The sequence below is a fragment of the Streptomyces sp. NPDC034103 genome, from assembly GCF_055575395.1.
The window spans coordinates 56,071-113,741 of the sequence record NZ_JBVISS010000008.1 but is presented as its reverse complement, the minus strand read 5'-3'; the positions used below and the strand labels follow the sequence as shown (position 1 = coordinate 113,741).

Annotated in this window: 42 protein-coding genes (2 of these 42 only partly in view); 25 read left to right on the top strand and 17 right to left on the bottom strand. The window is 70.2% G+C overall.

Annotated features, from left to right (window positions below; translation table 11 throughout):
- A protein-coding gene (gene drmD / locus ACZ56U_RS19000) for a DISARM system SNF2-like helicase DrmD (protein ID WP_469085153.1) crosses the window boundary here: on the top strand, window positions 1-2,066 show its 3' portion. It extends 1,180 nt beyond the left edge of the window; the window shows 2,066 of its 3,246 coding nt (coding positions 1,181-3,246); its start codon lies off the left edge, out of view; it ends in the stop codon at window positions 2,064-2,066.
- Entirely contained in the window at window positions 2,063-6,382 is a 4,320-nt protein-coding gene (locus tag ACZ56U_RS18995; protein ID WP_469085152.1) for an Eco57I restriction-modification methylase domain-containing protein, read from the top strand. Before drmD ends, ACZ56U_RS18995 begins: the two co-directional genes overlap by 4 nt.
- Window positions 6,383-6,467: 85 nt before the next feature.
- Here ACZ56U_RS18995 and ACZ56U_RS18990 read toward each other — a convergent pair whose 3' ends face one another.
- Together ACZ56U_RS18990 and ACZ56U_RS18985 are read right to left on the bottom strand one after the other, a co-directional pair.
- Window positions 6,468-6,683 carry a DUF397 domain-containing protein gene (locus ACZ56U_RS18990; protein ID WP_469085151.1) on the bottom strand — a complete coding sequence of 72 codons (216 nt, stop codon included), beginning with the start codon at window positions 6,681-6,683 and terminating at the stop codon, window positions 6,468-6,470.
- On the bottom strand, window positions 6,680-7,546 hold the full coding sequence (locus ACZ56U_RS18985) for a helix-turn-helix domain-containing protein (RefSeq protein WP_469085150.1): 867 nt from the start codon (window positions 7,544-7,546) through the stop codon (window positions 6,680-6,682). The genes ACZ56U_RS18990 and ACZ56U_RS18985 overlap by 4 nt, the downstream gene beginning before the upstream one ends.
- A gap of 227 nt (window positions 7,547-7,773) precedes the next feature.
- Here ACZ56U_RS18985 and ACZ56U_RS18980 point away from each other — a divergent pair, with 227 nt between their 5' ends.
- Window positions 7,774-8,274: an ATP-binding protein gene (locus ACZ56U_RS18980; protein ID WP_469085149.1), complete on the top strand. Its 501-nt coding sequence runs from the start codon at window positions 7,774-7,776 to the stop codon at window positions 8,272-8,274.
- Between the two features lie 24 nt (window positions 8,275-8,298).
- On the opposite strand, the gene ACZ56U_RS18975 is transcribed toward ACZ56U_RS18980, so the two are convergent.
- The 3 genes from ACZ56U_RS18975 to ACZ56U_RS18965 all read right to left on the bottom strand — a co-directional run bounded on the left by ACZ56U_RS18975 (window position 8,299) and on the right by ACZ56U_RS18965 (window position 10,424).
- Window positions 8,299-8,949, bottom strand: coding sequence for a hypothetical protein (locus ACZ56U_RS18975; RefSeq protein ID WP_469085148.1), 651 nt, complete (start codon window positions 8,947-8,949; stop codon window positions 8,299-8,301).
- A 242-nt stretch (window positions 8,950-9,191) separates the two neighbouring features.
- Window positions 9,192-9,956 (bottom strand): HNH endonuclease, encoded by a 765-nt coding sequence (locus ACZ56U_RS18970; RefSeq protein WP_469085147.1) that lies wholly within the window; start codon window positions 9,954-9,956, stop codon window positions 9,192-9,194.
- A gap of 159 nt (window positions 9,957-10,115) precedes the next feature.
- On the bottom strand, window positions 10,116-10,424 hold the full coding sequence (locus tag ACZ56U_RS18965; protein ID WP_469085146.1) for a hypothetical protein: 309 nt from the start codon (window positions 10,422-10,424) through the stop codon (window positions 10,116-10,118).
- A gap of 557 nt (window positions 10,425-10,981) precedes the next feature.
- Between ACZ56U_RS18965 and ACZ56U_RS18960 the strand changes: the two genes are divergently transcribed.
- From ACZ56U_RS18960 to ACZ56U_RS18950, 3 genes are all read left to right on the top strand, one after another.
- Complete coding sequence (locus ACZ56U_RS18960) at window positions 10,982-12,238, top strand: hypothetical protein (protein WP_469085145.1); 1,257 nt, start codon at window positions 10,982-10,984, stop codon at window positions 12,236-12,238.
- A 204-nt stretch (window positions 12,239-12,442) separates the two neighbouring features.
- Entirely contained in the window at window positions 12,443-12,619 is a 177-nt protein-coding gene (locus ACZ56U_RS18955) for a hypothetical protein (protein ID WP_469085144.1), read from the top strand.
- A gap of 57 nt (window positions 12,620-12,676) precedes the next feature.
- Window positions 12,677-13,024 carry a deoxyxylulose-5-phosphate synthase gene (locus ACZ56U_RS18950; protein ID WP_469085143.1) on the top strand — a complete coding sequence of 116 codons (348 nt, stop codon included), beginning with the start codon at window positions 12,677-12,679 and terminating at the stop codon, window positions 13,022-13,024.
- Between the two features lie 43 nt (window positions 13,025-13,067).
- Here ACZ56U_RS18950 and ACZ56U_RS18945 read toward each other — a convergent pair whose 3' ends face one another.
- The 5 genes from ACZ56U_RS18945 to ACZ56U_RS18925 form a co-directional block, all read right to left on the bottom strand.
- Window positions 13,068-14,153 carry a DNA polymerase III subunit beta family protein gene (locus ACZ56U_RS18945; RefSeq protein ID WP_469085142.1) on the bottom strand — a complete coding sequence of 362 codons (1,086 nt, stop codon included), beginning with the start codon at window positions 14,151-14,153 and terminating at the stop codon, window positions 13,068-13,070.
- Window positions 14,154-14,333: 180 nt separating this feature from the next.
- Window positions 14,334-15,173, bottom strand: a complete 840-nt coding sequence (locus ACZ56U_RS18940; protein WP_469085141.1) for a hypothetical protein — start codon at window positions 15,171-15,173, stop codon at window positions 14,334-14,336.
- Window positions 15,174-15,185: 12 nt separating this feature from the next.
- The gene (locus ACZ56U_RS18935) at window positions 15,186-15,794 is read right to left on the bottom strand and encodes a hypothetical protein (protein ID WP_469085140.1); all 609 of its coding nucleotides are present in this window, start codon (window positions 15,792-15,794) and stop codon (window positions 15,186-15,188) included.
- A 35-nt stretch (window positions 15,795-15,829) separates the two neighbouring features.
- A complete protein-coding gene (locus tag ACZ56U_RS18930; protein ID WP_469085139.1) occupies window positions 15,830-18,373 on the bottom strand; it encodes a GmrSD restriction endonuclease domain-containing protein in 2,544 nt (847 codons plus the stop codon).
- Between the two features lie 103 nt (window positions 18,374-18,476).
- Window positions 18,477-19,316 carry a hypothetical protein gene (locus tag ACZ56U_RS18925; RefSeq protein WP_469085138.1) on the bottom strand — a complete coding sequence of 280 codons (840 nt, stop codon included), beginning with the start codon at window positions 19,314-19,316 and terminating at the stop codon, window positions 18,477-18,479.
- 328 nt (window positions 19,317-19,644) lie between these two features.
- On the opposite strand from ACZ56U_RS18925, the gene ACZ56U_RS18920 reads away from it, so the two are divergent.
- Window positions 19,645-25,716 (top strand): AAA domain-containing protein, encoded by a 6,072-nt coding sequence (locus tag ACZ56U_RS18920; protein WP_469085137.1) that lies wholly within the window; start codon window positions 19,645-19,647, stop codon window positions 25,714-25,716.
- Window positions 25,717-25,801: 85 nt separating this feature from the next.
- On the opposite strand, the gene ACZ56U_RS18915 is transcribed toward ACZ56U_RS18920, so the two are convergent.
- The gene (locus ACZ56U_RS18915; RefSeq protein WP_469085136.1) at window positions 25,802-27,973 is read right to left on the bottom strand and encodes a UvrD-helicase domain-containing protein; all 2,172 of its coding nucleotides are present in this window, start codon (window positions 27,971-27,973) and stop codon (window positions 25,802-25,804) included.
- A gap of 188 nt (window positions 27,974-28,161) precedes the next feature.
- On the opposite strand from ACZ56U_RS18915, the gene drmA reads away from it, so the two are divergent.
- The 5 genes from drmA (at window position 28,162) to ACZ56U_RS18890 (ending at window position 36,021) form a co-directional block, all read left to right on the top strand.
- Complete coding sequence (gene drmA, locus ACZ56U_RS18910) at window positions 28,162-31,992, top strand: DISARM system helicase DrmA (RefSeq protein ID WP_469085135.1); 3,831 nt, start codon at window positions 28,162-28,164, stop codon at window positions 31,990-31,992.
- The gene (gene drmB / locus ACZ56U_RS18905; RefSeq protein WP_469085134.1) at window positions 31,989-33,884 is read left to right on the top strand and encodes a DrmB family protein; all 1,896 of its coding nucleotides are present in this window, start codon (window positions 31,989-31,991) and stop codon (window positions 33,882-33,884) included. Before drmA ends, drmB begins: the two co-directional genes overlap by 4 nt.
- Complete coding sequence (drmC, locus tag ACZ56U_RS18900) at window positions 33,881-34,657, top strand: DISARM system phospholipase D-like protein DrmC (RefSeq protein ID WP_469085133.1); 777 nt, start codon at window positions 33,881-33,883, stop codon at window positions 34,655-34,657. Before drmB ends, drmC begins: the two co-directional genes overlap by 4 nt.
- A gap of 568 nt (window positions 34,658-35,225) precedes the next feature.
- Window positions 35,226-35,645 (top strand): aspartate 1-decarboxylase, encoded by a 420-nt coding sequence (gene panD / locus ACZ56U_RS18895; protein WP_469085132.1) that lies wholly within the window; start codon window positions 35,226-35,228, stop codon window positions 35,643-35,645.
- A 31-nt stretch (window positions 35,646-35,676) separates the two neighbouring features.
- Window positions 35,677-36,021 carry a GNAT family N-acetyltransferase gene (locus ACZ56U_RS18890; RefSeq protein WP_469085131.1) on the top strand — a complete coding sequence of 115 codons (345 nt, stop codon included), beginning with the start codon at window positions 35,677-35,679 and terminating at the stop codon, window positions 36,019-36,021.
- 378 nt (window positions 36,022-36,399) lie between these two features.
- On the opposite strand, the gene gndA is transcribed toward ACZ56U_RS18890, so the two are convergent.
- On the bottom strand, window positions 36,400-37,839 hold the full coding sequence (gndA, locus tag ACZ56U_RS18885) for an NADP-dependent phosphogluconate dehydrogenase (protein WP_469085130.1): 1,440 nt from the start codon (window positions 37,837-37,839) through the stop codon (window positions 36,400-36,402).
- Window positions 37,840-38,117: 278 nt separating this feature from the next.
- Between gndA and ACZ56U_RS18880 the strand changes: the two genes are divergently transcribed.
- On the top strand, window positions 38,118-39,236 hold the full coding sequence (locus ACZ56U_RS18880; protein WP_469085129.1) for a transglycosylase family protein: 1,119 nt from the start codon (window positions 38,118-38,120) through the stop codon (window positions 39,234-39,236).
- 27 nt (window positions 39,237-39,263) lie between these two features.
- Here the strand turns inward: ACZ56U_RS18880 and ACZ56U_RS18875 are convergent, their stop codons facing one another.
- Window positions 39,264-40,415 carry a DMT family transporter gene (locus ACZ56U_RS18875; RefSeq protein WP_469085128.1) on the bottom strand — a complete coding sequence of 384 codons (1,152 nt, stop codon included), beginning with the start codon at window positions 40,413-40,415 and terminating at the stop codon, window positions 39,264-39,266.
- Window positions 40,416-40,625: 210 nt separating this feature from the next.
- On the opposite strand from ACZ56U_RS18875, the gene ACZ56U_RS18870 reads away from it, so the two are divergent.
- The 5 genes from ACZ56U_RS18870 to ACZ56U_RS18850 all read left to right on the top strand — a co-directional run bounded on the left by ACZ56U_RS18870 (window position 40,626) and on the right by ACZ56U_RS18850 (window position 46,961).
- Window positions 40,626-41,381, top strand: coding sequence for a (2Fe-2S)-binding protein (locus tag ACZ56U_RS18870; RefSeq protein WP_469085127.1), 756 nt, complete (start codon window positions 40,626-40,628; stop codon window positions 41,379-41,381).
- 41 nt (window positions 41,382-41,422) lie between these two features.
- Window positions 41,423-42,589 (top strand): glycogen synthase, encoded by a 1,167-nt coding sequence (gene glgA, locus ACZ56U_RS18865; protein ID WP_469085439.1) that lies wholly within the window; start codon window positions 41,423-41,425, stop codon window positions 42,587-42,589.
- 74 nt (window positions 42,590-42,663) lie between these two features.
- A complete protein-coding gene (glgC, locus tag ACZ56U_RS18860) occupies window positions 42,664-43,884 on the top strand; it encodes a glucose-1-phosphate adenylyltransferase (protein WP_469085126.1) in 1,221 nt (406 codons plus the stop codon).
- A 148-nt stretch (window positions 43,885-44,032) separates the two neighbouring features.
- A complete protein-coding gene (locus ACZ56U_RS18855; RefSeq protein WP_469085125.1) occupies window positions 44,033-45,352 on the top strand; it encodes a wax ester/triacylglycerol synthase family O-acyltransferase in 1,320 nt (439 codons plus the stop codon).
- Between the two features lie 103 nt (window positions 45,353-45,455).
- A complete protein-coding gene (locus ACZ56U_RS18850) occupies window positions 45,456-46,961 on the top strand; it encodes an SDR family NAD(P)-dependent oxidoreductase (RefSeq protein WP_469085124.1) in 1,506 nt (501 codons plus the stop codon).
- Window positions 46,962-47,136: 175 nt separating this feature from the next.
- Here ACZ56U_RS18850 and ACZ56U_RS18845 read toward each other — a convergent pair whose 3' ends face one another.
- Window positions 47,137-47,943, bottom strand: coding sequence for an SDR family oxidoreductase (locus ACZ56U_RS18845; RefSeq protein ID WP_469085123.1), 807 nt, complete (start codon window positions 47,941-47,943; stop codon window positions 47,137-47,139).
- 569 nt (window positions 47,944-48,512) lie between these two features.
- Between ACZ56U_RS18845 and ACZ56U_RS18840 the strand changes: the two genes are divergently transcribed.
- The 3 genes from ACZ56U_RS18840 (at window position 48,513) to ACZ56U_RS18830 (ending at window position 49,466) form a co-directional block, all read left to right on the top strand.
- Window positions 48,513-48,686, top strand: a complete 174-nt coding sequence (locus ACZ56U_RS18840) for a hypothetical protein (protein WP_107080540.1) — start codon at window positions 48,513-48,515, stop codon at window positions 48,684-48,686.
- A 46-nt stretch (window positions 48,687-48,732) separates the two neighbouring features.
- Entirely contained in the window at window positions 48,733-49,215 is a 483-nt protein-coding gene (locus ACZ56U_RS18835; protein WP_469085122.1) for a GNAT family N-acetyltransferase, read from the top strand.
- 98 nt (window positions 49,216-49,313) lie between these two features.
- On the top strand, window positions 49,314-49,466 hold the full coding sequence (locus ACZ56U_RS18830) for a hypothetical protein (RefSeq protein ID WP_469085121.1): 153 nt from the start codon (window positions 49,314-49,316) through the stop codon (window positions 49,464-49,466).
- A gap of 7 nt (window positions 49,467-49,473) precedes the next feature.
- On the opposite strand, the gene ACZ56U_RS18825 is transcribed toward ACZ56U_RS18830, so the two are convergent.
- On the bottom strand, window positions 49,474-50,817 hold the full coding sequence (locus ACZ56U_RS18825; protein ID WP_469085120.1) for an amidase: 1,344 nt from the start codon (window positions 50,815-50,817) through the stop codon (window positions 49,474-49,476).
- Window positions 50,818-51,056: 239 nt separating this feature from the next.
- On the opposite strand from ACZ56U_RS18825, the gene ACZ56U_RS18820 reads away from it, so the two are divergent.
- Window positions 51,057-51,188, top strand: a complete 132-nt coding sequence (locus ACZ56U_RS18820; RefSeq protein ID WP_469085438.1) for an amidohydrolase family protein — start codon at window positions 51,057-51,059, stop codon at window positions 51,186-51,188.
- Here ACZ56U_RS18820 and ACZ56U_RS18815 read toward each other — a convergent pair.
- Window positions 51,176-52,600: a lipase maturation factor family protein gene (locus ACZ56U_RS18815; RefSeq protein ID WP_469085119.1), complete on the bottom strand. Its 1,425-nt coding sequence runs from the start codon at window positions 52,598-52,600 to the stop codon at window positions 51,176-51,178. The two genes, ACZ56U_RS18820 and ACZ56U_RS18815, sit on opposite strands and share 13 nt — an antisense overlap.
- 81 nt (window positions 52,601-52,681) lie before the next feature.
- On the opposite strand from ACZ56U_RS18815, the gene ACZ56U_RS18810 reads away from it, so the two are divergent.
- The 3 genes from ACZ56U_RS18810 to ACZ56U_RS18800 are packed head-to-tail and all read left to right on the top strand — an operon-like array spanning window position 52,682 to window position 56,968.
- On the top strand, window positions 52,682-53,938 hold the full coding sequence (locus ACZ56U_RS18810; RefSeq protein ID WP_469085118.1) for a DUF6777 domain-containing protein: 1,257 nt from the start codon (window positions 52,682-52,684) through the stop codon (window positions 53,936-53,938).
- A gap of 59 nt (window positions 53,939-53,997) precedes the next feature.
- A complete protein-coding gene (locus ACZ56U_RS18805; protein ID WP_469085117.1) occupies window positions 53,998-56,073 on the top strand; it encodes a SpoIIE family protein phosphatase in 2,076 nt (691 codons plus the stop codon).
- A gap of 31 nt (window positions 56,074-56,104) precedes the next feature.
- Window positions 56,105-56,968 carry an Fpg/Nei family DNA glycosylase gene (locus tag ACZ56U_RS18800; protein WP_469085116.1) on the top strand — a complete coding sequence of 288 codons (864 nt, stop codon included), beginning with the start codon at window positions 56,105-56,107 and terminating at the stop codon, window positions 56,966-56,968.
- Here the strand turns inward: ACZ56U_RS18800 and ACZ56U_RS18795 are convergent.
- Window positions 56,961-57,671: the 3' portion of a hypothetical protein gene (locus ACZ56U_RS18795; protein ID WP_469085115.1), read on the bottom strand. The gene runs 159 nt beyond the window's last position; the window shows 711 of its 870 coding nt (coding positions 160-870); the start codon falls outside the window, past its right edge; it ends in the stop codon at window positions 56,961-56,963. The two genes, ACZ56U_RS18800 and ACZ56U_RS18795, sit on opposite strands and share 8 nt — an antisense overlap.

Sequence of the window (57,671 nt, the reverse complement as noted above, 5' to 3'; positions counted from 1 at the left end):
CCGAGTTGCGGCGCAAGAAGCTGACCCCGACCGCCCGGGGTGGCCGCCGCGCCGCCGACCTGGTGACCCTGCTGCTGAAGAAGCGGCTGTTCTCCTCCCCGGCGGCCTTCCTCCACACCGTCCAGGTCTACCTCTCCCACCTGGAGGACACCGGCCCCGCGCGCGGCCGTACGGCCGCCGCCGAAGTCCCCGAGTGGCTTGAGGAGTTCGCCGACCTCGTCGCCGACCTCGACGACACGGGCCTGGTCGACGCCGAGGACGACGCCCTGACCCGCTCCACCTCGCTCACCCCGGCGGAGGACGGCCAGGAACTGGACCTGCTCCAGGAGATGGAGCGCTGGGCCCTGACCCACGAGGCCGCGCCCGACTCCAAGGCGGAAGCTCTGATCGCCGAGTTGAAGGCCATCTGCCGCCCGGACGGCAAGCATTGGACAAACAACCGGGTCGTGGTCTTCACCGAGTACCGCGACACCCAAAAGTGGCTCCACGACCTCCTCCAGCAGGAGGAACTCACCGACGGGGGCCGCGTCGAGCGCCTGCACGGCGGCCTGTCCGCCGAGGAGCGCGAGCGCATCCGCCTCGGCTTCCAGACCGAGCCGTCCCGCGCGGAGGGCAGGGTCCGCATCCTCCTGGCCACCGACGCCGCCGGCGAGGGCATCGACCTCCAGAACCACTGCCACCGTCTGATCAACTACGACATCCCCTTCAACCCCAACAAGCTCGAACAGCGCATCGGCCGTATCGACCGCTGGGGCCAGAAGCACGACCCGGAGATCACCCACTTCATCGGCTCCGGCTGGCAGCAGGCGCAGGCCGGCTCCTACGAGGCCGACCTGGAGTTCCTCTCCCGGGTCGCCAAGAAGGTCGCGCGCATGGAGCACGACCTCGGCTCCGTCAACGCCGTCCTCGCCGACGCCGTCCAGCGCCGGATGACCGGTGACACCACACCGGTCGACGTCGAGAACGCCAAGCCCAAGCCGATCAAGGGCCGCCGCACGGGCGGCGAGGTCGCCCCGGAGCAGAATGTCACCGCGCAGACGAAGCGGCTCGCCGACCAGTACGACGAGACGGTGAGCGCACTCGGCCTCACCCCGGGCAACGTCAAGCGCGTCGTGGACACCGCGCTGGCGCTGGACAACCAGCCGCCGCTGCTGCCGTCCACCCTCCGGGCGGAGGACTTCGAGCCGGGCGACCTCTTCGAGGTGCAGCCCCTGTCCGGCAGCTGGGAGCGAGCCACCCGCGGCCTCGCGCACAAGCTCCGCGAGGGCGAGCAGCGCCCGCTCACCTTCTCCCCGGCGGTGGCCGCCCAGGGCAGGGACGACGTGGTCCTCGCCCACCTCAAGCACCCGCTCGTCGCCCTCTCCACGCGCCTGCTGACCGCCGCCGTCTGGAACGCGGACCTGATCGACCTGCACCGCGTCACCGCCGTCGTCTCCGGCGACCCGGCGGTGACCACGACCCTGGTCTCCGCCTACGCGCGGTACGTCCTCGTCGGCACCGACGGCACCCGCCTGCACGAGGAAGTGCTGTACTCGGGCGGCTGGTTCGGCGACACCGGCCGCTTCCGCCGCTGGGAGTCGGTGAACGAACAGGGCAGGGTCCTCTCCCAGGCGCTCACCGAGGGCGTCGAGGCGGCCCCGCACCTCCGCAAGGAACTCACCGAGGCCTGGCCGAGGCTCCGCGACCCCCTCTACCGGTCCCTGGAGGCCCGCGCCGGCGAACTCGGCCGCCAGCTGGAGAGCAGGCTCGCCGACCGCCGGGCGGAGGAGGAAAGCCGTATCACCGCGACCCTCGACCGCTTCGAGGCCACCCTGCGCGCCAAGCTCAAGGAGGAGGGCGAAGGGGAGGGCGAACAGCTCGTGCTGCTGTCCACCCACGAGCTGACCGGCCACGAGCGCCGCCAGTTCGAGGACGACCGCCGCCGCTGGCAGGAGCGCCTCGAAGGGCTCCCCGCCGAACGGACACGCGAACTCGCCGCCATCGCCGCCCGATACCGCGAGCCCCGCTCCCACCTCTTCCCCGCCGCCGTCGTCTTCGTGATCCCCGCAAAGGAAGCCCGCCGATGAGCCCCCGCCGCCCCATGAGCGCCGGAGTAGCCGCAGCCAAGGCCCAGGCCGCCGACGGCCGCCGGCAGCACCAGGAGTGGCTCGACCTCACCGAGGTCTCCGGCCCCTTCCTGACCATGCCCGTCCTGCTGCGCGCCTGGCCCCAGCTCGACGCCCTGGAGAAGGACGAACGCGCCCGCCTCCGCGCCCGCCACGCCGACTGGCAGACGGACACGACAGCGGGCCGCGACGAGTGGGTGGCCTACGTGCTCGGCCGCCTGCTGGGCTGGGACGACGCGTTGGCGTTCCGCCAGGGCGACTCCGAGCACCACGGCCTCGACCGCCTCACCCTGCGCGTGGCGGAGCACAACACCGAGGTGCGCCCCGACTTCGCGCTGGTCGAACCGGGCACGGGCCTCGCGGTCGAACCGGACGTGGAGTCGGCCGCCAAGCGCGTACGCCTGCTCGGCATGACGGTCCCGGCCGGTACGGCGCCCACGGCCCGCGTCGGCGGTGGCGGCGACTGGTCCGCGGCCCCCGCCGACCGCCTGGCCCGCCTCCTGCGCCACCACGGCGTCCCGCTCGGTCTGGTCACCGACGGCCGCTGGTGGTGCCTGGTCTGGGCCCCGCTCGGCGGCGTCACGACGACGGCCGTCTTCGACTCCATCGGCTGGAACGAGCGGGCCGAGCGCAACGTCGTCCGCGCGTTCGTGTCCCTGCTGCGCCGCCGCCGTTTCTTCGAGTACGACGACGCCGAGACGCTGGTCGGCCTGCTGAAAGCGAGCGTCGCGGCGGGCGAGGACGTCACCGAGGCGCTGGGCGTGCAGGTCCGCCAGGCCGTCGAACTCCTCGTGGACGCCATAGGGCGCGCGGACGTGCGGGCGGTCGAGCACGGGGCACCGGGCCTGCACGCGTCGGGCGTCAGCGCGGGCGAGGTCTACCGCGGCGCGGTGGCGGTCATGATGCGCGTCGTCTTCCTCCTGTTCGCGGAGGAGCGGGGCCTGCTCCCGGCGGACAACGAGGTGTACGCCCGCTCGTACTCGGCACGCTTCCTGCGCGACGAGCTGAAGGCGCGGGCGGACGAGGAGGGCGAGACGTCGCTGGAGCACACGACGTCCGCGTGGCACCGCCTGATCGCCCTCTTCCACGCCGTGCACGGGGGAGTGGACCACCCTGGTTCGGGCTTCCACCTCCCGGCGTACGACGGCTCGATCTTCGACCCCGACAAGTACCCGTGGCTGGAGCGCACCACCCCGCTGCTCCCCATCGACGACCGTACGGTCCTGCACATGCTCCAGGCGGTCCAGGAGGTCCGCGTCGGCAAGGGCAAGGACCGTGAGGTCCGCACGCTCAGCTTCCGCGCGCTGGACGTCGAGCAGATCGGCTACGTGTACGAGGGCCTGCTGTCGTTCGACGGACGCAGGGCAACTGAGCACATGGTGGGGCTGATCGGCCCCGAGGGTCTGGAACACGAGGTTACCCTGCGAGAGTTGGAGTCGCTGGCGGCGAAAGCCGGCGGCTCCGTGAAGACCCTCGCCACGTCCATCCACGAGAAGTGGAAGGACCCCAAGCCTCCGGCGACGGCGGGCCAGTTGGAGAAGAAGCTGGCGCCGCTCGGCACGGAGGCGGCGGCGGAGGCCCGGCGCCGGCTGAACGCGGTGACGAAGGACCCGGCCCTGACGGAGCGGCTCCTGCCGTTCGTCGGCATCCTCCGCGACGACCTGCGCGGCCTGCCGACGGTCATCCCCAACGGCGCGCTGTACGTCACCGAATCGTCGCTGAGGAAGAACACGGGCACGCACTACACGCCCCGCTTCCTGGCGGAGGAGGTCGTGCTGCACGCGCTGGAGCCGCTGGTGTACGAGCCGGGTCCGCTCCAGACGGCGGACACAGGGGAGTGGCGACTGAAGTCGGCGGACCAGATCCTCGACCTGAAGGTCGCGGACATCGCGATGGGCTCGGCGGCCTTCCTGGTCGCGGCCTGCCGCTACCTGGCGGACCGCCTGATCGAGGCGTGGGAGTCCGAGGGCCGGGCGGACGCGATGGCGTACCGGGCCGGGCGTGCCGTGGAGGCGGTGACGGCGGCGGACGCGGAGCAGGACCCGGTGGTCGTCGAGGCACGACGCCAGATCATCGAGCACTGCCTGTACGGCGTGGACATCAACCCGATGGCTGTGGAGATGGCCAAGCTGTCGCTGTGGCTGGTGTCGATGGACCCGGGGCGGCCGTTCACGTTCCTGGACGACCGGTTGGTGGCGGGGGACTCACTGCTCGGCGTGCACAGCATGGAGCAGATCCAGTCGGTGCACATGAAGCCGGGGCAGCAGACCGACATCCTGGCCGAGCAGGCACGGCAGTTGGTGGACCAGCTCACGCGGGAGCGGTTGGCGATCACGGCCATCAAGGGCGTGGACCTGCCGGCGCTTCAGGAGAAGCGGGAGCGTCTGGAGGAGGTCAACCGGCATTCGCGGCGGCTGCGGTTGGTGGGGGACCTGATCGCGGGGGCGGCACTGGCCACTTGTGCTTCGGGGCGAGTGCCTTGGTACGAGGAGGAGGGCGGGGAACGGGTCCGGGACCTGTTTCCGCGAGCTGCGTGGATCGTGCAGCGGATCATGGAGGACGGGGTCGAGGACGACTCCGAGGTGGTGCGGGCGGCTCGGGCTACGGCGGAGGAGTGGCTGGGGGCAGAGCTTCCGGAGGGGGCGTTGGAGCGGCGGCCGGTGCATTGGCCGTTGGTGTTTCCGGAGGTGTTTTCGCGCGGGGGCGGGTTCGACGCGATTGTGGGTAACCCGCCGTTCTTGGGGGGGAAGAAGCTGACTGGCGCAATGGGTGAATCCTACAGGGAGGTGATGGTCGAGTTTCTTTCTCGCGGCGTCCGTGGCGTAGCTGATCTTGTAGCTTACTTTGAACTGCGAGCACATGATCTTTTGCGTGTAACCGGCCAGTCAGGTCTTATTGCCACCAACACACTTGCGCAGGGTGATACTCGTGAAGTGGGTCTCGATCAACTCGAGAGAGCTGGCGTAGAGATTCGCAAAGCGATCAAGAGTGCACCCTGGCCTTCAAATTCCGCTGCTTTGGAGTACTGTGCAGTGTGGACAAGTAGGGCGCCCTTGGCTGCGGCATCGATCAAAGTTCTGGGTGACTTGCTGGTCCCAAACGGAATTTCTACATCTCTGAATCCTGGTACGCGCGAAGCACCTTGGGTGCAGGCGTTGGTGGCGAATCAGGGAGTTGCGCACATCGGAGCTCTCGTCTTGGGGCTAGGGTTTACGCTTCCTGGCGAAGAAGCTCGTAGTTTGATCGCCCATGATGAATGCTACAGGGACGTTTTGTTCCCTTACCTAAATGGCCAGGACGTCAATCAAGCGCCTGACCATGGAACCAGTCGCTGGATTATTAATTTTCACGACTGGCCCATTGAGGAAGCTGAAAGGTACCCGGCGGTCTATGAGAAAGTGCTTCGTGATGTGAAGCCTGAGCGTGACAAGAATAATCGCAAGGTTTACCGGGAAAGGTGGTGGCAGTTCGCCGAGAAGCAATCATCGATGGTGGCTGCGGTAGCCCCGCTGGAGCAGTGTATCGTTATTGCTCTCGTCAGTAAGGCAGTTATGCCGGTAATGATTCGAACGGGGGCGGTACTTTCTCACAAGCTGGGGGTTTTCCCGTCGCAAGACACTGCACTGCTGGCTCTGTTGAGTAGCGCTGCACATTTTTGGTGGACGGTGGACCGTACCTCGACGCTTGAGACCCGGATTAACTATAGCCCATCTGATGTCGTGGAAACTCTTGTTCTTCCCTCGCTTACGCACCGGCTACGTCTTGTCGGTGACCGTCTTAATTCCTATCGCCGTGAACTTATGCTCGCTCGTCGTATGGGGCTGACCGACACCTATAATCTCGTACATGACCAGGAATGTCGCGATGAGCAGATTAGTGAGCTCCGCAAAATACACGAGGAGATCGACAAAGCTACTATTGAGGCTTACGGCTGGTATGACCTCCTGGACAGCTCGGGGCAGACCCCGCCCGTCCATCCGACGCACGAGACATTCCCCCTTGACCACGGATTCCACGAAACTGACCAGGGCACTCGCTACACCATCGGCCTCCTCGCCCGGACCGAGATCATCGACCGCCTGCGCCAGCTGAACCACCAGGCCTACGCCGACGAGGTTCACCTCGGCCTCCACAAGGGCGTGACTGAAAAGAAGGCGCGGGAGAAGCACCCTGACCTGCCCCCGCCGTCTCCCGAGGCCATCCGGAAGCGCAAGGAGCAGCTTGCCGCGCGAGGTGGGTCGGATTTCGGAGAGGGCGCTGAGGGCGCCCTGTTCTGAGCCGTCGGCATAGCAACGGGCTCGCTCCCGTCACCCCAAGTGACGGGAGCGAGCCCGTTGCTCCGCTCAGAAGCCGTACTCGGCCCTACTCCACCGCGAGCGCCGCGAGCGCCACGAACGCCGCCCACTCGCCCCGGCTGACCCGCAGCACAGGCCCGCCACCCACGACCTTCGAGTCCCGTACATACACGGCGTCCAGGCCGGCAGCCACCTCCACGCAGTTGCCTCCTCCCGAGCCGCTGTAGTTGCTCTTGAACCAGTGCAGACCGTTCACGTTCTCGGGCACCTGCTCCACGCTCATGTCTCTCCCACCAGCCGTTCGATGAGCCGCGCAGACTCGACGCCGTTCAAAGCCTGCGACCGCAGCTTGCCATACCGCAACCCGAAGGCACTGACCTCTGCTGGATCATGGACGACGCACCCGACATCCTGAGACTCGATGTAACCAAGGTGCTTGTGCTCCTTGGTCTCCAGCACCACAAACGGGCCGTTCAGACCGGAGTGGAACCCGCATGCGGCAGGCATGACCTGGACCTCCACGTTCCGCAACGCCCCGACTTTCAAGAGGCGTTGCCATTGTTCGCGCATGACGTCCCTGTCGCCAACCGGATTCCGCAGTGCCTCCTCACCGATGATGAACGACAGCTCTGCGAGCGGCACTCGCGTCAGTAGCTTCTGCCGACTCAGTCGCGCTTCCGTGTGCTGGTCGATGATCTCCTCACCCAGGGGTGGGCAGTGCCCGGCGAACAGAGCCCGTGCGTACCCCTCTGTCTGCAGCAGCCCCGACACCAGCAGTGGCTCATACTCGAACCGGCTCACCGCCTCCGCCTCGAAGAGCGCGAAGTTCCTGAAGAACCTTGGCAGCTTCGCCCGATCCACCTCCCCCTGAAGCGCCTCCAGAACCCCGCCCGCCTCCAGCACCCGTTCCGCCGCCACCGTGAACGCCGCCTTCGCCGGCCGCCGCCCCTGCTCCACCGAGGCGACCTGCTCCAGCGAGTAGCCGATCGCGTCCCCGAGTTGCTGCTGGTTCAGCCCGGCCCGCTTGCGCAGATACTGCAACAGCACCCCGTACGCCGACCACTCACCCGGCGCATCGGGCCCCTCGTCCTTGGTCTTCGCGCCCCGCCCCGTCCGCGTCTCCCGTGCGTCCCGTACCGCCCTCACAGTCCCACGCCCTTCCCATCCCGTTCCGCGCCCCGCCCACGGCCGCGCTCGCCACCGGTCCATGTCCAACGCGACTCGCGGGGACCGGGACACGCGCCGGACCCGTACACCGCCCGTACAAGCCCCGTACAACCCACCCCGCAGCACGCCGCCCAATCCGTACGACAAGGACGACGTACGGCAGTCGTACCTGGTCAGCAGGCCGTCCGCCCCACCACGCTGACACCGTGACCCACCATCAGCTCACCGACGAGGCGGCGCCGCCTCACGCTCCCACCCGCCAACTGACCCTGCGCTTCAGCAGCACGAGACGCGGCGCCCGCCTCGCCCGCCAACTCGCCGTCCAGCAGTTCACCGAGTGGACGGGCCTCCCGTACGACTGCGACCCCGCCCGTACCGTCGCCCTCGTCACCGCCGAGCTGGCCTCGAACGCGGTCCGCCACGGCAGCCTCCCCGGCCGGGACTTCCGCCTGACGCTTCTCCTCCTGCCCGACAGCTTCCGCATCGAGGTCACGGACACCCGGCCCGAGCGCCTGCCACCGTCCGTGACCCCGCAACCCACCGACGAGACCTCGGGCCGCGGACTGCTCCTCGTCCAGGCCTACGCCGACCGTTGGGGATGCACGGTCCGGGACGCGTACACGAAGACGGTCTGGGCGGAGGTACGACATCAACCGCCGAACCTCTCGCCACACCTCGACCGGTCCCCGCCCGGACCGAGGCCGTAGGCCAGGTGCGCGAGACATAGGGACTTACGACACGGGCGGAGACAACGGCGCGACCACCGTGTCCAAGAGCAGGCCCCGGGCCAACGCGGCTGTGACCTCGGTCGCCCGATCCGGGAGATGACGGGCGGCCCAAGTGGTGGCGAGGCGGAGGAAGCCGGCCAGGTCCCGCTCCGCGTCGGCGAGTAGCCGCTGGAGTTCATCGACCGGTAGCTCGATCAAGGGGCTGTTCACCATGTCGGCGTCCACTGTCAGGTGGACGGTGTCGCCACGGAGTTCGGCCAGCGGGGACGGATCGTGGCCGAAGGATGCCCAGCCGTCGCCATCGAGGACGTACCGCCATTCGCCGCGTTCCTCGAGGCCGTTGCAGCAGCCCGGGAGGAGTGTGACGCCGGTGGCTGTGTCAACGATGCGCAAGCCGCCCGGCACATAGACACAATCCGCCGTGAGCAGCCCGTGCAGGAAGGCGCCGATCGGGTCTGCGCACGTTGAAGGCTGGACATCGTCTTCCGGAGCGGTGGCGTTGCGGTCGGCGATGCTCGCGACCGCCGTGCCGACCTCGGCGGCATTGAGCCCACCGTGAAGGGGCAGGAAGCCGTACCGTTCGGCGTCGGCGATCGGCCACAGAGCGAAGTCTGCGGGAGGAGACACTTCAACGACAGGGTGCGACAGGATCACCCGAGAAGTGTGCGGCCCTGCCCTGCCGCACCGCATCCGCTTTCTGAACGCCCTCCCGCGGTGAACAGACGTAGCAGGGCCCCTACGAACCGGACCTCGCTCGTGACGACGACCTCTACGCTCCGGAACACCCGGCTGCGAAGGCGCTGTTGCTCGACATCACGCCAACCCCGCCCCCCTCCAGCCCCGCCGCAGCTTTTACAATTGCTCGGGAGACGAACAGCCAAACTTGGGTGTGCTTGTCACGAAGGCCGTCCCATTCCACTGTGGTGAGCGCGGTGGTACGCCAGGTACTGGCGGTCGACTCTGTGTTCCGGTATCTCTCTGAGTCGGCATGGCGAAGCTCCAGAAGAGTAGTCAGTGACGGTCAATTCATCACTTATGGTCAACATGCCGAAGTCGAAGAGAACGTGATGGTTCGGGCACAGGCAGAGCACGTTGGCTGGGACGTCGGGCCCATCGTGGGGGCGTCCCAAGGCTCGGATGTGTGCTGCTTCTGCGTACGCTCCTGCTGACGTTGCAAGTCGAATCCCGCAAACCTGACACCTGTAGTCGTGCACTCGTTTCACATAGTCCGCAACAGCTGTACTCCGGACTATGCGTTGGGTCGTCTCTTCAGCGCGTGAGGGCGTCTCGTCCCCTTTCGGGGTGTCGGCGGGTGGCGCGGGGGGACCCTCCGTCCCCGCGCTGACTTCGGCGGTCGTGTCTCGGAGGAGGTGAAACTGGTCCCAGCCGGCTTCAGTCAGTGTCCAGACACCACGCGACTCCCGGGCCGGGACCAGAAGACCCGATCGCTCCATCTTCTTTCGCTCAAACCTGGTCCTGTTGTGCCATTTAGGCTCATTGTCCCGCTCTGTTCCTTCATGGTCTTCGGATGAGAGGAGTGTCCCGTAGCGTTGTTCCACGTGCTTGAGTGCGTGAGCGGTTGGTGCACTGCCGCCCAGCTCCGCCAGCGCATTCAACAGCCAGGCCCGAAGGGTGTGTTGAGGGGTCAATCCGGATGTCATGGCCAGAGCATAAGGACTTCTGCCGACGTGGCCAGAGGGGGTACCGGCTGGCCCGCCGGGACAGCAGTGCTCTTGTAGCGAGCCGTTCGGCGCACGGGAGCGGCCATAGATCGGGATGAAACGGGAGCCTTGGGGAAGCCAGCGCCGATGAAGTGAGCGTCAGCGGCCGGCGTAGTGCTCCGCCAGCTTCTCGATCTCCTGGGTCCACAGCAGTACGTCGCCGCCTGGCCGCTTGTACGGTGCGCGCCAAGCCAGCTTGAAGAACCCGCTGGACGGCCAGTCGCTGTCCTTCGGCAGGGGCAGCGGTCCGTCCGGGCATTCTCGGACCGAGGCGTCCTCCAACAGGTAAGGCATGGGGCCCTCGTGGGCGGGGACGTGATGGCCGAGCCGTGTCAGTTCGCTGCTGAGATCACCGTACGGAATGGGCACCGCGCCCTGGCGTGCCCGTGAACGCAGGATCTCGATCACGGCGTCCAGAGCCTGCTCGTACTCCAGCGTGCCCTTCTGTATATGCCCTCCCGGCTTCGGATTCCGGCGACTGTCGAACCTATGCCACCGGCGTGCGAGCGTTGTTCGAATGCGCAAAGCAGGCGTTCACCCCTTGTGAACTGAGTACATGGGTAACATACTGATGGCGATCAACCGTCGCCCGCCCTCTCGGCGGGCAGGCGCCCATGGCCGAGGGGAATGCGTGAACGGGTGGGCGCGGCCAGGCAGCGTGTGCGCTTCCAGTTCCGCAGCGTTGGCACCGGTTGTCGGGCGCCACGACGGGGCAGGCCAGGAAGGCTGGGTCGTGCCCGAGTTGCTGCCAGCCCGACGACGCGCCGGCTCGAACGCGCCCCGAACCATGAGGAACTGGTGTCTGCCCGGACGTCGACTCCACGTCGGCGCAAGGGAAGCGCGCCCTGGCCCTGTCCGGGTCGGCACCTCGCTCTCCCGTCATCGGAAGACGTCGGCCCTGCCCGGCGATCGCCGCGCGCACCCCGACCACCCACCACTGCGAGAAGCGACTTCAGGAGCGGGCGATGGACAACGAGATTCAGCTGATCAGTGACGATGACGGATTGATGGTCATCGGGAACGCGGCGGATGTCGACCGCTTCCTCATCTCGGAGGGACTGGCGTCGTCGAAGGATCTCGGACCGCAATGGCTCAAGTCCGTCTTCGGCGTCGGGGCCGCAATCGCGCAGGCAGGTTCGGAGTTCGCCGCGGACTCCGGTCGCTGGGTGAAGCTGACTCCAAAGTCGGCGCAGCTCGTCAAGAAGTACGGGCTGAGGGAGAGCTCGAAGACCGGTTTCAGCACGGGTGTGGTGAAGGGGCAGAAGGGCCAGATCAGGGGATTCGTGGAGTTCGTGAAGGGACCCCGATCGTTTCTGACCAACCCGGCGGCTCTCGCCAATGCCGCGAAGCTCATGTCGCAGGTTGCGATGCAACAGAGCATGGACGAGATCACCGACTATCTCGCCACGATCGACGCGAAGGTCGACGACGTGTTGCGCGCCCAGAAGGACACTGTGCTGTCCCGCATGATCGGAGTGGGCATCGTCATCGACGAGACCATGACCATCCGCGAGAACAGGGGCAGGGTCGACGAGACCATGTGGTCGAAGGTGCAGGACGCGCCGACGTCGATCGCGGAGACCCAGGTGTACGCCTTGCGTCAACTCGACGCGATCGCGGAAAAGATGGAGCGGCAGTCCAAGATCGGTGATCTCGCCGCGACGGTCAGGGAAGCCGAGTCCCCGGTTCGGGAGTGGCTCGCCGTTCTGGCTCGCTGCTTCCAACTGCAGGACGCGATCGCCGTGCTCGAACTCGACCGGGTGCTGGACGCGTCCCCGGAGGAGCTGGACGGTCATCGCCTCGGACTGAAGGCTGCCCGGGGGGACCGACAGGAACTCATCTCGCGGAGCACCGAGCGTCTGGTGGCGCGGATGGACGCGGTCGCCGGCACGGCCAACGCGAAGGTGCTGCTGCATCCGGCCAAGTCCCCGGCTGCGGTCCAGTCGAGCAACCAAGTCGCGATTGGCGTCCATGACTTCCACGAGCGGCTCGGGATCGAGTCCGGTCGCCGGTCGTCGGAGGCGAGACGATGGGTGGACGCGGCCGCGGAGGTGAGGGACAAGGCGCTCGAGACAGGAGCGAAGGGCGTCGATGCCGCCAGAAGCCTCGGCTACGGGACCCTCGACCGGGCCAGCTCGGTCAGGGGCAAGCTCTCCAGCGGTATCGCCGAGCGAGCGCGTCGTCGGCGCGGGGACGGGGAGGGACACGGCGAGGAAGGCTGAGTGAGCGAACCACGCGGAGTTGCCCCATGTCCCGATACCGCGGCATCCGCCGGCACCGCACTCATCGTCGCCGCCGCGCTCACCGTAGGCGGCTGCGGGAGCGGCCTCCGACCCTCCGCCCCGCGTACCTCGGCGGCTTCGGGGGACGTTACCGGGGATTCGGCGCCGGAGGCCGAGTCGGACTCTGACTTCCGTACGGCGACGATGAAGGGCCTGACGGACGGGCTGGGTAAGGACGCCGAGCCCTGGGCGTCCGCCATGTACTACTACGACGGAGCGACCGAGGACGGAGCCGTGGGTGACTACACAGGCGAGGTCAAGCAGATCTCGCTCTCCATGGGCGTCAACGAAACAGTCGCATCAGGCGAGTTGACCTGGTGACACGCACGGTGCCGAAATCCCGTCGAGTTCCGCCCGGGCCGCGCCTACCCTGCTGACATGGCCCACGCGAAGACCTCCTACGTCTGCCTGCCCTGCCGGGCCTCGTGCAAGCAGCCCTACGACAGGGACAGGGAGCGGATCTGCCCCCGTTGCGCGCAGCTGCTGATCCACGTGGGCTCCGCCTTCGCCGCACCCCGCCGCCGGGACGCCGCCGCCTGGCGGACGCTGTCCGTGCTGCTGCACGCCGGCGTCCGCTTCCACAAGAGCTGTTGCGGCGGGCCCGGTTACCGTCCCCGCACCCTGAGCGAGGTCCGCGAGCGGATGACGTTCGCCCGGCGCAGCGGCGAGCCCTTCGCCAGGGCACTCGTACAGCACGAGGTGCCCGCATCCCCGCCGCGCGTTTGAGGCGAGCGGTCGCGGACGGGGTCGAATCCGGCTTGCACAGAGGCTAGTTCTCCAACCGGACCGGCATCAGGAGCGAGAAGGTGCCCTCGTCGTCGGGCCGGCGGATCGCGAGGGGCGCCGTGGGCGCGCCCAGTTCCAGGATCAGCTCGTCCCGGGCCCCGGCGGTGAGCGCGTGCAGCAGGAACTCGCGGTTGACGGCCACGTTGTCCTGGTCGTCGTCACCGTCGTCGCAGACGATCGCGGACCCGGCCTCCGTCACCCTGAGCACACTGAGGTCGTACGGCTCGCCGTCCTGCTCACGTGTCTCGCTCACGCGGACGGGGCCGGTCTCCAGGGCCTCCTGGAAGGCCGCCGTATCGACGTGAACGCGGCGGCCGGACGGGAGGTGGACGAGGCGACGGTAGTCGGGGAACTCGGGGCCGAGGCTCTGGCCGGATGTCTGCCGGTCGCCGGTCTCCAGCGTGACGCGGTCACCGTCCACCGCGAGCTGGGCGGGCTCCTCGCCAGTCAGCAGCGCCCGCATCGCATCGGCGAGTGGAAGGGGCACGACCACCTGCGTACGAGGCCCGCCGTGCCCGGTCGTGCGTGTTCGCGCGACAGCCATCCGGTAGCGATCGGTGGCCACCAGGTGGAGTTCCTCTCCCTCGACGTCGAACAGGATCCCGCCGAGCATCGGCAACTCCGCATCGGTACCGGCCGCGAAACGGACCGCGTCAAGTGCGGCGGCCAGCTCCGGCGCGGGGACGGACAACCGGGCGGTGGCGGTCTGGAGCGAGGTCATGGGGTCTGTCTCCCTGTGGTCGAGTAGAGCTCGGAGCGTGGAGAACTCGCTGCGGGCGTCGGACAGCCCCAGCTCGAGACGGCGCAGGTGCGCCTGAAGGAGACCGCGCACCAGGTCCGTGTCCGCGCCGGCCCAGCCGGCCAGCACGAGCCGGATGTCAGCCAGCGGCATGCCCGCCCGGCGCAGTCGGGCCAGTAACCTGGCCTCTTCCAGCTGCTCGGGCTCGTACCAGCGGTAGCCGCTGACCGGGTCCACCCAGGCGGGGACCAGCACTCCGGCACGGTCGTAGAACCGCAGCGCGCTCACGCTCAGTCCGCCGTCCCGGGCCATTTCCCCGATGCTGCGCATGTCGTTCTCCACACCAGGGACTCTGGGCTCTCGACAAGGTTGAGGGTCAACCCCGACCACGGTGGGATCCGTCCCATGGCCGGTCAGTATCGACCGGCCTGAGAGGACAGTACCGGCACGGTGTTCGAATCCGCGCACATGCATGTCTCGCAGATGGGTCCGTGTCAGCTGGGAAGCCGGTCAGATCCCGGAGAAGTCGGGTGCCCAGGTGAGTCGTAGGCCGACACCGTCGGCCAGCGCGGTCCAACGGACCGCAGACGGGCGTTCCTCCAGCACCAGGACCGGATGTATGACCGTGTTCGGGTGCGCGCTCCGGAGCTGGTGGGCGTAGTCGAGGATCTGCCCGATGCCCAGGCGGATCTGCTGGTCCTCGCGCGCCCCGGTGAGGCTTTTCACCTCGGCGACGAAGATGTCTTCACCGCGTGACCACCCGGCGTCGAATGCCGGAGCGCCGGAGGCGTACGTACATGCCTCGATGCCCTCGTGGGACAGGCGCGCGATGAGCGCTCCGACCGTCGCCTCGTGCACCGCCGTCGCCTCGTCGAGACGGTTGAGGTCAAGTGTGAGATCACAGGAGGCACGCTGGCCGGTCCTCCGTACGAGGAGAGGGCCACCGAGAATCTGTGCCTCGGTTGAAGTGGCCGCGACGGGACGAACGCGTCCCGTGCCTGCTCTTCTCAGCTTCAGGCACGGCGCGGGCCGTCCCTTGAGCAGTTTCGAGAAGCCGTCTCCGTCGACGACGCAGACGTGCCGTCCCCGGTTGCGCTCGGCCTCGGCGTCCACGAGCGTGCTGCTGTAGGTGCGACGGTCGTCGGTCACGACCTTGGTGGCCAGATCGCCATAGACGACAAGGGTGACCTTCTGCGAGAAGTCGGCCTTGGAAATGGCGTCCCGCTGCCTGGCTCTCTCGGCGCAGCGCGACCTGACCGTCCATTCGCCATCGACGAGAACACGACCCGTGAAACAGATCGTCTGGCCATTGAGCCTGTGAACAGTTCCTCGGCACGTTCGCCCCGGCACAGGTGGCCTCCCTCAGTCGTCGGCCGGCGACAGCCAGCCAATGTGCTGCAGAACAGGCACGATCCGGAAGCGGACGAAGGCGACCACCGGTGTCTCGTCATCCGCGGCGGGAAAGAACAAGGCGTGCTGTAGGGGCTTTTCGTCCTGTGGGTCGTCCAGGTCCACGGGAGGCAGATCCGGTCGGTCGAACGCGGACTCCAACCTGACACCCTCCCGAGCGGTCAAGTCTCTGAGATGGCGCAGCCCCATGACGTTGGCGATGTTCACCGTGGAGAGGGACTTCTTGATCCGCGGCCTGCCATGCGTGTCGACGTAGGTGGGGAACACCATGATGCGCAGTTCCCCGTGCCTTTCGGACGCGCATATCCCAGAGCGCAGTCTGTTGTGCAGATTGGAGAGGGCCGCCGGCATCTCGGGGACGACCGTGGGCTTGTGGAGCACCAGGTCACGCTCGCCGTTCACCCAGTGGTTGTCGTGCACCGTCAGCGAGGGCTGTCCGGGGAGGAGCAGCTCCCACTCGACGGCGCGCGCCCTGGACATTTCTCCGGAACATGTCGTTCCGCTCTTCTCGATCCCCCTTCCGCCCTTCCGGGTCAGAGTGAGGTCGTTCAATAACCGCACAAGTAATGCCTCCTTCGCAAATTCCTGCCATGCCTTCAGCCCCGCCGCGCCAGATCCAGCGCCGCCACCCCCACGAACCAGTCCAGCACCTCGCAGATCTCGTCACCGTGCTCCGCGAAGACACTGACCGGGAAGGACGGACGCAGCTCCAGCTTCGCCTCGGGCAGGTCGATGCCGTCGATCTTGTTCAGGCGGTTCAGGAGTTCCCGGCGCTGCTCCGTGTCGTCGAAGGGGCTGCGGCTCTTCAGGTACTGCAAGACCACCTCGACCGTTCCGCTGACGGGGTAGATCCCGACCGGCCACATCAGGTGCGGCCGACGGGTCCCGAGGTCCAGCATGGGGAAGCAGCTCGTTTCCTCGTGCCGGCCGTACGTCACATGGCCGCCCTGGCGGCGCCAGAAGTCGAGGACCGCCACGACTCCGTCGTACGCGGCAGGCCAGTTCTCCCGCAACTGCGCACGGAACCGCTCGGCCGCCGCCGCGTCCTCCCCCTCGGGGAGCGGGTCGTGCGTGGCGGGCTGCGCCACGTCCCTGCCCAGCAGGGTGGCCAGCTCGGCGGCGGACAGGCGCTGAGAAGGATGGGCCCGCCCGAGAGAGTCGAAGCGCACTCCCTCGCTCGCCAGCAGCTCCTGCGGCGGCGGCCGGTCACTGCCGTCCGCCCAGCGGAACTGCGGGGAGACCCTGCCCTCCACGGTGAGCACCCGATAGGCGCCGATCACGCTCGTGTTGGCGCCCAAGTAGGCCCCGACGGGCACCGGGTGGCTGCCGATCAGCTCGGCTACATCGCCGTACGTCGTCCAGGTGCCGCTCGGCATCGCCACCAGAGCGGCCCGCAGCTCGACCCAGCCCGGCGATTCCTCGCCGGTCGGCTTGACCCCGCCGATCGGGCCGGGCCACAGTCCCACGGCGCGGTCGGCCAGACGGTCGGCACGTTCCAGGATCTGCGCCTTGCCCCAGCGCTGTGCCGAGGAGATCTCAAGGTTCATGCGTAGGGCACTGGAGTCGAGGATCTGCTGCTTGCGCTCGAAAGGGTGGTTCGAGAGCTTGGCGTTGTCACCGGTCAGCGTCAGGTTGCCGAGCGTGTGCACCAGCAGGTCGTGCAGCTCCTGCGGAGTCTGGTTCGGCTCCGTCTCCTCGGCGAGCAGGTCGAACCACGCGGAAGCGGGGCGTTGCGGCAGGACGTGCTCCACGCTGAGGGACGCCTTGGCGAAGTCCACGGGCTCGGAGGCGCGGTAGCTCTCCTCCAAGCGGCGCAGGATGTAGCTGCGCTGTGGAGGGCGCCCGGCCCAGTAGAACGGCTTTGTGCGGACCGCCTCGCGCAGTTCCTCGTCGCTCGGCCAGCGCCGCCGTCGGCCGGACAGGAACCGCCTCACCGCCTCGGCGGCCGGCCGGTCGGTCTCGAGCTCCTTCGGCGCTTCCATGAAGATGCGGTTGAGGTTGGTGGTCGGCGTCTGACAGATCAGGCGTCGCACCAGATACGACTCGACGTAGCCCAGCGCCTGGGCGGCGTCGTCCGGAGTCGTCCCCCCGGCGTCGAGAAGGTCCAGCAGGTGCAGCGTGAGCGGGTAGTGGGTCTGGCCACCCCAGGCGGCCAGACGTTCCAGGACCGCCCGAAGGGCGGGAGACTGCTCACGCGCGGGGTCGATGATCCGCATGAATCGCCTGGCCCGCTGGGCGAGTTGCTCGATCTCGCGCTGCAGCGCGTCCTCGTCCCCGGCCAGCGGATGGAGCCGTTTCTGCTGCTCGCGGTAGATCTCACTCTGCTTGGTCTTGTAGTGGCCGCGTACCACCAGGTCGAGCCATACCAGGAGTTCGAGGTTCTTCGGGCCGAGGCTCTGCTGCATGGGCAGCCACAGTTCCTGGTAGATCCGCTCGCCTCGCTTGGGCAGCAGCATGAACACGTAGTTGCGCAACAGGTCGCTCTGACTGAGCCCGACGCCCGTGTTGTTGATCGACTCGAAGATCCGGTACACGTTGTCACCCGGCTCGGCGGTGATCTCCACGATGGAGAGCAGGTCCTTGAGCGCCGTCTCGATCGTGGCGGCCCACCGCGCGTCGCCCGCCTCGTGGCCCTCGGTGAGCGCACCGCGGAAGAACCGGTAGGCCGCCCCGACGTTGTCACCTCCGCCGGCGTCCGCGCGGGACTGGACGCAGGCGGCGTACGCGTCCCGGTCCGCCTGCGTGGGCAGCAACCGGTAGTGGTCCGCGCCCTCGTGGAACTCGTTGACCAGTATCTGGCGGTGCACCCTGTCCACCCCGCGCGCGTCACCCGTCTCCTTGAGGTGGTCGCGCAGCGCGGTGAACGCCAGCATCAGCGTGGTCAACCGTTGTTGCCCGTCCACCACCAGCCACCTCTGCACCCCGCCCGCCTGGATCTGACCGGGTGCGAGCACCACGGAGCCCAGGAAGTGCGGCGCGGTCGGCTCGCCGGCCAGGTGCTGGTCGACGAGTTCCCCGATGTCCTCCCACAGCCGCTGAAGCTGCTCCCTGCCCCAGCTGTACGTGCGCTGATAGAGCGGCACCTGGAACTGCTTGTCACCTTGGACGAGCTTCAGGAAGGTGATTTCCTGGGCGCGCATGCGCCTCCCTTTCCTACGGCACCTTGAGGGGTGTACAGGCCGAGCCCGTTCATGTCCGATGTCTCACGGCCCAGCGGCAGTTGTCCGTTGAATCTATGCTTTGTCAGGTGTCGCTGTCTGCCGATACGAGGGACGAACGGCTGGAGATGCGCGGCATCGTCTCGTTGGGGGAGCGGCGCAGCAGCTTGATGGTGCGGCCCTCGACCCAGGCGTTCCACGCCTTGAGGTAGTAGAGCAGGTGCTCGCGTGAGTCGTCGCGGCGTCGGTGCGCGTTGCCCAGGGCCAGGTTGAGCATGGTGTTGCGCAGCGTCAGACGCGGGTCGCCCGGTCCCAGGTGGGCGCCGGTCACGACTCCTGCCTCCCAGGCGGTCTGGTCGATGTCGGGCCGGGCCTCGCTGGTGACGTACCAGCCGATCGTCGCGGCCGTGACGGTGATACGGCACCCCCGGTTCAGCGCGATGCCGTGGTGCAGGGCGTCGCGGACACCGGGGTGTTCGCCGAGCAGGTTCAGGAGCTGGTCGTTGCTCGTGACCGATGATCCGCCGCTCCAAGCGGAGTTGGGGGCATTGCGGTACAGGTGCAGTCCGCGCAGGGCCGCCGCCAAGTGCGTCGCGTTGGCCTCCCCGGCGAGGGCCAACGCGTCCCGGCCGGTGCGCTTGCGGCCCGTGTCCATCACGGTGAACGCGGTGCGCGGCACGCCGTGCGTGACGGTCAACGGCACGGTGAGGCCCGCCTTGACGATGGCGGCCAGGCGGTGCTGTCCGTCGATGAGAACGTCGTCCTCGTCGAAGGCGATGCCCTGGTGCGTCAGCTGCCATTCCCCGCGCTGGATCTGACCGGCCAACTGCTGCACCGTGCTCTTGCTGAGCGGCCGGTTACTGGTGTTGCGGGTGAGCCACTGCGTCGCCAACTGGGGCGACACGTCTACCACTTGCATATGCATGGCACTTCTGCCTTCCTCTGGGGTGACGCAGACGAAGCCTGTCGCGTTTTGTGAACTAAGTCAACGCCGATAGCGCAAGAGTGTCGGTCTCGAAGGTAAATGCGAGGTCGATCGGTGTCGTCGGTGTGCTCGTCAGGAGCCGATCCGTGCCGGACGGGGGTCGTGGCGGGGTGGATGTCCGGGTTTGCTGATACGCTCGCGATGTGTGCTCAGTTCACACTCGAGTCCGTGTGCCGGGGGGCGCCTTGTGATCGGACTCTTGGTGGTCAGGGCGGGATGACCGGACGGGCCACCGGATGGCCCTCAGGAGCAGTGGTGGGGTGGGCGTGTGAGTCAGGATGAGCGCGGGCTGAGTGGAGGTCTGCGGCCGATCGGTTCCGTCTACCAGTACGACGACGGTTTGTACGTGCGGGTGGACGACGTCCTGCCCTACGCGCTGGCAGATGCCGGGGACGGCCACGGGTACCGGCAGGGTGACGACCTGGTGCGGTGCACCCTGTCTCTGAGCAACGGCACCGGGCAGCCGCTCGACCTCGACGGCGTCACCTTGCTGGTGCGGGGAGGGCCGTACGGCAAGACGGGCCGTCAGGTGCAGGACTACCGCAGTGACGTGCTCGATAGCGCGCTTGAAGGCACCCTTCTCGCGGGGCGCAGGGTCTCCGCCACGTGGGCCTACAGCATTCCGGCAGGGACCGCCGGTGACCTGGACATCGAGGTCCGCTTCCCGGCGCGCGACCGGGGGAGCGTCACGTTCAGCACGACGTCGGGCGCTGCTGCGGGGGCCGGTGCGCGCCCCCTACCGATGGCGTTCGACCAGTCCGTACTGTTCGGTGAGCAACAGCAGTCGTTGTTGGCGGAACAGGACCACGCCCCGGGGCCCCCGACCGGAACCGGACACGCTGTCCCGGCCGCAGAGGGGCGGCGGGCGACCGCATCTCCCGGGCTTGACGCCGTCCCGGCCCAGTCTGCCGGTCTCGGGCGTCAGCCCTCCCGATCGCTGGTCCCGGAGGTCTCCGCCGACGGTCTGGACGCCGCTCGGGTCCGGCAGATCTTCCGGTTCCTCGCCGAGGCCGAGGAGTCGAAGACGCGCCCCGTGCGTACGCTCGACGGGGCTGCCGGCACCGTGTGGTTCGACGAGCTGCCGGACGACGACGGCGTCGAGGTGATGACCGACGGCGCTCTCGTGGGGGACGACCCGGCCTGGCTGACCGTCGCCCGCCCCGAACGCGAGGACGCGCCACACCCCAAGGCGCTGCTCGCGCCATGGGTGGACGAGACCCGAATCCGTGACTTCAAGGAGCTCCGCGCCCCGCACCTGCGCCGCCGTATCGAACCCGAGTTCCCAGACTGGTCCCGGGGCATCCCGCTCGACAAGACCTACCACGAGCTGGACGAACACCCCCGGCGGGAGAAGATTGAGAAGCTGTACGCCGCCTGGGAGCAGGAATGGCTCGCCTGGGCGGAGCGTCGCCGCGCGATCGACCCCGTGGTCAGGCTGTACGACCGGCTGCACAAGATGCACGAGGATGCCGTGGGCCTCGGTGAGGCGTACGAACTAGTGCTCGGGCTGGGCCGGCTCACCTGGCAGACGACCACCGGGCAGCGCGTGGAGCGGCACCTCATCACACACCGTGCCACCCTCCGGCTCGACCCGTCCACCGGCACGCTCACCGCCGCCCCCGACCCAACCGGCTCGGGCCTGGAACTCGAAGAAGGCATGCTCGAAGGGGCCCAGCACGTGCCGGGCGCCGTGCGCGAGACGATCGTCGAGGTGCTGGAAGGCGCCTTGGACGTGACCGACCCCGAACACCTCGACGCCGTACACACCGCTCTGCGCAGTTGGGTCAACGCCGCGCACAGCGCCGGGAGTTACGCGCCGGCCGTCGAGCGTGTCAAGCCCCGCAGTCTCGACGTCCCGCAGGTAGGACTCACCCCCGCGCTCGTCCTGCGTGAGCGCAGCCGCCGCTCCACCATGGACGCTCTCAAGGCCATCGCCCGGCAGATCGACGCGGGCACCCCGCCCACCGCGTTGCTCCGTCACATCGCCGGTCGGGACGGCGCGTTGACGGCGGCGGACCTCGCGGCGGCGGAGGACGACGGAACGACGCAGGACGATGACGAGATGTACTTCGCACTGCCCGCCAACGAGGAACAGCGCACGATCGCCGAACGCCTGCGCGCCAACCGTCTCGTCGTCGTCCAGGGACCACCCGGCACCGGCAAGACGCACACCATCGCCAACCTGGTCACCGACCTGCTCGCCCAGGGCAAGCGCGTCCTCATCACCAGCCACACCCCGCGCGCTTTGCGAGTGCTGCGGGACAAGCTGCCGGAGTCGGTCCGTGACCTGTGCGTGAGCCGCACCGAGGACGGTGCGGCAGCCCAGCGGGAGCTGGAGGCATCCGTGCAGCGGATCCTCGGCGAGTACGCGGGCTACGACGCCAAGGCCTCCCGCAAGGCGATCCGGACCCTCCAAGCGCGCCTCGCCCAGGCCCGTGCCGCTCAGCAGGCCATGCTGCGCGACCTCGCCGTACTGCGCGAACAGGAGACGCACCGCTTCGAGGCGGAGATCGGCGACTACAGCGGCAGCCTGCAGGAGATCGCCGAGCGCCTCACCGCGGAATCGGGACGGTACGACTGGCTGGGCCCGGTCCCGCAGGAACAGCCCGCCCTGAGCACCGCCGAGGTACTGCGCCTGCTGCACACCACCCGCGCGTACACCCCGCACCACCAGGCCCTCGCGGCCGAGGTGCCCGGCCCCTCCGAACTGCCGGGCCCCGGCGACTTCGAGGAGGCCGTACGCATCGTACGGTCGGCCGAGGAAGCACACGCCGCCGCGCGCCAGGACCCGCTGTGCGCGGAGTACGACACGGCCGTGAGGACCCTCGGCGAGGGGGAACAGCAGCGGCTGTCCTCCGCGCTCGATGCCTTCGCCACCACCCGCGCCCGCGCCGCGGCTCTCGCCGCCGCAGCCGGTGATTGGGCCGCAACACTCCTGAGGCAGGTGACCGAGGGACAGGACTGGCAGGCACGCAGCCGGCGGGCCGCCGTCACCGAAGCCTTGGCGGCCGTCGACAGCTCGCTCGCCCTCCTGGGCACGGCCATGGTCAGCGGCCTGGAACAGTACGACCCGGCCACAGCGCTCGCGCAGGTCACCGCCCTGCACGACGGTCTCGCTCAGGGACAGAAGCTGCGCGGCCCCCTCGGTATGCGCTCCAAACTGGCCAAGACGGCCGGCGCGTTCGCGGAGAACGTACGGGTCGACGGCCGAGCGCCGGAGGACGTCCCGACGTCGGCCGTCGTCCTCGCCCGCGTCCAGCTGGAACTGCGCCTGGCCCAGGTGGAGTCCGAGTGGGGCACACCCGTCGCCGCCTGGCAGGGACACGGACCGCGCCTGGCACGGTTGCGACAGGACGCGGACGTGCTGGACGCGCTGCTCGCCGTCGCCGCCGCCCGCACCGACGTCCTGACCGCCGCGGCCACCTCCCCGGCACTCGCGGTCGCCATCTGGCACGACCCGGACGTCGAGAACGCCGTACGCACCCTGCTGCGCGCGTCGACCACCCTGCGCGCGGCCGAACAGTCCCGCAAGGTCATTGTGGACACTGATGAACTGCTGCGCGCCTGGGCCGACCGGCCCGGAGTGTCGCCCGCCGTCGTGCGTGTACTCGACACCGTCCGCGACCGTGATCCTGACGGCTACCGCACCTTCAGCGACGAGATGGCCGAGGTACGCCAGGCCGCCCGGCTGCGAGCCGAGCAGGACGCGGCCCTCGCTCGCGTCCGTGAGGCGTTCCCGGCCCTCGCGGACCGCATCGTCGACACTCACGCGGACAGCGCCTGGGACGTCAGATTGCCCTCGCTCGCCGAAGCCTGGGCCTGGTCCGCGTGGCGCGACCGCATGGAACGGCTGACCGACCCCGAGGCCGAGCGTGCCCTGCGCCGACGGTTGACGGAGGCCGACGACGAGGCCCGCATCATGCTCGCGCGGCTCGCCGCCGCCCGCGCCTGGCACCGCTGCCTCGGCCTTCTCACGGGCGACCAGTCCCGGGCACTCAGCGCCTACCAGCAGGCCGCACGGCGCATCAAGGGCAAGTACCAGCACCGCTACCGACGCGACGCTCAAGCCGCCCTGCGCAAGGCGCAGACGGCGGTGCCGGCCTGGATCATGCCGCTGCACCAGGTCGCCGAGACCGTGCCGATGGACCGGCCGGGACTGTTCGACGTCGTCATCGTCGACGAGGCCAGCCAGTCCGGGCTTGAGGCCATGCTGCTGAGCTGGCTCGCCGACCGCATGGTCGTCGTCGGCGACAGCAAGCAGGTCAGTCCGTCCAACGTGGGCCTCAAGCAGGACGAGTACTTCCACCTCAGGGATCGTCTGCTCACCGCGCTGGAACCGGACGTCCGCAGCCTGTTCGGCCCCGAGTCCAGCTTCTTCGACCTCACGGAAGCGCTCTCGGCCGGCCGAGGCACGCTCATGCTCAAGGAGCACTTCCGGTGCATGCCGGAGATCATCTCCTTCTCCAACGACCTCTGCTACAACCGTGATCTGCTTCCCCTGCGGCAGTACGGCGCCGACCGACTGCCCCCGGTCCGCACGGTGTACGTCGAGAGCAGTGAAGCAGCCGGCGCCAACACCCGGCTGACCAACACCGCCGAGGCCGAGGCCCTCGTCGACACGATCGTGCGCTGCTGCGCCGACCCCGCCTACAACGGCAAGACCATGGGCGTCGTCAGTCTCCGCGCGAGCAAGGGGCACCTGACGGAGCTGGAGAACCTGCTCGCCGAGCGCCTCGACTACGAGCAGCGGGAGGCGCGGCGCATCCGGGTCGGCGACGCCGAGGACTTCCAGGGCGACGAGCGGCACATCATGTTCATCTCGTTCGTCAACTCGGCGACCACGGCCGCCGGAGCGGTCCCGGGCGGCTTCAACGGCAAGACCTACGAGCAGCGCATCAACGTGGCGGCCTCGCGCGCCCAGGACCAGGTGTGGGTGTTCCACAGCGCGCGGGCCGAACAGTTCCACGAGAACGACCTGCGCCGACGGTGGCTCGACCACCTCACCCGTCCCGCGGAGGAGGACGTCGTCGCGGTCGAGGGCGAGGTCCTGCCCGACGTCCGGCACGAGGCGTTCGACAGCCTGTTCCAGCAGAAGGTGTACCTGGAACTGACGGCACGGGGCCACCGGGCCCGCCCGGGATACAAGGTGGGTCGCCACACGATCGACCTGGTGGTGGAGGGCGGAACGCGTCGCCTAGCGGTCGCCTGTGACGGCGACGCCTTCGCTGAGGGGGAGGACGCCTCCACCGCGGCTGCCAGACAGCGCGATCTGGAACGCGTCGACTGGACGTTCGTCCGGATCCGGGGCAGTCGCTTCCACCTGGACCGCGAGCAGGCGCTGGCCCCGCTGTGGGCCGAGCTGGAACGGCTGGGCATCGAACCGGTAGGGCGGGAGGCGGAAGGCCCCGGTGCCGCTGATGACGCGGCGACCGGTGGGGCGGAGCCGATCGGTGAGGCGGGGGCCGGAGGGGAGGCGGCGGCCGACACCGACCTGGTCGTGACGGGGCACGTGGCCGAGACCGGTGAGGTGGCCCGGGCAGGGGTCGCTGATGCTGCCACGACTGGTGATGCTGCCATGGTCGGTGATGGCGTGTCGTCCGAGCCGTGGGACGCGTCCAGCCATGAGGCGGGGAACCGGGACACGGCGCGAGCGCACGTGCCGACCGACACTGCGGCCGCTCTGGGGGCGGTGCCCGCGCCCAGGGCTACGGACCCGCGCGAGTCCCTGAGCGGTCCGGTCCGGCGGGCCACGCCTGCTCCGACGCGCCCGCAGGCCAGGACCGCGGACAGCGGCACCACTCCCACACGGGCGGCCGGCGTGACGGTGCCTGAGGCAGCGATCGCCGCACGGCCGGCGATGCCCAACCCGGCCGCTCCGAGTGCTCTGCCGGTCCGGGAGATCCCCGCCGAAGCCTTCCAGCGGCTGTTCCGTGAGGTGCAGCAGTTGCAGGCGGCGATCGACGCGCCCGCTGAGACCCCCGAAGGCGCGGACGCTGCCCAGCTGGTGTTCCTCAGGAAGACCCAGGCCGAGCAGCGCGACCGGCGCACCCAACGCCTCGCCTTCTTGCGGACCTTCCTCGACTCCGTCGGCGTCGGGCAGGGAGGAACGGTCCCCGACGTCGTGATTCCGGGAGCGCTGCTCCGCCTGGAGTTCGACGGTCAGGTGGACGAGGACACCTTGTACACGATCGCCGAACTTCCCACCGAGGAGGCGGACATCGTCTCTCCGTCCTCTCCTCTCGGCCACGCGCTGACCTGGCAGCCGACGGGACGCGAGATTTCGTACGACGCGTCCCAGGGCACATCGCGCACGGTCGTCGTGCGGGAGATCCGCGTCTGATCGAGACCACGGCACCGTGACCGGACAGGCCCTGCCCCGCGGACCCACCTCTGGCTCCCCGGGGCAGGGTCCGGTGCGGTGCGGCTCAGTCGGTGACCGGGTCCAGCATGCGGCTCCGCTCACCGCTCCAGGAGATCGCCAGCGCGTCGCGCGCCCGCGTACAGGCCACGAAGAGCAAACAGTGCTCGGCCAGAAGATCCGAACGGTGCTGCACGGCGTCCTCGTCGGCCGGCGTCACCTGCGGAGCGAACGGCAGCACGTTGGACGTCACGCCGACGACAGCCACACAGCGGAACTCCAGCCCCTTCATGGCGTGCATCGTCGCCACGCGCACACCCGACACCGTCGGCCCCGGGTCGTCCTTGACCGCGACGGCGGGGATGCCCTCCCGGCGCAGGCGGGCGATGACCGCGTCGACCAGTGTGTTGAACCGGGCGCACACCGCCACTTCAGATGCCTTCACACCGTCCTGGTCGACCCACGTGCGGATCTGTTTCACCAACGCGCGCAGTTCGTCATCCTGGTTGCCATGGCCTCGAGCCACCGGAACGCGGCCGTGCAGCTCGGAACGGTAGCCGCGAAGCGAGTCCCGCCCGCCGTCGTCCTCGTCGTCCTCACCGAGTCGCCCCACCGGCTGACCGTCCAGGAGGGACGCGGACCAGCGCAGAATCTCCTCCGTGCTGCGATAGTTCAGGCGCAGCCGGGACGTGCGTCCACGCACGTTGACGCCCAGGGACCGCAGCGAGACCCGGGAGTCGTAGATGCGCTGATGGGGATCACCGACGAGGAACAGGTCGTCGGCCCGCTCGGCCACGCAGGCACGCAGCACCCGCCACTGGGCCGGGTGCAGGTCCTGTGCCTCGTCCACCACGACGTGACGGTAGCGCGGCCCTTGCTCGGCGAGAATCCGGGCGGCCTGGTCGCACACCATGGTGTACGTCGCGGAGTCGCGCGAGGCCAGATCCTGCGTGAACCGGTCCATGACCCGCCACAACCGGGCCCGTTGCACTCGCCCCACCTGCGTGCCGCGCCCTCTGCGCACACATCTCAGGTACTCCTCGGGCGTGCGTAGCCCCTGAGCCAACACGACGTTGCGGAACTCCTGGGACAGGAAGCGCTCCGACCAGGGCAGGTCCTCGCGCGCGGCGGCACGGGCCCACGCGCTCTTCTCCGCTGCCGCCGACAGCGGTTTCGGCGAACTGCCCCTGGCCTCTCGGATGACCCGGGCGGCCAGCGAGTCCACCGTCGTGACGTCGACACGGGCGAGCAGATGGGCGTCGGCATCGCCGAGCAGGAGAGCCAGGCTGTCCCGCAGGGCGGCCGCCATGGCGTTGGTGAAGGTGGTGAGCAGGACCCGGTCGCCCTCGCGTCCGGTGCGCAGCAGGTGCCGTACCCGGTGCAGGGCGACGACCGTCTTGCCGGTGCCGGGGCCGCCCGTCACCTGAGCCGGTCCGTTGAAGCCCGGATGGTAGGCGTACCGGCGCTGGGCGGGGTGCAGGAAGACACGCCAGCGGGTGAAGTCCTCGGTGAGGATCCGCTCCAGCTCACCGGGGCCGGTGACCTCCACCATGCGGTCGGGCGTGTTGAGGATCGCCTCGCTGAGCGTGACGGCCGGCCGGTCCTGTGCCGTGCGCACCGTCTGCCCGCGCGGGGCGATCAGCTGCTCCCAGACGTCCTGGGGCGAGTAGTCGGCCGCCAGGTACTCCAGTACCTCGTACTGATCTGCGGGCATCATGGGCGGAGCCATGACCGTCAGATCGTCGGCGGTGACGCACACGCGCGCCAGTCGCAAAACCTGCTCGTCGATGCCGAGGTCACGCAGCACGGTGTCGGAGTGGTGCGCGAACAGCCGGGCCGGGGTCTGGACCGCCTTCGTCTCGAAGTAGGTCTCCATCTGCTCGAGTGCTTCGACATTGCGCACCTCCAGACCGCCGGTGGCGCCGTTGACCGAATAGGCGCGCTTGCAGGCCCAGTTGATCGCCTCGTCGTGGGGTGCCACCCTGAGGAGAGTGAACAACTCGCTGCCGTCGTCCGGGGCGAGGAGAACGCCCCGGTAGAACCTGGTGACCCGGATCGTACGGATCCGGGGGTCGCGCGCCCGCTCGAGCTTCTCCAGATGCATTCCCTTGCTCGCGTGGAGCTGAGGCACGGTCAGGCTCTGGAACATCCGGATCGTGTCGTTGACTTCCTTCTGAACAGGCCTCTGCAGGGAGATCAGATCCGCGACGAAGTCGTCGGAGAGGGCGAGACGGGGCATGGGAGTCCTCGGGTCGCGGACGGGTGGTAGGCGCTCGATGGGCGGCACCAGCCTAGAGACTGACGGGACGACGAGCGACGGACCCCCCAGTATTCGTTGTGTGAACTGAGTCAACGGGTCTATATTTCTCGTGCTGCCACACCGGGTGCACATCCGCCCCAACGGCCCTGTCCGAAAGGACCCACCGCATGCCGGCCCAGCCTGCCAAGGCCGCTGTTCCACACCCGCTCGACGAGGTTCCCCAAACGTTCCGTGCCGGGGACTCCTACGCGGTGCGCGACGCACTCGTGCACTACGTCCGTCGGGATCTGTTGGGCCCCTGGGATGGTGAGACAGAAACGCTGCCGAGCGCGTCCTCCGGTCCTCGTGACCGATACCTGGTCGGCATGCTCGGTCCGCGACCCCAGGCCGTCACCGCGGACCGGATCGCCCGTGCCGCCGCCCAGGGCGCGGACGGGGAGTCGGGTGACGAGCAGGAAGGTGACGACAGCGATCTGCAGGACCGGTTGAGCCCCCAAGCGGCCGGGCACATCTGGGCATCCTCCATGGGGCTTTCCTTCACCGCTCCGGCCTCCGTCGGCACACTCAGCGCCACTGTCCGCTGGGGTCGCTACACCCAGTCGGACGAGGCCACGGAGCGGGGGACGACGCGCAGGGTCTGGTCACGTGAGCCCCTCGAGCGCCTGGTGGACATCGACGTGACCGACGGGGCCGACCGCACCGTTCAACTCGACGGCGACACCGTCGTCCTCGACGTACAGGTACGGCGGCACACCGGCCGCACGGGCGCCGAGGACCTGCGCATAGTCGAGCTGGCCCTGATCAACCGGCAGCCGGACAGCGCGGACGCACGTGACGCGCACTGGCTCTTTCAGACCGAGATCGACGTCACAGCCTTCCCCGACGACCAGGCCGCCGTTTTCCTGCCGGTCGACGACCCCCTCGACCCGGCGAGCCATGACCATGCGCCCGAGGATGCCGAGGAGCGCCGACTGCGCCTCCTCTACCGGGACAGCCTCAGCCACGCCAAGGGCCGCAACGTCGCCGTTCACGCGCACGTACGCGAGGGGGAGCGCAACGCGCACCGCCTGACCACCGTCTGGCTTCCCGAGTACGACGTCAGGGCGACCACCGCGCCGGCGCTTGAGGAACAGGACCTCCTCCAGGGGCTTGAGCTAGGCATGGACGAGCTCGCGGCACTCGCCGTGCCCGGCCGCCGGGCCGAACTCAGCACCGTCCTCGCTCCGTTGGCCGACGGATACGGCACATGGCTGGAGCAACAGCGCCGCAGTGCCGCCTTGCTCCCCGCGGACCTACGAGAAGCGGCCGAGACCGCGATCGAGCAGGCACTCGAGGTCTGCGACCGGATCACCCTCGGCATCGACCGGCTCGTGGCCGACGAGACGGCCCTGCTGGCCTTCCGGTTCGCCAACCGCGCCATGGCCCTGCAGCGCCGCAACACGGCCATCGCGGCCGCCCGCGCCGGCCACGAGAACGATCCCCGGTCCTACCAGGAGGCCTACGACGAGATTCACGGAAAGGGCAAGACGGCAGCCATTTGGCGCCCGTTCCAGCTCGCCTTCGTCCTGCTGAACATCGACTCCCTGACCCAGCCCGGACACCCGCACCGTGGCACCGGCCGTGAATCCCTCGTCGATCTGCTGTTCTTCCCGACCGGCGGTGGCAAGACCGAGGCATATCTCGGACTCGCCGCCTACACCTTCGCACTGAGGCGTCTCCAGGGCACCCTGGGCTCGGGTACGGAAGCCCGCAGCGGTGAAGCGGGCGTGGGCGTTCTCATGCGCTACACCCTGCGGCTGCTGACCGCCCAGCAGTTCCAGCGCGCCGCCGCCCTGGTGAGCGCCTGCGAAGTCCTGCGCCGCGAGGAGTTCGCGCGGGACCGGCGCTGGGGACCCACCCCGTTCCGCATCGGGCTCTGGGTGGGCACCTCCGTCTCACCGAACTGGTTCGACGAGGCCAAGGAACAGATCGCCGAAGCCAAGGAGAACGCCAGCGACAAGCACGCCCGGGTCCTGCAGGTCCTCACCTGCCCCTGGTGCGGCAGCGGGCTGACCGCTCGCTCGAACATGGAGTACGACGAAGGCCGCCGCAGAGTCCTGCTGTACTGCCCTCGCGGCGAGGGGGAGGACCGCTGCCCCTTCTCCCGTCGCGAAGCGCTCGGTGAGGGCATCCCCGTGCTCACCGTCGACGAGGAGATCTACCGGCTGGCACCCTCGCTGCTGATCGCCACCGTCGACAAGTTCGCCCAGCTTCCCTGGAACGGCTACTCCGGCCTGCTGTTCGGCAGGGTCACCGAGCTGTGCCCCCGTCACGGCTACCGCCACGACGACCTGGACGCCAAGACCGGCTGCGGCGGCCGCCACAACGCCAGGGGCGACCTGCCCGGCGTCACCGCCCAGCCCGTCACCCGCCTGCGACCCCCGGACCTGATCATCCAGGACGAGCTCCACCTGATCTCCGGAGCCCTCGGCACCACCGTGGGCCTCTTCGAGGCGGCCGTCGACCAGCTGTGCACGTGGAGCTTCACCGACGTGCACGGAGGACGACACGAAGTCGGGCCCAAGATCGTCGCCTCCACCGCGACCACCAAGCGGGCCGCCGACCAGGTGCTCGGTGTCTTCGGCCGCAAGGTCGCCGTCTTCCCTCCCCAGGTGCTGGACGTCGGCGACACCTTCTTCTCCCGGCAGGTGGAACTGAGCCGGGAGAATCCCGGCCGCCGCTACCTCGGCGTCTGCGCGCACGGCACCCGCCTCAAGGCCGCCGAGATCCGCGTCGCGGAGATCCTGCTGCTCGCGGCGCAGCAGCTCTTCGACGACTACGGCAGGCCGGCGGACCCGTACATGACCCTCGTCGGCTATTTCAACGCGACGCGTGAACTCGCCGGCATGCGGCGGTACATGGACGACGACATCACCACCCGGGTGCGATCCAACGGCAGCCGCAAGGGCCAGGACACGCTGTCGGACCGCATCGTCAGCAGAGCCGGGATGCTCAGCATCCAGGAACTGACCTCACGCATCTCCTCCTCGGACATCGGCGCGGCCCTGAAGCGGCTGGAGATCGAGTTCGACCCCGAGCGGGACACCTCGGTGCGCAGGCGGGCCTTCCTGCGCGAGTACGCCGCCGCCGTGAAGGACAAGCGCGAGCCCCGAGCATCCATGACGCCGTTTGTTCGCCAGGCCGTCGATGTCGTCCTCGCGACCTCCATGCTGCAGGTCGGTGTTGACGTTTCCCGCTTCGGCCTGATGCTCGTCGTGGGCCAGCCCAAGAACACCGCCGAGTACATCCAAGCGTCCTCGCGGGTCGGCCGGGACGCCGCCCGTCCGGGCCTGGTGGTGACCCTCTACAACTGGTCGCGCCCCCGAGACCTGGCCCACTACGAGGACTTCGAGCACTACCACGCGACGTTCTACCGACAGGTGGAAGCCCTGTCCGTCACCCCGTACACACGCCGCGCGCTCGACCGAGGTGTCACCGCCACCTACGTCGCCGCCCTGCGCCACGCGGCCTACGAGTCCTCTCGCAACCTCGACGCCCACAACGTCGACCTCGACGGACCGGTCGCCCAGGAAGTCGAACGGCGGCTCCTGGAACGTGCGGAACGGGTGGGAGGCGAACGGCCCCGCCAGTACCTGAGCGAACGTCTGGACCGGCTCAAGGACGAATGGCGCCGCAAACGCGACGAGAGCAGCTCGGCCCTCGCCTACCGCAAGGAGAAGCACAAGACGACCGTCGTGAACGGTCTGCTGCGACGGGCGGACGGGTCCCGGTGGACCGAGCTGACCGTCGGCATGTCGATGCGCGAGACGGAGAACGAGATCAACCTGCTCCTCCCCGGCGGAGGCGCCTTCCTGGAAGAACCCTCGGGCGACGGCCCCGACTGGACGTTCGGCGCCTCGGGGACCGACTCCGGCACCGACCCGGACACGGCGAGCACCGTGGACAGCGACGAGTACGGCCCCGTCACGGCCGACACGGTCAGGAAGGCACAGCGATGAGCAGCCAGGGCAGCAACCGCAGAGTCGGCGCCGTACGGCCCAGCCACCTCATGTTCACCGCCGGAGTCGGCGCCCTCGTGGACCTGCCCAACTTCTCCGTCCTGATCCGAGGAATCGACTCCTGGAGTCACTCCGGCGTCACCGACTACGACATCGACGAACCCCGACTGCGCGCCGCCGTCAACCGGTCGCTCCAGCGCTACGGACGCGGCCAGATCGAGCAGTTGCGTGCCGCTCCCTGGCTGGAGGGCGCCGACACGGACCCGAAGGGCTGGGCGGCACAGGGCGTCGGAGTCCCCGTCACACCGTTCCCGCAGTGGCTGCGGTGTACTGCGTGCAATGTGCTGGCCGCGATCGACTCGGGCGAGTTCGCCTTCGTCAACGCCAACCCACGGACACCGCACGAGGCGAAGTTCGTCCACGACTGCAAGCGAGGCAAGCCGCTGGCCGTGGCGGCCCGCTTCACCCTCGTGTGCACTGCCGGCCACCTCGATGAGTTCCCGTACACCGTGTACGTGCACCGTGGGCAGGCCTGCGGCAAGACGCCGCGCCCGAAGCTGCGCATGAAGGACCACGGCGGCAACCAGGCCGCCAACGTCACCATCGAATGCGTCGCCTGCGGCGTGAAGCGCAACATCCGGGAAGCCATGGGCGAACGAGGCCGGCGCAACCTGCCCCGGTGCCGTGGACGGCATCCGCATCTCGGCACCTACGAGACGAACGGCTGCGACCAGGAGCCGGTCCTCATGGTGGCGGGCGCGTCCAACCAGTGGTTCCCCCTCACCCTCAGCGCCCTGGCACTGCCCAAGGCGCAGGGCGGAGACATCGGTAAGCTCCTGGACGATCACTGGCCCGATCTCGAACTGATCGAGGACCGAGCGCAGTTCGACTTCATGGCGCGCATGCCCAAGTTCACCTTCCTCAAGGAGTTCGACGCCGACACGGTGGTCGCGGCGATCACAGCCCGCAAGCAGGGAACCGCTGGCCCGGCCCCCTCCGCCCCCGACATCCAGGCCGACCTCTTCGGACCTGAATGGGACGCGCTCTCCGGTCCCGTACCCCTCCCCAGCGACGATTTCGCACTCCGGCAGATGCCCGTGCCGGCCCGCCTGAGCGAGTTCTTCGCCGACATCCGGCAGGTCGAGCGGCTGCGCGAGGCACGAGCGTTGATCGGGTTCAGCCGGCTCGACGCGCCCGACCCCGAATCACCGGAGATTGCCACGCGCGTCGAATTGTCCCGTGGGATCCGGAACTGGGTACCGGCCAGTGAGGTGCGCGGCGAGGGCATCTTCCTCCGCGTGCGGGACGGCCTGATGGCCGAGTGGACCGCTCGTATGGAGAAGTCACCGCTGATGGAGGCACACCGACAGGCTTACGCACGGTTCCGCGCCAACCGGAAGTCGGACCGTAAGACCAGCGACTTCGACCCTTACTACGGCTGGCCCGGAGCGCGGTACCTCGCCCTGCACACCCTCTCCCATCTGCTGATCCGCACCATCGCCTTGGAGTGCGGCTACAACTCCGCCTCACTCGCCGAGCGGATCTACGCGGGGGACGAAAAAAATCCGAAGACGGGCATCCTGATCTACACCGCCGTCCCGGACTCCGAGGGGACTCTGGGCGGTCTGGTCTCTCTGGCCGAGGAGCAGGAGTTCGACCGAATCGTGCGCAGGGCACTGATCGACGCCCGCCACTGCTCGGCCGACCCGCTCTGCGCGGAGCGCCTGCCGCAGGACCCGGCCGACTTTCTCCACGGAGCCGCGTGCCATGTCTGCCTGTTCGTGTCGGAGACCACGTGCGAACGCGGCAACCGGTTCCTGGACCGCCGGTTCCTCGTCCCGTTGACCGGGGACCACGATCCGGTGCTGACGCCGGTCGGTCTGCTGCCGTGAGTCGACCCGCGTTCGAGGGCGCTGCCGAGGCCGCCGTCGCGGCCCTCGGCCTCTCTCGCAGCAAGGACCTTGTCGGCTTGCTCGCCCAGGGACGCACCAAGGAACGCGTACTGACCGAACTGGCGACACCGAGAGTCAGCGAGGCTGTCGCGGCGCTCTACGACGCCATGCAGTCGGAGTCGGTGCCTGCGTCCGAGGCGGCTGCCTACGTGCGCGGCTATGTCGCCGCCCGACGGCAGGCCCGGGACACGGTCCGGGTCCGCACCGTGTGGAGCGGTCCCTCAACACCGGGGGTACCGGTGCGCGCCACCGCTCAGGTGCTAGTCGAGGTCATCAACGAGGCACAGCACGAACTGCTGGCAATGACGTACGCCGCTCGTTCGTATCCCGCCCTGACAAGAGCCCTGACAGACGCTGCGGGCAGGGGCGTGCAAACACACGTAGTGGTCGAAACTCTGGCCGGTGCAGGAGGACTGCTCTCGGGGAAGGAACCGGCCGACGCGTTCGCGTCAGTACCCGGACTGCGGCTGTGGGTCTGGGCCCGGGGCCCTGCCGAACGGGGCCGCTCACGTCAGCACGCCAAACTGGCCGTCGCCGACCGCCGCACACTCCTGCTCGGCAGCGCCAATCTCACCGAGTCCGCCGCCAGGCGCAATATCGAAGCAGGCGTGCTGGTGACCGGCGGTGAAGCGCCGCGGCGCACGGCAGAGCACATCGTCGAACTGCAGCGCCTCGGCATACTCAGACCTTTCCCACGACAGGCTCCTGGGTGACCACTGAACCGTTCTCGAGCGCATCAGCGGCGGTTCCGGCACCGGGCGCGAGCACATCCTCGAAGTAGCGCTGGAAGTGTCCTCCGCTCCGGGAGCCTCAATGACATTGCGCAGGCGGACGGGCTGACGCGGGCCGGTCTGCTGAGCACTACCGAACAAGCAAGTGGTCCTGCCGCCACCCATGTAACAGCGGGACACCCCCCCCGTGCCGGGGTGGCTGCCTTTGTTCATCGAGTACCAGGTCGTGCTCCCTGCCCGGTGCCCGCGGGCACCGGGTCCAGGCCTTGGTGGCCCTGTTCGTACTCCGATGCCGCCTCGGTGGCGTCGTCCGTCACCCACAACATGCATTTCCCGCATGCCCTTGTACCGCTGCTCTCTCCCATCTCGGCGACGGGGCAGATCGGAGGCCGTATCAACCTGGTCATTCGTCACGAAAGTCAGTAACGGGTCAGTGTGAGTCCTGGAACACCTGAGGACAGCTGACCGAGCATGCGCAGTGGTTGTACGCTCCGGAGACCGCCCTTGACCTGCACAGCAGGCAGGGAGCAGACAGAACGGGAGCTTTTTCATGTTTCGTACCATGTTCAAGTCCAAGATCCACCGCGCCACCGTCACCCAGGCCGACCTGCACTACGTGGGATCGGTGACCATCGACGCGGACCTCCTCGACGCCGCCGACCTGCTGCCCGGCGAGCTCGTGCACATCGTCGACATCACCAACGGCGCCCGGCTCGAGACGTACGTGATCGAGGGCGAGCGCGGCTCGGGCGTGATCGGCATCAACGGGGCCGCCGCCCATCTCGTCCACCCCGGCGATCTGGTGATCATCATCAGTTACGCTCAGGTGACCGATACCGAGGCGCGGGCGCTCAAGCCGAGGGTCGTGCACGTGGACCACGACAACCGGATCGTGGCCCTGGGCGCCGACCCGTCGGAGCCCGTACCGGGCTCGGACCAGGAGCGCAGCCCGCAGGCGGTACCGGCCTGACCCCGAACCGCCTTCGACCAGGAGCGTGCCCATGAGCGACATCGAGATCCGCGACGACCGGGCGGCCGGCCGCCTGGAGGCACTCGGCGCCGGCGAAGTGGCCGGCCGCATCGAGTACTTCGTCCTGGAGTCGCCCGGGCGCGCCCTGGTCCCCGTTCACACGATCGTGGAACCGGCCCATGAGGGAAAGGGCATCGCGGGCTCCCTGGCTCGCGAGCTCTACGCCCTGGCCGAGCGCGAGGGCATCGTGGTGGCCCCGCTCTGTCCTTACGTCGTCAAGTGGGCCGAACGCCACCCCGAGGAGGCCCCGCCCGCCGACCCCGAGCTGCTGCACGCGGCGAAGGGCTGGCTGAGGGCCCACCCCGAGCGCTTCTGACGTGTCATCCGGGTGACTGGCGCACGGGACGCCGGGTACGCGGGGGAGTAGTCCAGAGCCGACCTCTTCTCTGGCTGGAGGACACGATGACCAACCCGTTCCCGGATCCCGTCCACCCGGGCCCGACCCCTGGGCCCGTCCCGGAGCCCCCGCAGCCCCCGGCACCCACCCCGCCGCCGGGCCCGGGCCCGCAACCGACCCCGGACCCCGTTCCGCCGACCCCGTCCCCCGTTCCGCCGGGCCCGGAGCCCGTACCCAATCCGGAACCGGGCCCTCCGCTGAGTTGAGCGACCGGGTGCGGCTGAACGCCCCGACAGGGGCGCGGGGAACCGTGCGACAGTTCCCCGCTCAGCCGCACCCGTGACTGCGCGAACGTCCCTAGGCGTCGATCTCCGAGCGGTCCCCGCCCCACAGCGTGTGGAACGACCCCTCGCGGTCCACCCGCCGATAGGTGTGCGCCCCGAAGAAGTCCCGCTGACCCTGCGTCAGCGCCGCGGGCAACCGCTCGGACCGCAGCCCGTCGTAGTACGCCAGCGCCGCCGAGAACCCGGGCGTCGGCACCCCCTGCCGGGTCGCCGCGACGATCACCTCACGCCAGTCGTCCTGGGCGTCGGCGATCTCCCGCGCGAACGTCTCGTCGGACAGCAGGCTCGGCAGGTCGGCCCGCGCGTCGTACGCGGCCCGGATCCGGTCCAGGAACGCGGCCCGGATGATGCACCCGCCGCGCCAGATCGCGGACACCGCACCGAGGTCGATGTCCCAGTCGTACTCCTCGCGCGCGGCCGCGATCTCGTGGAAGCCCTGCGTGTACGACACGATCTTCGAGGCGTACAGCGCCTGCTCGACCCGGTCGGCGAACGCCCCGGCCTCCGCCTCGCTCAGCGCCGTCGCCTTCGGTCCGGCGAGCCCCCGGGACGCGGCCCGCAGGTCCGCGTGGCCGGACAGGGACCGGGCGAAGACCGCCTCGGCGATGCCGGACACCGGGACGCCCAGGTCGAGGGCGATCTGCACGGTCCAGCGGCCGGTGCCCTTCTGCTCTGCCTGGTCCACGACCACGTCCACGAAGGGCTCGCCGGTCGCCGCGTCCACGTGGGACAGCACCTCGGCGGTGATCTCGATCAGGTAGGAGTCCAGGCGCCCGGTGTTCCAGGTCCGGAAGATCTCCGCGATCTGCGCGGGCGCGTACCCGGCGACATCGCGGAGCAGTTGGTAGGCCTCGCCGATCAGCTGCATGTCGGCGTACTCGATGCCGTTGTGCACCATCTTCACGAAGTGCCCGGCGCCGTCGGCACCGACGTGCGTCACACACGGCGCCCCGTCCGACGCCTTCGCCGAGATCTTCTCCAGCATCGGGCCGAGCGAGTCGTACGACTCCTTCGAGCCGCCCGGCATGATGCTCGGTCCGTTGAGCGCGCCCTCCTCGCCGCCGGAGATGCCGGTGCCGACGAAGTGGATGCCCTGCTCGCGCAGTTCACGCTCGCGGCGCCGGGTGTCGGCGAAGTGCGCGTTGCCACCGTCGATGATCATGTCGCCGGGCTCCAGGAGCGGGGCGAACTCCTGGATCACCGCGTCCGTCGGGTCGCCGGCCTTCACCATGATCACCAGTCGGCGGGGCCGCTCCAGCGCCGCCACGAACTCCTTGGCGGTCTCGGCCGCGATGAAGTCGCCCTCGCCGCCGAACTCCTCGATGAGGGCGCGGGTACGGGACGCCGTTCGGTTGTGCACCGCGACCGTGTATCCGTTCCGGGCGAAGTTCCGCGCCAGGTTGCTGCCCATGACCGCGAGGCCCGTGACGCCGATCTGCGCTGAAGTGCTCATTCGATGGGCTCCTAGAGGATCCGTTATCGGTGGTGCCGGTCGTGCCAGCCAGTATCACTCCACCGGCCGTCCTGACGTGCCGGTACGCCGGGCGCGTGTCCGGACCGGTGACGTTCCGTGGGCAGATACGCGCGGGGAGGCCCCCTTGCCTCAACCGTGGTGCGGGGGAAGTCGATTCCCGGTCGTTCGGCGGTCAGGGCGGCCGATAGCCGTCTTGTCATGGCCTGTTCGGGGCGCTTACTTTTGGCCCTCCTGACGAATGTCGAGGGGGAGCCCCCATGGCCGTACGCGGCCGGCACCGCCGGTATCAGCCGAACAGGATCAACCGCGCCTCACTCACCGTCACGGCGGGCGGCGCCGGCATGGCGATCCCGCTGATCGGCGCCGGTACGGCCCAGGCGGCCGACGTGGACACCTGGAACAAGGTCGCCGCCTGCGAGTCGACCGACAACTGGAGCATCAACACCGGCAACGGCTACTACGGCGGCCTGCAGTTCACCCAGTCCACCTGGGAGGCGTACGGCGGCACGCGGTACGCGCCGCGGGCCGATCTGGCCACCAAGGACCAGCAGATCGCCGTGGCCGAGAAGGTGCTGGACGGACAGGGTCCGGGCGCCTGGCCGACGTGCTCGGTCAAGGCCGGCCTCACCCGTGGCGGTGGCACCCCGGACATCCACCCCGCGTCCGCCAGGACGTCCGTGGCGGACGTCCAGCCGCAGACCACGCCCCAGTCCCGGGCCGGCAGGGCCGAGATGTACACCGTGGTCCACGGCGACACCCTCTCCGGCATCGCCGACCGGCAGGACGTGAAGGGCGGCTGGCAGCGGCTCTACAGCGCCAACCGCAAGACCATCGGCGCCGATCCCGACCTGATCGTGCCGGGGCAGCGGCTCAGTCTGCGGGGCAAGGCGGTCACGTCGACCACCCAGACCTCGACCGGCTCCAGGTCGTCCGAGGAGAAGAAGACCTCCGGCGACACCGGGCAGAGCACCCGCTCGCTCGTCGCCCCGGTCGACGCGCCCACCGGAACGCCGTACCACAAGGCGGGCTCGCTGTGGTCGAAGGGCTATCACACGGGCGTGGACTTCGCGGTCGCGACCGGCACGACCGTGAAGGCGGTCGCGGCGGGGCAGGTGGTCAGCTCCGGGTGGGCCGGCTCGTTCGGCTACCAGGTGGTGATCCGGCACGCGGACGGCCGGTACTCCCAGTACGCGCACCTGTCGGCGATCTCGGTGAAGAGCGGGCAGGGCGTCGGTGCCGGTCAGCGCATCGGCCGCTCGGGGTCCACGGGCAACAGCACGGGCCCGCATCTGCACTTCGAGGTGCGGACGGGGCCCGGGTTCGGCTCGGACATCGACCCGATCGCGTATCTGCGAGCGGGCGGCGTCCGGCTCTGAGGTCCTGCGCGTGCGGGGAACCTGCGGTCAGGATCTGACACGCATGCGGTGCCGGTCGAGGACCGGGACGGGCACGTACGAGGCGCCGTAGAGCGGGCCGTACAGGTACACCGGGGAGTCGTCCGGGTCCCGGGGCGCGGCGTCCTGGGCCGGCTCCGGTACCGGGACCAGGACCTCCTCGCGGACCGCGGACTGCCCGGGGAGGACGGCGAGCAGTTCCTCGGCCGTGGTGGTCCCGGCCAGACCCGCCAGCAGCGTCTCGGCGGTGACCGCGGCGGGCTCCGGCACGGTCGCCTGAGCCGGCGGCTCGGCCGGCGCCTTGACCGGCTCGGGCAGCGGCTGCGGTTCCGTGCGGGCGAGCCGCTCGGTCGTCAGCAGGATCAGTCCGCCCGTCGCCACCACACCGCAGCCCAGCGCGAGCAGGGTGCCGGTGGTGCCGTAGCGGAAGGTCTCGCCGAACATCGTGATGCCGACCGCAGCCGCGGCGACCGGGTTCACGACCGTCAGGGTGGCCAGCGGGGCCGCGAGACCGGCGCCGCGGTAGGAGGCCTGCGACAGCAGCACACCGGCCGTGGCCAGCACGCCGATCACCGCCAGGGAGGGCAGGTCCGCCGCCGTCACGCCACCGGTCCAGTCGACCGCGACGGTCTTGGTGAACACCGAGGACATGCCGAACGCGATACCGGACGCCGTGGCGAGCAGGATGCTGCGCACCGCCGGGTGCCGGTGGGCCGCCCGGCCCGCGATCATCAACGCCACGACCGCGCCCGCGGTGACCGTCGCGACCGCCATCCGCTGGGTGGTGTCCAGCGACTGCGCGTCGGACGTGCCGACCAGGGAGAGCAGACCCGCCAGACCCACGGTCGCCATGATCGCGCCCCGCCAGGCCGTCGCCCCCGCCTTGCGGCGCACGAACAGCGCCGCCATCGGCAGCGCGAAGACGATCGTCAGGGCGCCCAGCGGCTGGACCAGGCTCAGCGGGCCGTACGCCAGCGCCACCACGTGCAGCAGTCCGCCGAGGCCGTTCAGCGCCACCGCCGCCCACCAGCTCGGCCGCCGCAGGGGCGCGAACTGCTGCTCGGGGGAGGACACCGCGACCTGCTCCTGGACGATCGCCCCACCGGCGTAGGCGACGGCGGAAACGAGCGACAGGAGCACGGACAACGCGAGGGCGCTCATGAGCTGCTCCTCTGCGTGAGGCAGGGGCGAAGGCCCCGGCGCGGCGAACGGTCGGCTTCCATGTGCAACACGATGCCGTGAAAAGCCATTCCCGTCGTCGTCCCTGAGCAGGCAATGGGTCCTACTGCCGATGGAGTACTGCGGGGAGCGGGTCCTCCCCAGGGTGCATGCCACCCTCCACAACCCTCCTGAGGGCATCCCCTAGGGGCCTTGGTACTACTGCTCCTCGTGGACCTCGACGCCGATCTCACCGCGCTCCGCCCGCTCGGCGGCTTCTTCCTCCTACGCATGGGAGCAGCCCAGCGTTCGGCGCTGCCGACGCTCGCACAGGCGTACGCCATGGAACAGGAGGAGGCGTACGAACATGTCGTGACTTTCCGTGTCCACAAGGTCGGCGCCGCCCTGCGCGCCCCCGAGGCCCGCGTGGCCGCCTCCGTCGCCCAGCAGGGGCTCGCGGCCCGGCTCTGGTCGGTCGCGCTCGGCTGTGCGGTCCTGTACGGCCGGATGCCCGACCTGGACGCCCGGCTCCTGCGCTGGGACCCGGACGGCAGCGCCCCCGACGACCTCTGGCTCACCGAGGTCCGCCCGCGCCCCGGGGACGCGGCCCACCTCGCCCAGGCCGTGCTGGAGGGCCACCTCGAACCGCTCGCGGCGGCACTGCGCACCCGGTACCGGATCGCGCCGGGCCTGCTGCGCGGCAACGCGGCCTCCGCGCTGACCGGAGCCACCCGGCAGCTGGAGAGCTGGGCGCGGGCCCACGGCCGTGCCGACGCCGTCGCCCGCACCCGCGCCCTGACCGCCGATCTCCTCGCCCACCCCCTGCTCGCCGGCACCGGGACCCTCACCGCAACCGCCTTCCGGCGGCGCAGCTGCTGCCTCTACTACCGGGTGCCCGGCGGGGGCGTGTGCGGCGACTGCTGCTTCACACGGCCCCCGCGGTCTTCCCCGGGCGCCGGATCCAGGTGACCATGAAGGACGACCGACCACTGAGAACAGGGGGGTTCCGGGTGCGAGTGGGCCTGCTGAGCCGGGAGTACCCGCCGGACGTGTACGGCGGCGCGGGTGTCCATGTGGAGTTTCTGGCCCGGGAGTTGAGCTCCCTGATCGACCTCGACGTGCACTGCTGGGGCGAGGCCTCCGTGAAGGAACGCGCCTCGGGCGTGGTCCGCCACCGCCCCTGGCCCGCGCTCGACACCGCCAACGACGCGCTGCGCACCTTCTCCGTGGACCTCGCGATGACCGCCGGCCTGCAGGACCGCGAACTCGTGCACTCCCACACCTGGTACGCCAACCTCGCCGGCCATCTCGGCAAGCTGCTGTACGGCATCCCGCACGTGATGACCGCGCACTCGCTGGAGCCGCTGCGCCCCTGGAAGGCCGAGCAACTCGGCGGCGGGTACGCCCTGTCGAGCTGGGCCGAGCGCACCGCGATCGAGGCCGCCGACGCGGTGATCGCCGTCTCCAGCGCCATGCGCGAGGACATCCTCGGCTGCTATCCCTCCCTCGACCCGGCCCGGGTGCACGTCGTGCACAACGGCATCGACACCGCGCTCTACCGGCCCGACCACGGCACCGACGCCCTCACCCGCATCGGCCTCGACCCGGGCCGCCCCTTCGTGCTCTTCGTCGGCCGCATCACCCGGCAGAAGGGCGTGCCCCATCTGCTGCGCGCGGTACGGGACATCGACCCGGCCGCGCAGGTCGTGCTGTGCGCGGGAGCGCCGGACACCCCGGAGATCGACCGCGAGTTCCGTGAGCTCTTCCAGGAGTTGAGCGGTGTCCGCGAGGGCGTGCACTGGATCCCGCAGATGCTGCCGCGCCCCGACGTCATCCAACTCCTCACCCACGCGGCCGTGTTCGTCTGCCCCTCGGTGTACGAGCCGCTCGGCATCGTCAACCTGGAGGCCATGGCGTGCGGCACCCCCGTCGTCGCCTCCCGGATCGGCGGCATCCCCGAGGTCGTCGAGGACGGTGAGACGGGCCTGCTGGTCCCGGTGGACGACGACTTCGAGCCCGCGCTGGCCCGCGCGCTGGACTCCGTCCTCGGCGATCCGGAGCGCGCGCGGCGGATGGGCGAGGCCGGACGTCAGCGCGCGGTGGGGGAGTTCGGCTGGGACGCGGTGGCACGGCGGACCGTGCGGCTCTACGAGGAGATCCTCAAACAGGCTTGCTGAGAAGATCCGCAAACAGGCGTACCAAGGGCCCGTCCAGGGCAGGCATGGGTCAAACCAGGGTGAGGGGAGCGGCCATGCGGCGTGGCGGACCTTCGGTGCTCGGCATCGTACTGGCGGGCGGGGAGGGCAAACGCCTGATGCCCCTGACCGCGGACCGCGCCAAACCAGCGGTCACCTTCGGAGGAACGTATCGCCTGGTCGACTTCGTGCTGTCCAACCTCGTCAACGCCGACATCCTGCGCATCTGCGTCCTGACGCAGTACAAGTCGCACTCGCTGGACCGGCACATCACCACCACCTGGCGGATGTCGAGCCTGCTCGGCAACTACGTCACGCCCGTCCCCGCCCAGCAGCGGCTCGGCCCGCGCTGGTTCCTCGGCAGCGCGGACGCCATCCTGCAGTCGCTGAACCTCGTGTACGACGAACGGCCCGAGTACGTCGTGGTGTTCGGCGCCGACCACGTCTACCGGATGGACCCGCGGCAGATGCTCGCCCAGCACATCGAGAGCGGCGCGGGGGTGACGGTGGCGGGGATCCGGGTGCCGCGCTCGGAGTCCTCGTCCTTCGGTGTGATCACGCCCGGTTCGGACGGGCTGACGGTGGACCGGTTCCTGGAGAAGCCCGCCGACCCGCCCGGGCTCGCGGACGACCCGGAGTGCGTGTTCGCCTCCATGGGCAACTACATCTTCACCACCAAGGCGCTCATCGAGGCGCTCCAGCGGGACGCCGAGGACCAGAGCTCCGTGCACGACATGGGCGGCTCGATCCTGCCCCAGCTCACCCAGCGCGGCGACGCCCAGCTGTACGACTTCAGCGCCAACCACGTCCCCGGCGAGACCACGGGCGACCGCGGCTACTGGCGGGACGTGGGCACCCTCGACGCGTACTACGACGCCCATATGGACCTCATCGCCGAGCGTCCCGCGTTCAACCTCTACAACCGCCAGTGGCCCATCTACACCCACTCGGGCCAGCTCTCCCCGGCCCGTTTCAACGCGGGCGGCATCGCGAGCGAGTCCATCATCAGCGCGGGCTGCCTCATCCGGGGGCAGGTCACCCGGTCCGTGCTGTCGCCCGGCGTCCGGGTGGACCCGGGGGCGGTGGTGCAGGGCTCGATCCTGCACGACAACGTCCGGATCGGGCGGGGCGCGGTGGTGCGCGGGGCCGTGCTCGACAAGAACGTCGAGGTCCCGCCGGGTGCGACGATCGGGGTGAACCCGGAGCGGGACGCGGAGCTGTACACGGTCTCCAAGGGCGGGGTCATCGCCCTCGGCAAGGGCCAGCAGGTGCCCTGAGCCACGCCGACGGACACCCCGTGACGGGCGGGGTGCCCGGGGTCGGGCTTAATCTGCTGTTAACTGTGCGTAGCTTGATCGTACTTGACCGTAATCACCTGTGGGCGCTTGACTGCTTGCTCACCCGTCGTCGACGCGAGGCAAGCCATTGACTTCCGACCTGCTCGCCCCCCTCGACCTGGCGTTCTGGAACATCGAGTCCCCGCAGCACCCCATGCACCTGGGCGCCCTCGGGGTCTTCTCGGCCCACTCGCCCGCCGCGGGCGCCCACGCGGCCGACCTGCTCGCGGCCCGGGCGGCGGCGGTGCCCGGGCTGCGGATGCGGATCCGGGACGTCTGGCAGCCGCTGGCCTTCGGAGGCGCGACCCGCGAGCCCGCCCCCGACTTCGACCCCCTGGACCACGTCCGGCTGCACCCGGCCACCGCCGACTTCCAGGCCGTCGCCGGACGCCTCATGGAACGGCCGCTGGAGCGCGGCCGGCCGCCCTGGGAGGCCCATGTGCTGCCGGGGGAGGACGGCGGCTCCTTCGCCGTGCTCTTCAAGTTCCACCACGCCCTGGCCGACGGCCTGCGGGCGCTGACCCTCGCGGCCGCGATCCTCGACCCGATCGACCTGCCCGCCCGCACGCCACGCCCCGAGGCACCCGCGAAGGGCTTCCTCCCGGACGTGCGCAAGCTGCCGGACCTCGTCCGGGGTGCGGTATCCGACGTCGGCCGCGCCCTCGACATCGGCGCCTCCGTCGCCCTGTCCACCCTCGCGGCCCGCTCCTCGTCCGCGCTGACCTGCGAGGCGAGCGGCACCCGCCGTACCGCGGGGGTCGTCGTCGACCTCGACGACGTGCACCGGGTGCGCAAGGCCCAGGGCGGCACCGTCAACGACGTCCTGATCGCGGTCGTCGCCGGCGCCCTGCGCAGCTGGCTGGACCAGCGCGGCGACGGCAGTGAGGGCGTCGCGCCCCGCGCCCTGATCCCGGTCTCCCGACGCCGCCCGCGCACCGCGCACCCGCAGGGCAACCGCCTCTCCGGCTACCTGATGCCGCTCCCGGTCGACGACCCCGACCCGCTCGCCCGCCTCGGCACGGTCCGCACCGCCATGGACCGCAACAAGGACGCGGGTCCCTACCGGGGCGCCGGTGCCGTGGCCCTGCTCGCCGACCACGTCCCCGCCCTGGGCCACCGGCTCGGCGGACCGCTGGTCAGCCAGGCCGCCCGGCTCTGGTTCGACATCCTCGTCACCAGCGTGCCGCTGCCCAGCCTCGGCCTGAAGCTCGGCGGCAACCCGGTCATGGAGGTCTTCCCCTTCGCTCCGCTGGCCCACGGTCAGGCCCTCGCGGTCGCGATCTCGACCTACCGCGGGCAGGTCCACTACGGCCTCGTCGCGGACGCCGAGGCGGTACCGGACCTGGACGTCCTGGCCCGGGCCGTCACCGCGGAGGTCGAGACGCTCATCACTGCCTGCGAGGCTTGACCCTCCCGGTTTTTGGAGGACGGGCCCGGCGCTCCGTAGAATTCCCGGTTCGAAAGCGGACGCGGTCGGCGCGCCGCACGGGGCAGCAGGGAACGGCAGCGCGATGACGGTGACAGAGGACGGCTCGGCGATCACGGACGAAGCCGTGGACGGGATCGAGTACGGGCCCGGCATCGACCCGGAGCGGCTGGCCGTCTGCCTCAGCGTGCTCGACGAGCTCGAAGAGCTGGAGGTGGACCACCCCGACGCGATCGCCGTGCGCCGGGCCACCGCCGGCGTCTACCGCACCGTCAAGCAGCGCCGCCGCCAGGAGCGCCGGGCCGCCAAGACCGCCCACGACAGGGCGGTCACCGAGGCCACGGCGACCGGCTCCGCCCAGCGCATCGACGACGAGACCGAGGGCATCCTGCCCTCCTCGGTCACCGAGGAGGGGAAGATCGCGGGGATACTCCAGCGCCCCCGCTCCTGCTACACCTGCAAGACCCGGTACGTGGAGGTCGACTACTTCTACCACCAGCTCTGTCCGGACTGCGCCACCCTGAACCGGGACAAGCGCGACGTCCGCGCCGACCTCTCCGGCAAGCGCGCCCTGCTCACCGGCGGCCGCGCCAAGATCGGCATGTACATCGCGCTCCGGCTGCTGCGCGACGGCGCGCACACCACGATCACCACGCGCTTCCCCAAGGACGCCATCCGCCGCTTCAAGGCCATGGACGACTCCGCCAACTGGCTGCACCGCCTGGAGGTCGTCGGCATCGACCTGCGCGACCCGGCCCAGGCCGTGGCCCTCGCCGACCAGGTCGCCGAGGCGGGCCCGCTGGACATCCTGATCAACAACGCCACGCAGACCGTACGCCGCCTGCCGTCCGCCTACGCCGCGCTGGTCGAGGGCGAGAGCGCCCCGCTGCCCGCCGGTGAGCTGCCCGCCCACCAGGTGATCGGCGCCTTCGGCTCCGGCGCCGTGGACGGCCTGGCCGCGCTGCCCGTCGGGATCTCCGGCCTCGACGCCCAGCAGGTCGCCGACCTCGCCCTGGTCGCGGGCAACGCCAGCGTCGCCCGGCACCTCGACGGCACCGCCATCGACGCGGGCGGCCTGGTCCCCGACGTCGTCGACACCAACACCTGGGTGCAGACCATCGAGCAGATCTCCCCGGTGGAGCTCCTCGAGACCCAGCTGTGCAACTACACGGCGCCGTTCATCCTCATCAGCAAGCTCCGCCCGGCGATGGCCGACGCGGCGAGGAAGGCGGCGAGCGGTCGCGCCTACGTGGTCAACGTCTCCGCCATGGAAGGCGTCTTCGGCCGTGGCTACAAGGGCGCGGGCCACCCCAACACCAACGCCGCCAAGGCCGCGATGAACATGGTCACGCGCACCAGCGCCCAGGAGATGTTCCAGGCCGACGGCATCCTGATGACCTCGGTCGACACCGGCTGGATCACCGACGAGCGCCCCCACTACGACAAGCTGCGCCTGGCCGAGGAGGGCTTCCACGCCCCGCTCGACCTGGTCGACGGCGCGGCCCGCGTCTACGACCCCGTCGTGCGCGGCGAGGCGGGTGAGGACGTGTACGGCGTCTTTCTGAAGGACTACGCGCCGGGCAAGTGGTAGGCCCTTATTCGCTCGCGGACGGGAGTGCCGGCGTTCTACCGTGACGGTGGAGCGCCGGTGTGCCCGGTGCGATGGTCACGCGTTCTTCGTGGTTCGATCCCATACAGGCCCACCCACGGGCCTGCCGCCCTGTCGGAGGGCACCGCGCGACCGCTTTGATCTCGGGCACACGCACTCAGCCGGTTCCCGGCGCCCGTGACCGCAGCCGCTCGTGCAGCGCGTACGTCCCGGAGGAGTACGCGGCCCGCACTCTGGTCCCCCCGTCCACGAGCAGGTCCGCCCCGGTCACCCACTCGGCCGCGTCCGAGGCCAGCCATACGACGGCCCGCGCCACGTCCGCCGGCTCCCCGATCCGCCCGAGCGGCAGCCCCGCCGCGAGGTCCTCCTCGCCCGGCTCCCACACGAAACGGGCCATGTCCGTGCGGACGAGGCCGGGGGAGACGGAGTTGACCCGGACCCGCGGGGCCAGTTCGCCCGCGAGCTGCCGGGTGAGGTGCAGGAGCGCCGCCTTGCTGGTGCCGTACGCGCCCACGTGGGGCCCGACATGGGTCGCGCCCTCCGTGCAGACGTTGACGACCGAGCCGCCGTGCTCGCGCATCCACCCCCGCCACGCGCACCGCACCAGCCGCAGTGGCGCCTCGACGTTGACGGCGAACGCGGTGCGCCAGGCGTCGGGATCGGCGTCCATCAGCGGACCATAGGGCTGGTTGGTCGCCGCGTTGTTGACGAGGACGTCGAGCCGGCCGAAGGCGCGCAGGGCGAGCCGGACCACGTCGTCCGGGTGCGCGGGATCCGCCATGTCCCCCGCCACACCGAGCCCGCCGAGCGCCTCGGCGACCCGCCCCACCTCCGCGCTGTCCCGCGCGGTCACGCAGACCAGCGCGCCCTCGGACGCCAACTGCTCGGCCACCGCCCGCCCGATGCCGCGCGTACCGCCGGTGACGATCGCGGCCCTGCCCTGAAGTCCGTACGGCGCCGTCATCGGCGTACCGTCTCATGACGAACCGTCAGTCGACAGCCCCAGGACGGGAGTTGCGTGCCGGTGCCTACAGGAGGGCGGCAGATCCAACAGGCGCCGGGAGGCATCGGTCCTGTCCTCCCGCCGGGCGAGCCGTCGCCGTTCGTCGGCAGAGCGCGGCCGCCCTGCGATTCGGCCAACGGGACTTGAACCGCGCGCTCGGGGGCCTTCGAAGGGGCGGTCGCCTCTGTAGGCCGATCGGGTGACTTTTTCATGGGGCATCAGGTGGCAAAGGAGGGCATATCAGGAGACCGTCAACACGGGCGACTTGGGAAAGTAACCCCTTCTTTGCAGCCCCATCGAGCAGGCCTCCGCTCATTTGGTTAATCTGTAGCGGACGGACAGCAGTACGGGCTCCCACCCACACCCACGGTCCGTCCCGGGGCAAGCCGGTCATCACGGTTTGTCTCAGCCCCACCACCGGCGCCACCGCGTCCGAGCTGTTCTCGACTCAGACCCGAGCGGGCGTCCGGCGACCGATCGCACACTGACCGGTATGCCCCGAGGGTGACCCGACACATAAGGAGTGCGCGGTGACACCGGAGAAGACGAATCGCGATCAACGGCCCAAGGAACGCCCCGAACGCGCGGGCCGCCGGCCAGGACAGCTCGGCAGCCTCGACGTCTGGGCGCGCTCCGCCCCGATCCGTCTCGCGGGCTACGAGGACGACCTGGCCGAGCCGCACATCCTGCCCAGCGTGGACTGAAGCCCTTACTGATCGCCGTCGGCATGGGCGTGCCAGACTCACGCCCATGCTGATCAGAGAAGCCGCCGCCGGGGACTGGCCGCGGATCTGGCCTTTCTGGCACCGGATCGTCGCCGCGGGCGAGACGTACGCCTGGGACCCGGACACCTCCGAGGAGGCGGCCCGGGAGCTGTGGATGAGCCCGGCCAAGCGGGTGTACGTCGTCGAGGACGACAGTGGAGCCCTCGTCGCCTCCGCCTACACCACCCCCAACTACGGCGGCCCCGCCGCCCGCATCGCCAACGCGGGCTTCATGGTCGACCCCGACCACGCGGGCCGCGGCATCGGCCGCGCCCTCGCCGAGCACACCCTGGCCGCCGCGACGGCGGACGGATACCGCGGCATGGTCTTCAACGCCGTCGTGGAGACCAACCCCGCCGTCACACTGTGGACGTCCCTCGGCTTCACGATCCTCGGGACGGTACCGGCCGCGTTCGAGCATCCGCGGGCCGGCCTGGTCGGGCTGCACATCATGTACAAGGCGCTCTAGATGCCGATACCGCCACCCCTGACCGAGGCCGAGGTCACCGAGGCCGAGCGGGAGTTGGGGATCTCCCTCCCGCCGCGTACCGCGCGTACCTGCTGGAAGTGAGCGCGGGCGGGGCGGCCGTGGACGGCCGGGCCACCAGCGATCTGATCGTGCCGTTCTCCCCGGACCACCTCCACGGCGCGCCCCCGGTCACCTTCGGCCGATGGGTCGGCCGCAGCTCCTGGGATCTCCTGCCGCCGGGCTGGGGCTGAGCGGCCCTCAGTCCAGCGGAGCCGTCCGCTGCCAGGGACGCAGCCTCTCCAGTTGCCCGGCGAGTTCCAGCAGGGCCGCTTCCGAGCCCGGGCGTCCCACGAGCTGCACGGCCGCGGGGGCGCCGGAGGGCAGGGAGCCGAAGGGGACGGACATGGCGGGCCAGCCGGTGAGGTTCCAGGGCGGGGTCAGGGGCGAGTAGTTGGTGTTGGCCAGGACGTTGCGGAGCCAGCCGCGCTCGTGCCACGGCTGCGACCGGGGGGAGCGGCGGGCCAGGGCCGGGGTGAGCAGGATGTCGTACTCCTCGAAGAACGGCTCCAGACGGCGGCGCAGTTCCTCGCGGCTCCTGCCGGTGCTCACGCTCTTCACGAACCGGCGGCCCACCGCCGCGTGCACGCGCGTGCGGCGCGCCAGCCGACGGGTGTCCAGGCCCCGCGCGTCCTGGGAGGTGCCCGCCGTCCAGTGGGCGAGAGAGGTGAGGCTCAGCGACACCGGGTAGGGCGGGTCGGCGCGGCGGACCTGGTGGCCCGACTTCATCAGGACCTCTGCCGCCTGACGGGCGGCGGTCGTGTACGGCCCGGTGACGACGATCCCGGCGATCGGGCTGCGCAGCGAGAGCGCGACCTTGCGCATGCCCGCCTGCGCCGGACCGGTGAACTCCGCGTCCGCGAGGACGCCGAGCATCAGCCGGGCGTCCTCGACCGTCGTCGCGAGCGGGCCGTTCTCGGACATGCCGAACCAGTCGCCGTCGCTGACACCGGCCGGGACCACGCCGTGGCCCGGCTTGATGGTGACGAGGCCGCAGTTGGCCGCCGGGATGCGCAGCGAGCCCATGCCGTCGTTGCCGAGGGCGATCGGCACCAGCCCGGCGGCGACCGCGGCCGCGCTGCCTCCCGAGGAGCCGCCCGCCGTGCGGGTGGTGTCCCAGGGGTTGCGGGCCGTGCCGTGGACGCCCTCGGTCGTACCGAAGACACACAGCTCGGGCACGTTCGTCAGGCCCACCACCACCGCTCCCGCCGCCCGCAGCCGGGCCACGGTGACATGGTCCTCGGCGGCGGGCGTGTCCGGGGTGGCCGCGGAGCCGACGCGCTTGGACTCGCCGCGCACGGCGAGGTTGTCCTTGACGGCGATCGGCACTCCCGCGAGCGGCAGCCCGGCCAGATCGCCGCGCGCGCCCACCTCGTCCGCCTCGGCGAGCGCCGCCCGCGTCCGTACCGTCCGGAAGGCCCCGACGCGGCCGTCGAGCCGCTCGATCCGGGCGAGATGCTCGGCCACCACGTCGCGGGGCGTGGCCCGCCTCTCTCGCACGGCGGCGGCGATCTCGGCGGCGGTCCGGCCGATCCAGCTGGTCACGAGCGCTCCTCGGGGTGTACTGGCGAGTACGTAGGGAGAACTGTGCCTGCGCTCCGGCGCCACGTCGAGAGGGGGGAGGGGGAACCCGGCCGGTGGCGGAGGGGTGCTGTCGGTCCAGCCGGCCGGTTGGTCGCTGCTTCACCATCGGGCGGGGCAACGAGGTCCAGGTGGCCGCCATCCACGCACTCAGGCACCACGTGCTCGGACGGTCCGTCGACGAGGTGTGCGCCGACCCGGCCATGTTCGGCTCGGACTGGCCCGTGTGCCTCGCGACGGCCACGTACGCCGAAGTGCTGGACGTCGCCCATCGGTTGGTGGGCGAGGACCCCCGGATCTTCGAGACCACCGCCGCCCGCGTCTACGACCTGTGAGCCACCCCGGCCAGCCTGGTCGGCGGCAGGTACTCCCGTACGTAGGTCCGCTTCCAGCACGCGCCCGTCTCCCGCAGCTCGCGCCAGGTCGTGTACTGGTAACGGAAGAGGCGGGCGCGGACGTACCGGGGCGGAGCGTCGGGTGGGAAGGGTGAGCGGCGCAGCAGCCTCAGCGTGGCGCGGTCGCCCTCCAGCAGCCGCTCCACGAAGGTGCCGAACCACGAACCGGCGTAGGACGGCGACAGCGCGGCGAACCACATCAGCCAGTCCAGGCGCAGGTGGTACGGGGCGAACTGGCGCGGCCAGCGCCGGGGATCACCCGGCTTGCCCCGGAACTCGTACTCCCGCCAGTCGGAGTCCTCGCGCGGCACCTCCTCGGCCGTGCCCTCGACGACCACCTCGTAGCGGAACCGGCTGACGCTGCCGAACGCCCCGTAGGTGTTGACCAGATGGAGCGGGTCGAAGGAGCGGTTCATGACCTGGCGGCGGGAGACCATGTTCGCGACCGGGTGGTAGCTGAGGTACCCGATCAGAGCGCAGACGGCCAGGACCACGACCTCGTACCAGAGGGGGGTCTCGGGCACCCGGCGCGGCGGGTCACCCGGGAGCTCCAGCGCCGAGACGGCGAGCACGATCGTGATCCAGTTCAGCCAGGAGAAGTTGCCCGACAGGACCAGCCACAGCTGGGTGACGATCATCAGCGACGCGGCGGCCGTGGCGATCGGCTGCGGGGTGAACAGCAGCACGGGGACGACGAGTTGGGTGACGTGGTTCGCGCCCGCCTCGACCCGGTGCAGCGGCCGCGGGAGACGGTGGAAGAACCAGCTCAGCGGGCCCGGCATCGGTTGTGTCTCGTGGTGGTAGTCCAGGCAGGTCAGCTTCCGCCAGCACGCGTCGCCGCGCATCTTGATCAGCCCCGCGCCGAACTCCACCCGGAACAGGATCCAGCGCAGCAGGAACAGCACCAGGACCGGCGGCGCCACCTCGTCGTTGCCGAGGAACACCGCGAGGAAGCCGACCTCCAGCAGCAGGGACTCCCAGCCGAAGCCGTACCAGGTCTGGCCCACGTTGACGATCGACAGGTACAGCGCCCACGGCACCAGCCACAGCAGCATGCCGCCCCACAGCGGCAGCCGTGCGTCCAGGCCCGCGAGCAGCGCCGCCGACACCGCGCAGCCCGTCCAGGCACACCCCGCGAAGAAGCGGTCCGAGTAGTGCAGGTGGAACAGGCTCGGCGCCGCCCTGAAGGGAACCCGCTCGACGTACCGGGGGACGGGCAGCAGGCCCCTCGTGCCGAGCAGCGCGCGGAACTGGAGGGCCGCCGTCAGGAACGCGACCAGGTACACACCGGCCAGCGCCCGCTGGAGGACCAGCCGGCTCAGCCAGTAGTCGGGTGCGGTGAACCAGTCCACGGTCAGGTGCTCCTCCCTGCCATTGTCACGCCGAAGCCCGCGTCACGCTCCGTGTACCGGGCCTCCGGTTGCGTGACCCAAGTGAGTGAAGCAGACCATGGTGACGAACTGCTCGGCACGAGGCGGGAGAACACGGTGCGGGAGAACACGGTGCGTACGTTCACCGGGACCTTCGTCACGGCCTGCGCGCTCTCGGCGGCACTGATCGTCGCCGGCTGCGCCGGCCCCGACGGCAAGGGCACGGCATCCGGCGGGGAAGTCCTCCTGGAGCCCGTCGCCGCCCAGGGGCCCGACCCCTTCACCGACTCCACGGCGACCTCGACGGCCACCGCCGCGCCCGTCACCCGAACGCAGCAACCGGCGCGCTCGGAGGTGCGGTCGATCTCCGGCGGCACACCCGGCCTGTACGGCGGCACGGTCCGCTCCGGCAGCTGCGACGTGGACCGGCAGATCGGCGAGCTGTCCGCGGACCGGGCCAAGGGCCGGTCCTTCGCGCGGGCGGCGGGGATCTCGCCGGGGTCGATCCCGACGTACCTGCGCTCGCTGACCTCGGTCGTGCTGCGCGCCGACACCCGGGTCACCAACCACGGCTACCGGGACGGGCACGTCACCGGCTACCAGTCCGTCCTCCAGGCCGGCACCGCCGTCCTCGTCGACAACCGGGGCGTGCCCCGGGTCCGCTGCGCCTGCGGCAACCCGCTGGCGCCCGCGCGGGCGACGCACGCCGCGGTCACGAGCGGGCGGCCCTGGTCCGGCTACCGGGACGGGCAGGTCGTCGTGGTCGCTCCGGCGCCCACGGTGATCACCCACCTCACGATCATCGACGTCGTCGACCACACCTGGATCGAGCGGCGCTGCGGGCACGACACGCGGCACGACCACGTCGTACCGCCGCCGGCCCCGCTGCCGTCGACACCGCCCCCGACGCCGGACACGCCGGCACCGTCAACTCCCTCGGCGACCGACGTGAGCGCCTCCGGCATCAGCCCGGAAGGCACCGACAGCCCCTTCGCGACCGGCGAGAGCCCCACGCCGGACCCCGTCACGCCCGACTGCGCGCCCCCGACCGTCACGGCCACCCCCGGTGTCCCCACTCCCGGCGTCCCCGTGCGCGAGGACCCCGTCTGCCCCGCCGTCACAGTCACGGCGACGCCCTCCGACAGACCGACGGTCCAGGCCCCCTCGGACACCGCGGAGACCGGTCCCGACACCGGTCCCGACACCGTCCCGGACACCCCCGACGTGCCCGACGGCGGCGGTCTGATCCCGGACGCCCCCGACGAGGCGAGGACCACCGGCAGCATCTTCGACAGCCCCACCGCCGTACTCGAGAGCTGAACCCCCTCCGTCGGCACCCAGCAGTCGAAGAATCCGACAAATCCTGGCAAGGTGGCCCCATGGTTGATCGGGGAGCGAGCGCCCTGTCACTCCCGGACGACTGGCCCGCCCACCCGGACCCGATCCTGGCGCTCAACCGCATGGGCAGCTTCGACTGGGACCTGGACACCGGTCTGTTCCACATGGACGCCCAGGCCCACGAGGTGTTCGACCTGCGCCCCGACGAATACGACGGCCACCCCGAGACCCTCGCCGTCCGGGTCCCGGCCCCCGAGGCCTACCGCCTGGACGGCCTGGTCTCCCAGGCCATGAAGGACGGCAGTGAGAACTACGGCACCTACTTCCGCATCCGCTGCCGCGACGGCTCGCCGCGCTGGACCCACACCCAGGGCTACATCCGGCGCGACGAGACCGGCCGCCCGCGCCGGATCGTCGGCATCGTCCGGGACGCCACCCAGGAACTCGACGACCTCAGGACCCGCCATGAACAGGCCGGCCAGGACGCCGCCCGCCAGGAGCAGACCAACGTCGTCCAGCTCACCACGGCCGCCCTCGCCCACGCCCGGACCGTCGACGACGTCATCGACGTCCTCAAGGACACCCACGGCCTGACCCACCTCGGCGCCACCAGCCTCGTCATGGGCCTGGTCGAGGCGGGCCGGATCAGGCTGATCGCGGAGGGCCCCGCGGGCAGCTTCGTCCCCGGCACCGACGTCACCCGCATCGACGAGCCGTACCCCATGAGCGAGGTCGTGCGCACCCTGACCCCGCGGTTCATCGAGTCACCGGAGGAGTTCGCCGAGAGCTACCCGCTGCTGTGGCCGCACATCACCGGCCTCGACATCACCTCGGCGGCCTACCTCCCGCTGATCGCCCAGGCCCGGCCCATCGGCGCCATGGGCCTGCTCTACAGCAACCGGCGCGGCTTCTCGCCCGAGGACCGCAACGTCCTGGTCGCCCTCGGCTCCAGCATCGCCCAGAGCCTTCAGCGGGCCATGCTCTACGAGCAGGAGAAGGACCTCGCCACCGGCCTCCAGCAGGCCATGCTGCCGCGCACCATCCCCAGCGTGCGCGGCGCCGACGTCGCCGTCCGCTACCGCTCGGCGTCCCTGGGCCGGGACATCGGCGGCGACTGGTACGACCTCATCCCGCTGCCCGGCGGCCGGGTCGGCGCGGTCATCGGCGACGTCCAGGGCCACGACACGCACGCCGCCGCCGTCATGGGCCAACTGCGGATCGTGCTGCGCGCCTACGCCGCCGAGGGCCACACCCCCGCCACCGTCATGGCACGCGCCTCCGTCTTCCTGCACGAACTGGACACCGACCGCTTCGCGACCTGCCTGTACGCCGAGGCCGACCTCGCCACCGGGGTCGTCCAGGTGGTCCGGGCCGGCCACATCGACCCGCTGGTGCGCCGGCCCGACGGGAGCTGCCGCCGGGTCACGGTCGAGGGCGGGCTGCCGCTCGGGCTGTCGGCGGAGTTCGGGCGCCTGGAGTACCCCGTCGGCACGATCGAGCTCGACCCCGGCAACACCCTGCTGCTGTGCACCGACGGCCTGGTCGAGCAGCCCGGCGCAGACCTCGACGACGGCATGCGGACCCTCACCGCGCTCATCGCCTCCGGCCCCGCCGACGTCCGCGACCTCGCCGACCGCCTCATCGACGTGGCCGAGGAACGCGGCGGCGACGACGACGTGGCCCTGCTCCTGCTGCGCCGCCGGGGCCTGGACACCCCGCGGTCCGGCGGCCGGCTCCAGCAGCACGTGGCCTCGGGCGACCCGCAGGCGCTGACGGAGGCCCGGCACATGATCCGCGCCGCGGTGCGGGCCTGGGGCGCCGAGGACCGGGCCGACGAGATCGAGCTGGTCGCCGACGAACTGATCACCAACGCCCTCATGCACACCGAGGGCGCCGCCATCGTCACCCTGCGGGTCCTGGCCGGCACCGACCGCCGGCTCCGCGTCGAGGTCGAGGACTCCTCCAGCGCGCTGCCCCGCCGCCGCGAGGCCGGGGAATCCGGGGTCTCCGGGCGCGGCCTGCTCCTGGTCGACCTGCTCACCGACGTGTGGGGCGTGGAGGCGCGGGGCGGCGGCAAGTGCCTGTGGTGCGAGTTCAAGGTGCCCCAGCGGAGCTGAGCACAGCCGTCACCGGTGGCACTCTGGACGTATGCCGGAACTCCCCGAGGTCGAAGCGCTCAAGGACTTCCTCACCGACCACCTGGTCGGCCACGAGATCGTCCGGGTGCTGCCCGTGGCGATCAGCGTCCTGAAGACCTACGACCCGCCCGCGAGCGCCCTGGAGGGCCGCGAGGTCACCGCCGTGCACCGGCACGGCAAGTTCCTCGACCTCGTCACCGACGGCGGCCCGCACCTGGTGACCCACCTGGCCCGGGCCGGCTGGCTGCACTGGAAGGACCGGCTCCCGGACGGCCCACCGCGCCCCGGCAAGGGCCCCCTCGCCCTGCGGGTGGCCCTGGAGACGGGCGCCGGCTTCGACCTGACCGAGGCGGGCACGCAGAAGCGCCTCGCGGTGTACGTCGTGGCGGACCCGCGGCAGGTCCCCGGCGTGGCCCGGCTCGGCCCCGACCCGCTCGCGGACGACTTCGACGAGGCCCGCCTCGCGGAGCTGCTGGCCAGGGAGCGCCGGCAGCTCAAGGGGGCCCTGCGCGACCAGTCCCTGATCGCCGGGGTGGGCAACGCCTACAGCGACGAGATCCTGCATGTGGCGCGGATGTCCCCCTTCAAACTGGCCGCGTCGCTCACCCCGCAGGAGACGGCACGGCTGTACGAGGCGCTGCGCACCACCCTGAGCGAGGCGGTCGAGCGCTCCCGCGGACTGGCGGCCGGCCGGCTGAAGGCCGAGAAGAAGAGCGGCCTGCGGGTCCACGGCCGCACCGGTGAACCCTGCCCGGTGTGCGGCGACACGGTCCGCGAGGTCTCCTTCAGCGACTCCTCGCTCCAGTACTGCCCGACCTGCCAGACGGGCGGCAGACCGCTGGCGGACCGCAGGATGTCCAGGCTGCTCAAGTAGCGCGGCGTGGCGAGGGCAGCGGCGCGCCCGTGAATGCGTCCAGCGGCACCCGGTCGCCGAGCGCGCGCTTCAGCTTCACCGTCACCTTCTCCATGAGCAGCTCGCTGGTGCAGGGGCCGTCGTCCGTCCCGGTGACCGACGCGGAGAGCACCACGCTGCCCGCGGTCTCCAGGACCCGCACCACGGGCCCGTCGTCGCAGGCGCCGTGCCCGGCGAGGACGGTGACGGACCGGCCGTCCGCGTCGGTTCCGACGAGCTGTTCGAGCGGCATCAGCCAGTCCGTGGGGCTCTCCCTCGCGGGTCCGATCGGCGGCTCGGGAAGCGCGGAGGGTTCCAGGGCGACCCGCTTGAGCGGGGTGTCGTAGCCCTTCAGTGTGAACAGCCAGGCGGGGACGGTGGCCGGTCCCCGGCTCGTGACCAGGGTGGCCCTGCCCAGCTCGGCCTTGGTCACGGTCAGACGCGGCCCGTCGTGGCCGCCGCCGAGGGCGACGCTGTCGTAGGCCTTCCTCGCGTCCATGAGCGGCAGGGTGAGGGAACCGCCGCCGCGCCACTGCACCGTGCCCTTCCCGGGGGCGTCGGTGGGCAGTTCGGCGTCGAGGACGATGTTCCGGGTGAGATACGCCTGCTTGTCGGCGTCGTTGCGGAAGGCGTTGTCGGGCAGCTGGACGACGTCGGCCATCGGGTAGTACCCGGCGCGCCACAC

Excerpts from the sequence above, each read along its gene's own strand:
- ACZ56U_RS18995 (WP_469085152.1), top strand. The coding sequence starts at position 2,063 with ATGAGCCCCCGCCGCCCCATGAGCGCCGGAGTAGCCGCAGCCAAGGCC.
- ACZ56U_RS18990 (WP_469085151.1), bottom strand. The coding sequence starts at position 6,683 with ATGAGCGTGGAGCAGGTGCCCGAGAACGTGAACGGTCTGCACTGGTTC.
- ACZ56U_RS18970 (WP_469085147.1), bottom strand. The coding sequence starts at position 9,956 with ATGACATCCGGATTGACCCCTCAACACACCCTTCGGGCCTGGCTGTTG.
- ACZ56U_RS18960 (WP_469085145.1), top strand. The coding sequence starts at position 10,982 with ATGGACAACGAGATTCAGCTGATCAGTGACGATGACGGATTGATGGTC.
- ACZ56U_RS18955 (WP_469085144.1), top strand. The coding sequence starts at position 12,443 with ATGAAGGGCCTGACGGACGGGCTGGGTAAGGACGCCGAGCCCTGGGCG.
- ACZ56U_RS18950 (WP_469085143.1), top strand. The coding sequence starts at position 12,677 with ATGGCCCACGCGAAGACCTCCTACGTCTGCCTGCCCTGCCGGGCCTCG.
- ACZ56U_RS18945 (WP_469085142.1), bottom strand. The coding sequence starts at position 14,153 with ATGCGCAGCATCGGGGAAATGGCCCGGGACGGCGGACTGAGCGTGAGC.
- ACZ56U_RS18930 (WP_469085139.1), bottom strand. The coding sequence starts at position 18,373 with ATGCGCGCCCAGGAAATCACCTTCCTGAAGCTCGTCCAAGGTGACAAG.
- ACZ56U_RS18925 (WP_469085138.1), bottom strand. The coding sequence starts at position 19,316 with ATGCATATGCAAGTGGTAGACGTGTCGCCCCAGTTGGCGACGCAGTGG.
- ACZ56U_RS18915 (WP_469085136.1), bottom strand. The coding sequence starts at position 27,973 with ATGCCCCGTCTCGCCCTCTCCGACGACTTCGTCGCGGATCTGATCTCC.
- drmA (WP_469085135.1), top strand. The coding sequence starts at position 28,162 with ATGCCGGCCCAGCCTGCCAAGGCCGCTGTTCCACACCCGCTCGACGAG.
- drmB (WP_469085134.1), top strand. The coding sequence starts at position 31,989 with ATGAGCAGCCAGGGCAGCAACCGCAGAGTCGGCGCCGTACGGCCCAGC.
- panD (WP_469085132.1), top strand. The coding sequence starts at position 35,226 with ATGTTTCGTACCATGTTCAAGTCCAAGATCCACCGCGCCACCGTCACC.
- ACZ56U_RS18890 (WP_469085131.1), top strand. The coding sequence starts at position 35,677 with ATGAGCGACATCGAGATCCGCGACGACCGGGCGGCCGGCCGCCTGGAG.
- gndA (WP_469085130.1), bottom strand. The coding sequence starts at position 37,839 with ATGAGCACTTCAGCGCAGATCGGCGTCACGGGCCTCGCGGTCATGGGC.
- ACZ56U_RS18880 (WP_469085129.1), top strand. The coding sequence starts at position 38,118 with ATGGCCGTACGCGGCCGGCACCGCCGGTATCAGCCGAACAGGATCAAC.
- ACZ56U_RS18875 (WP_469085128.1), bottom strand. The coding sequence starts at position 40,415 with ATGAGCGCCCTCGCGTTGTCCGTGCTCCTGTCGCTCGTTTCCGCCGTC.
- glgC (WP_469085126.1), top strand. The coding sequence starts at position 42,664 with ATGCGGCGTGGCGGACCTTCGGTGCTCGGCATCGTACTGGCGGGCGGG.
- ACZ56U_RS18850 (WP_469085124.1), top strand. The coding sequence starts at position 45,456 with ATGACGGTGACAGAGGACGGCTCGGCGATCACGGACGAAGCCGTGGAC.
- ACZ56U_RS18845 (WP_469085123.1), bottom strand. The coding sequence starts at position 47,943 with ATGACGGCGCCGTACGGACTTCAGGGCAGGGCCGCGATCGTCACCGGC.
- ACZ56U_RS18835 (WP_469085122.1), top strand. The coding sequence starts at position 48,733 with ATGCTGATCAGAGAAGCCGCCGCCGGGGACTGGCCGCGGATCTGGCCT.
- ACZ56U_RS18820 (WP_469085438.1), top strand. The coding sequence starts at position 51,057 with ATGTTCGGCTCGGACTGGCCCGTGTGCCTCGCGACGGCCACGTACGCC.
- ACZ56U_RS18805 (WP_469085117.1), top strand. The coding sequence starts at position 53,998 with ATGGTTGATCGGGGAGCGAGCGCCCTGTCACTCCCGGACGACTGGCCC.
- ACZ56U_RS18800 (WP_469085116.1), top strand. The coding sequence starts at position 56,105 with ATGCCGGAACTCCCCGAGGTCGAAGCGCTCAAGGACTTCCTCACCGAC.